At 66.2% G+C, this 57,671-nt stretch carries 49 protein-coding genes and 1 pseudogene (1 of these 50 running past the window's edge); 18 read left to right on the top strand and 32 right to left on the bottom strand.

The features are described from left to right. From ABZW74_RS05125 to ABZW74_RS05140, 4 genes and pseudogenes are all read right to left on the bottom strand, one after another. A pseudogene (locus tag ABZW74_RS05125) lies at positions 1-151 on the bottom strand (4-aminobutyrate--2-oxoglutarate transaminase); the annotation flags it as partial. A gap of 62 nt (positions 152-213) precedes the next feature. Further along, entirely contained in the window at positions 214-1,074 is an 861-nt protein-coding gene (locus ABZW74_RS05130; protein ID WP_355274573.1) for a universal stress protein, read from the bottom strand. After that, the gene (locus ABZW74_RS05135) at positions 1,071-3,032 is read right to left on the bottom strand and encodes a primary-amine oxidase (RefSeq protein WP_355274576.1); all 1,962 of its coding nucleotides are present in this window, start codon (positions 3,030-3,032) and stop codon (positions 1,071-1,073) included. The genes ABZW74_RS05130 and ABZW74_RS05135 overlap by 4 nt, the downstream gene beginning before the upstream one ends. A 10-nt stretch (positions 3,033-3,042) precedes the next feature. Beyond that, complete coding sequence (locus tag ABZW74_RS05140; RefSeq protein WP_240855187.1) at positions 3,043-4,470, bottom strand: aminobutyraldehyde dehydrogenase; 1,428 nt, start codon at positions 4,468-4,470, stop codon at positions 3,043-3,045. A gap of 111 nt (positions 4,471-4,581) precedes the next feature. Here ABZW74_RS05140 and ABZW74_RS05145 point away from each other — a divergent pair, with 111 nt between their 5' ends. From ABZW74_RS05145 to ABZW74_RS05155, 3 genes are all read left to right on the top strand, one after another. Further along, on the top strand, positions 4,582-6,138 hold the full coding sequence (locus tag ABZW74_RS05145; RefSeq protein WP_355274579.1) for a PucR family transcriptional regulator: 1,557 nt from the start codon (positions 4,582-4,584) through the stop codon (positions 6,136-6,138). Further along, positions 6,126-6,671 (top strand): YceI family protein, encoded by a 546-nt coding sequence (locus ABZW74_RS05150; protein ID WP_355274582.1) that lies wholly within the window; start codon positions 6,126-6,128, stop codon positions 6,669-6,671. The genes ABZW74_RS05145 and ABZW74_RS05150 overlap by 13 nt, the downstream gene beginning before the upstream one ends. Before the next feature lie 541 nt (positions 6,672-7,212). Further along, a complete protein-coding gene (locus tag ABZW74_RS05155) occupies positions 7,213-7,866 on the top strand; it encodes a hypothetical protein (RefSeq protein ID WP_355274585.1) in 654 nt (217 codons plus the stop codon). Positions 7,867-7,921: 55 nt separating this feature from the next. Here the strand turns inward: ABZW74_RS05155 and ABZW74_RS05160 are convergent, their stop codons facing one another. From ABZW74_RS05160 to ABZW74_RS05170, 3 genes are read right to left on the bottom strand one after another with little or no spacing between them, the layout of a single operon-like run. Beyond that, positions 7,922-9,358 carry a wax ester/triacylglycerol synthase domain-containing protein gene (locus ABZW74_RS05160; RefSeq protein WP_355274588.1) on the bottom strand — a complete coding sequence of 479 codons (1,437 nt, stop codon included), beginning with the start codon at positions 9,356-9,358 and terminating at the stop codon, positions 7,922-7,924. 25 nt (positions 9,359-9,383) lie between these two features. Continuing rightward, on the bottom strand, positions 9,384-10,865 hold the full coding sequence (locus ABZW74_RS05165) for an HAD-IB family hydrolase (protein WP_355274591.1): 1,482 nt from the start codon (positions 10,863-10,865) through the stop codon (positions 9,384-9,386). Beyond that, complete coding sequence (locus tag ABZW74_RS05170; RefSeq protein ID WP_355274690.1) at positions 10,862-13,162, bottom strand: glycerol-3-phosphate 1-O-acyltransferase; 2,301 nt, start codon at positions 13,160-13,162, stop codon at positions 10,862-10,864. The genes ABZW74_RS05165 and ABZW74_RS05170 overlap by 4 nt, the downstream gene beginning before the upstream one ends. A 126-nt stretch (positions 13,163-13,288) precedes the next feature. On the opposite strand from ABZW74_RS05170, the gene ABZW74_RS05175 reads away from it, so the two are divergent. After that, a complete protein-coding gene (locus ABZW74_RS05175; RefSeq protein WP_355274594.1) occupies positions 13,289-13,753 on the top strand; it encodes a cupin domain-containing protein in 465 nt (154 codons plus the stop codon). 2 nt (positions 13,754-13,755) lie between these two features. Here the strand turns inward: ABZW74_RS05175 and ABZW74_RS05180 are convergent, their stop codons facing one another. Continuing rightward, positions 13,756-14,604 (bottom strand): DUF1206 domain-containing protein, encoded by an 849-nt coding sequence (locus tag ABZW74_RS05180; RefSeq protein ID WP_355274597.1) that lies wholly within the window; start codon positions 14,602-14,604, stop codon positions 13,756-13,758. A gap of 164 nt (positions 14,605-14,768) precedes the next feature. Here ABZW74_RS05180 and ABZW74_RS05185 point away from each other — a divergent pair, with 164 nt between their 5' ends. Continuing rightward, a complete protein-coding gene (locus ABZW74_RS05185; RefSeq protein ID WP_355274599.1) occupies positions 14,769-15,611 on the top strand; it encodes an SHOCT domain-containing protein in 843 nt (280 codons plus the stop codon). Between the two features lie 130 nt (positions 15,612-15,741). Here the strand turns inward: ABZW74_RS05185 and ABZW74_RS05190 are convergent, their stop codons facing one another. After that, positions 15,742-16,185 carry a nitroreductase family deazaflavin-dependent oxidoreductase gene (locus ABZW74_RS05190; RefSeq protein WP_240855171.1) on the bottom strand — a complete coding sequence of 148 codons (444 nt, stop codon included), beginning with the start codon at positions 16,183-16,185 and terminating at the stop codon, positions 15,742-15,744. A gap of 70 nt (positions 16,186-16,255) precedes the next feature. On the opposite strand from ABZW74_RS05190, the gene ABZW74_RS05195 reads away from it, so the two are divergent. Then, the gene (locus tag ABZW74_RS05195; RefSeq protein WP_240855169.1) at positions 16,256-17,239 is read left to right on the top strand and encodes an MDR family oxidoreductase; all 984 of its coding nucleotides are present in this window, start codon (positions 16,256-16,258) and stop codon (positions 17,237-17,239) included. Positions 17,240-17,648: 409 nt separating this feature from the next. Here the strand turns inward: ABZW74_RS05195 and ABZW74_RS05200 are convergent, their stop codons facing one another. Beyond that, positions 17,649-18,569: a LysR family transcriptional regulator ArgP gene (locus ABZW74_RS05200; RefSeq protein WP_240855166.1), complete on the bottom strand. Its 921-nt coding sequence runs from the start codon at positions 18,567-18,569 to the stop codon at positions 17,649-17,651. A 132-nt stretch (positions 18,570-18,701) separates the two neighbouring features. Between ABZW74_RS05200 and ABZW74_RS05205 the strand changes: the two genes are divergently transcribed. Further along, a complete protein-coding gene (locus ABZW74_RS05205; RefSeq protein WP_240855164.1) occupies positions 18,702-18,857 on the top strand; it encodes a DUF6131 family protein in 156 nt (51 codons plus the stop codon). A gap of 10 nt (positions 18,858-18,867) precedes the next feature. On the opposite strand, the gene ABZW74_RS05210 is transcribed toward ABZW74_RS05205, so the two are convergent. Genes ABZW74_RS05210 through ABZW74_RS05220 form a run of 3 tightly spaced genes read right to left on the bottom strand, consistent with a single transcriptional unit; the run spans position 18,868 to position 22,076 of the window. Next, complete coding sequence (locus tag ABZW74_RS05210) at positions 18,868-19,824, bottom strand: CoA ester lyase (protein ID WP_355274602.1); 957 nt, start codon at positions 19,822-19,824, stop codon at positions 18,868-18,870. Positions 19,825-19,881: 57 nt separating this feature from the next. Continuing rightward, positions 19,882-20,955: a phosphotransferase family protein gene (locus ABZW74_RS05215; protein WP_355274606.1), complete on the bottom strand. Its 1,074-nt coding sequence runs from the start codon at positions 20,953-20,955 to the stop codon at positions 19,882-19,884. A gap of 5 nt (positions 20,956-20,960) precedes the next feature. Further along, on the bottom strand, positions 20,961-22,076 hold the full coding sequence (locus ABZW74_RS05220; RefSeq protein WP_355274608.1) for a hypothetical protein: 1,116 nt from the start codon (positions 22,074-22,076) through the stop codon (positions 20,961-20,963). A gap of 85 nt (positions 22,077-22,161) precedes the next feature. On the opposite strand from ABZW74_RS05220, the gene ABZW74_RS05225 reads away from it, so the two are divergent. Then, entirely contained in the window at positions 22,162-22,770 is a 609-nt protein-coding gene (locus ABZW74_RS05225; RefSeq protein WP_240855157.1) for a TetR/AcrR family transcriptional regulator, read from the top strand. On the opposite strand, the gene ABZW74_RS05230 is transcribed toward ABZW74_RS05225, so the two are convergent. Beyond that, on the bottom strand, positions 22,754-23,374 hold the full coding sequence (locus ABZW74_RS05230) for a DedA family protein (RefSeq protein ID WP_355274611.1): 621 nt from the start codon (positions 23,372-23,374) through the stop codon (positions 22,754-22,756). The genes ABZW74_RS05225 and ABZW74_RS05230 overlap by 17 nt on opposite strands. Before the next feature lie 144 nt (positions 23,375-23,518). Here ABZW74_RS05230 and ABZW74_RS05235 point away from each other — a divergent pair, with 144 nt between their 5' ends. Continuing rightward, positions 23,519-25,153 carry an acyl-CoA synthetase gene (locus ABZW74_RS05235; protein WP_240855154.1) on the top strand — a complete coding sequence of 545 codons (1,635 nt, stop codon included), beginning with the start codon at positions 23,519-23,521 and terminating at the stop codon, positions 25,151-25,153. A gap of 147 nt (positions 25,154-25,300) precedes the next feature. Here the strand turns inward: ABZW74_RS05235 and ABZW74_RS05240 are convergent, their stop codons facing one another. From ABZW74_RS05240 to ABZW74_RS05290, 11 genes are all read right to left on the bottom strand, one after another. After that, a complete protein-coding gene (locus tag ABZW74_RS05240) occupies positions 25,301-26,410 on the bottom strand; it encodes an MSMEG_0565 family glycosyltransferase (protein WP_240855152.1) in 1,110 nt (369 codons plus the stop codon). Between the two features lie 4 nt (positions 26,411-26,414). Then, positions 26,415-27,266 (bottom strand): carbon-nitrogen hydrolase family protein, encoded by an 852-nt coding sequence (locus tag ABZW74_RS05245; RefSeq protein ID WP_355274614.1) that lies wholly within the window; start codon positions 27,264-27,266, stop codon positions 26,415-26,417. A 15-nt stretch (positions 27,267-27,281) separates the two neighbouring features. Further along, the gene (locus ABZW74_RS05250) at positions 27,282-28,724 is read right to left on the bottom strand and encodes an MSMEG_0567/sll0787 family protein (protein WP_355274617.1); all 1,443 of its coding nucleotides are present in this window, start codon (positions 28,722-28,724) and stop codon (positions 27,282-27,284) included. Between the two features lie 3 nt (positions 28,725-28,727). Next, the gene (locus ABZW74_RS05255) at positions 28,728-29,783 is read right to left on the bottom strand and encodes an MSMEG_0568 family radical SAM protein (RefSeq protein ID WP_355274619.1); all 1,056 of its coding nucleotides are present in this window, start codon (positions 29,781-29,783) and stop codon (positions 28,728-28,730) included. Between the two features lie 54 nt (positions 29,784-29,837). Next, on the bottom strand, positions 29,838-31,130 hold the full coding sequence (locus tag ABZW74_RS05260; protein ID WP_240855144.1) for an MSMEG_0569 family flavin-dependent oxidoreductase: 1,293 nt from the start codon (positions 31,128-31,130) through the stop codon (positions 29,838-29,840). Between the two features lie 23 nt (positions 31,131-31,153). Further along, positions 31,154-31,450: an MSMEG_0570 family nitrogen starvation response protein gene (locus tag ABZW74_RS05265; RefSeq protein ID WP_240855142.1), complete on the bottom strand. Its 297-nt coding sequence runs from the start codon at positions 31,448-31,450 to the stop codon at positions 31,154-31,156. Next, positions 31,443-32,342, bottom strand: coding sequence for a carbon-nitrogen hydrolase family protein (locus tag ABZW74_RS05270; RefSeq protein ID WP_240855141.1), 900 nt, complete (start codon positions 32,340-32,342; stop codon positions 31,443-31,445). The genes ABZW74_RS05265 and ABZW74_RS05270 overlap by 8 nt, the downstream gene beginning before the upstream one ends. Before the next feature lie 2 nt (positions 32,343-32,344). Beyond that, positions 32,345-32,869: an MSMEG_0572/Sll0783 family nitrogen starvation response protein gene (locus ABZW74_RS05275; protein ID WP_240855139.1), complete on the bottom strand. Its 525-nt coding sequence runs from the start codon at positions 32,867-32,869 to the stop codon at positions 32,345-32,347. A gap of 625 nt (positions 32,870-33,494) precedes the next feature. Beyond that, positions 33,495-35,576, bottom strand: a complete 2,082-nt coding sequence (locus ABZW74_RS05280; protein WP_355274624.1) for a heavy metal translocating P-type ATPase — start codon at positions 35,574-35,576, stop codon at positions 33,495-33,497. 27 nt (positions 35,577-35,603) lie between these two features. Beyond that, on the bottom strand, positions 35,604-36,233 hold the full coding sequence (locus tag ABZW74_RS05285) for a TetR/AcrR family transcriptional regulator (RefSeq protein WP_240855137.1): 630 nt from the start codon (positions 36,231-36,233) through the stop codon (positions 35,604-35,606). A gap of 28 nt (positions 36,234-36,261) precedes the next feature. Continuing rightward, positions 36,262-37,542: a competence/damage-inducible protein A gene (locus ABZW74_RS05290; RefSeq protein ID WP_355274628.1), complete on the bottom strand. Its 1,281-nt coding sequence runs from the start codon at positions 37,540-37,542 to the stop codon at positions 36,262-36,264. 129 nt (positions 37,543-37,671) lie between these two features. Between ABZW74_RS05290 and ABZW74_RS05295 the strand changes: the two genes are divergently transcribed. After that, positions 37,672-38,859, top strand: coding sequence for a DUF1214 domain-containing protein (locus ABZW74_RS05295; RefSeq protein WP_355274631.1), 1,188 nt, complete (start codon positions 37,672-37,674; stop codon positions 38,857-38,859). Beyond that, positions 38,856-40,079 (top strand): sulfotransferase, encoded by a 1,224-nt coding sequence (locus ABZW74_RS05300; protein ID WP_355274634.1) that lies wholly within the window; start codon positions 38,856-38,858, stop codon positions 40,077-40,079. Before ABZW74_RS05295 ends, ABZW74_RS05300 begins: the two co-directional genes overlap by 4 nt. A gap of 4 nt (positions 40,080-40,083) precedes the next feature. Here ABZW74_RS05300 and ABZW74_RS05305 read toward each other — a convergent pair whose 3' ends face one another. The 5 genes from ABZW74_RS05305 to ABZW74_RS05325 form a co-directional block, all read right to left on the bottom strand. Continuing rightward, entirely contained in the window at positions 40,084-40,947 is an 864-nt protein-coding gene (locus ABZW74_RS05305; RefSeq protein ID WP_240855130.1) for an SDR family NAD(P)-dependent oxidoreductase, read from the bottom strand. Positions 40,948-40,991: 44 nt separating this feature from the next. Next, positions 40,992-43,982 carry an Ig-like domain-containing protein gene (locus ABZW74_RS05310; protein WP_355274637.1) on the bottom strand — a complete coding sequence of 997 codons (2,991 nt, stop codon included), beginning with the start codon at positions 43,980-43,982 and terminating at the stop codon, positions 40,992-40,994. A 163-nt stretch (positions 43,983-44,145) separates the two neighbouring features. Continuing rightward, positions 44,146-45,780, bottom strand: coding sequence for an MDR family MFS transporter (locus ABZW74_RS05315; protein ID WP_355274693.1), 1,635 nt, complete (start codon positions 45,778-45,780; stop codon positions 44,146-44,148). 220 nt (positions 45,781-46,000) lie between these two features. Continuing rightward, a complete protein-coding gene (locus ABZW74_RS05320; RefSeq protein WP_240855126.1) occupies positions 46,001-46,480 on the bottom strand; it encodes a MarR family winged helix-turn-helix transcriptional regulator in 480 nt (159 codons plus the stop codon). Between the two features lie 26 nt (positions 46,481-46,506). Further along, entirely contained in the window at positions 46,507-47,526 is a 1,020-nt protein-coding gene (locus ABZW74_RS05325; RefSeq protein ID WP_355274641.1) for a LacI family DNA-binding transcriptional regulator, read from the bottom strand. A 127-nt stretch (positions 47,527-47,653) separates the two neighbouring features. Between ABZW74_RS05325 and ABZW74_RS05330 the strand changes: the two genes are divergently transcribed. The 5 genes from ABZW74_RS05330 to ABZW74_RS05350 all read left to right on the top strand — a co-directional run bounded on the left by ABZW74_RS05330 (position 47,654) and on the right by ABZW74_RS05350 (position 52,334). Then, complete coding sequence (locus ABZW74_RS05330; RefSeq protein WP_355274644.1) at positions 47,654-48,835, top strand: Gfo/Idh/MocA family oxidoreductase; 1,182 nt, start codon at positions 47,654-47,656, stop codon at positions 48,833-48,835. A 45-nt stretch (positions 48,836-48,880) separates the two neighbouring features. Further along, positions 48,881-49,879, top strand: coding sequence for a sugar phosphate isomerase/epimerase (locus ABZW74_RS05335; RefSeq protein WP_355274647.1), 999 nt, complete (start codon positions 48,881-48,883; stop codon positions 49,877-49,879). 94 nt (positions 49,880-49,973) lie between these two features. After that, positions 49,974-50,921: a sugar ABC transporter substrate-binding protein gene (locus tag ABZW74_RS05340; RefSeq protein WP_240855554.1), complete on the top strand. Its 948-nt coding sequence runs from the start codon at positions 49,974-49,976 to the stop codon at positions 50,919-50,921. After that, entirely contained in the window at positions 50,921-51,802 is an 882-nt protein-coding gene (locus ABZW74_RS05345) for a sugar phosphate isomerase/epimerase family protein (protein WP_355274650.1), read from the top strand. The genes ABZW74_RS05340 and ABZW74_RS05345 overlap by 1 nt, the downstream gene beginning before the upstream one ends. A gap of 142 nt (positions 51,803-51,944) precedes the next feature. Continuing rightward, positions 51,945-52,334: a DUF5313 domain-containing protein gene (locus ABZW74_RS05350; RefSeq protein ID WP_355274653.1), complete on the top strand. Its 390-nt coding sequence runs from the start codon at positions 51,945-51,947 to the stop codon at positions 52,332-52,334. Positions 52,335-52,370: 36 nt separating this feature from the next. Here the strand turns inward: ABZW74_RS05350 and ABZW74_RS05355 are convergent, their stop codons facing one another. After that, a complete protein-coding gene (locus ABZW74_RS05355; RefSeq protein WP_355274656.1) occupies positions 52,371-53,207 on the bottom strand; it encodes an SDR family oxidoreductase in 837 nt (278 codons plus the stop codon). A 73-nt stretch (positions 53,208-53,280) separates the two neighbouring features. Next, positions 53,281-54,507, bottom strand: coding sequence for an FAD-dependent oxidoreductase (locus ABZW74_RS05360; protein WP_355274659.1), 1,227 nt, complete (start codon positions 54,505-54,507; stop codon positions 53,281-53,283). 328 nt (positions 54,508-54,835) lie between these two features. Here ABZW74_RS05360 and ABZW74_RS05365 point away from each other — a divergent pair, with 328 nt between their 5' ends. Continuing rightward, the gene (locus tag ABZW74_RS05365; protein ID WP_355274662.1) at positions 54,836-55,963 is read left to right on the top strand and encodes a TDT family transporter; all 1,128 of its coding nucleotides are present in this window, start codon (positions 54,836-54,838) and stop codon (positions 55,961-55,963) included. A gap of 180 nt (positions 55,964-56,143) precedes the next feature. Further along, a protein-coding gene (locus ABZW74_RS05370) for an oligopeptide transporter, OPT family (protein ID WP_240855110.1) crosses the window boundary here: on the top strand, positions 56,144-57,671 show its 5' portion. 473 nt of this gene lie beyond the right edge of the window; the window shows 1,528 of its 2,001 coding nt (coding positions 1-1,528); the start codon lies at positions 56,144-56,146; the stop codon falls past the right edge of the window.

Consider the following 57,671-nt stretch of genomic DNA (forward strand, 5'->3'; position numbering starts at 1 on the left):
CGTCGGCGTCGGCGGCATACACGGGCACCGCCGACTTCACGCCCGCGGCCACACAACCGGCACGGCGCTGCGCGAGCGCCCGAGACCGCGGGCCGGGCAGTTCGGTGACCAGACTGCGCTTCTGCGGCAGACGGTAGGTTACTTCGGACACTGGTCCTCCAAGAAGCAGTCGGGACAGAGGGTTTCATCGGCAGCGGACACCGCCGCGCCGGGTCAGCGCTCGCCGCGCGGCACCACGATCATCGGTACCTGCAGGACGCGCATCATCTTGGCCGCAGTCGATCCGAGGAACAGCCGACGCGGCTGTGCCAAGCGACTCGATCCGACCATGATCAGGTCGCCGTCGTGCCAGTCGAGTTTGTGCACCGCGTCCTCGATGTGACGTCCCTCGACCACCTCTGCGCTCACCGGAACCTCAGCGGGCAGGCGTGATCGGGCGTCGTCGACCAGGCTGCGCGCGTGTGCCCGCGCCGCCTCGAGCGAGCTCTCGTCGTCGCGCACAGCGCCGCTCACCGGCTCCACGGCCACCAGGGAGATCAGCCGTAGACCCACCTTGGCGGCAGCACAGAATCGGGTGGCCGTGTCGAGGAGTTCGTCGGCGCCGGGGCGATCGCCGATGGCGCAGGTGATCTCACGGATACGGGAGATGCCCGCCCGGTAGGCGCCCCGCGGTGCGACGACCAGCGGCAGCGGCGACGAGTGCAGCAGACCGTTGACGACGGTGCCGAGGGAGTGTGTTCCGATGAGGCCGCCGCCTCCACCGCCGACGACGATCGCGGACGCCCCGATCCGCTCGGCGATCTCGATGATTCCGGCGCCCGACGATTCGGCGAACGCGACATGTGTCGTGACCGTGACGTCATCGTCAACCTGGGCGGCGGCGTCGGCCAGCCAGCGGCTCGCACGGTCGGACAGGACGGCCTCGAAGTCGCCGGGCGGGGCCGGGGCCACCCGGTCGGGCGGTAGCACCATGGCGATGTCGAGTTCGGCGCCGAAGCTGCGGGCCAGGCGCGCGCCGAGGGCCAGGGCGTCAGCGCCTCCGGGAGTGGCCAGGTAGGCGACGAGCAGCCTCATGCGTGGCCCCCGGTGGCGTCGCGGTGGCACGCGGCAGGCGGTGTCGGGGCGACGTCGAGCGACGGGTTGCGGTCGAAGAATCCGACCGGCTTGAGCCAGAAACTCACCGTGTCCGACGGCATGATCGGCCAGTCCTCGGGCCGGGTGATGTGATGGATTCCGAAGACGTACCAGAGGACCACGTCGGTGTTGTCGATCGACCGGTCGGCGGACGTCCACTCCGGCAGGCCGAGACCGCCGGCGCTCTGGTTGACGAATTCCCCTGCCGGCCAACGCTCATCGGGAGAGTTGGGGGTCGCCCACAGCGTGTGCTCGATGGCCCGGCAGCGGTCGAGGATGGGTGAGTCGGGGTCGAACATGGGGGGGAATGCGGCCCCGGGCACCAACTTGTAGGACGGATGCGTGCCCAGACCGTTGGTTGTGTTCTCGTTCACCACCTTCCAGGCCCGCTGGGTCTGGAAGTTCATGTCCTGCTTGGCTTCCTGCTCGGTGCGCAACGGTGTGTTGACCTGGCGCAGCGAGAGGCCGTACGGATTGTCCGGACCGGTGGGCACCACCTGGGTCTCGGTGGCGTAGAGCGTGTTCTGGCTTCCGTCCACATCGAGGTCGAGCCGGGCGATGAGGAAGTGTTGATGGAACGGCGCATAGGTGCCGTTGTCGACGATCGTGCCGTGTTCGGGGGTTTGTCCGGGGGCCAGTGTGCTGACGACCATGATGCCCGTCGCGCGCACCTCGCATTCGATGTTGCCGTCCTGATAGAACCGCCAGTAGACGAGGTACTCGTAGTTGGCGACGGTGACGTGGCACGACACGGTGAGGCGGCGCATGCGGCGCACCTCGGCGCCGTCGTGGTCGACGTGCTTCCACAGGACGGCGTTGTCCTCCTCGTGGATGCAGATGGCGTTGGTGATGACGTAGGGCTCGCCCTTGCTGTCGTGCAGTACCGCGTCGAGGTAGCGGATCTCGCCGAGACAGTCGCACCCGAGTTCCAGCGACGTGGTCATGAACCCCAGACCCCATTCGCCGATGTCGAATGCGGTTCTGCGGTAATGATCCACGCAGTGATCGCGGTAGGGGACCATCATCTCCGCGAACGACATGCGGTGCGCGATGGGCCGTCGCCTGCCGTTGTCGTTGTAGCTGACCGCGTGCAGGGTCATGCCTTCGCGATGGTTGAATCCCACACGCAGGGACCAGTTCTGCCAGTCGAGGCGATGGCCGGTGAGAGTGAACGACGGGCCGTCGGGTTGCGTGATGTCCAACGCGCGCAGCGGTTCACGAGTGCTCGCGGCTCGGATCTCTTCGGGGAGGTGAGCGGGCACGTATTCGCCCATGATCTCGGGGTTGTCCAGGGTGAAGGTGTCCTCGATCTCCAGCAGCTCCATCGAGTTCAGGTCGATGATGCAGTGGAAGCCGTTGACCGGCCCCGCATAGGGATTCATGCCCGGTCCCTTGCGAACCCAGCTGTCCGACCATCCGATCCGCCTGCCCCGGTAGCGCTCCGGGATCAGGACGGCGCCGTAGGTCCAGGTGTCCATGAACACCAGGCTCATGTCGGTGATCCCCCGCCGCGCGAGCGCCGCGATGACATCGGGGTGCGACCGCAGTGCTGCATCGGCCTCCTCCCACTCGTCGACAGTGAAATTCGCCTGTACCCCGGGGATGTGCTCCCAGGTGGTGACCGTGGAATCGGTCAGGGACACCAGGGCCTTGTAGGTCTTGTTGCTCGCGCGCTCGAAACACACGACGTGCGCTGCACGTTCGGGCACGGTCGCGTCGGCGTCGTACCGGGCGAGTGCGGCCTTGTCGGGTTCGGCCATCTCGATACTCGCGTAACGCCATTCGGGGGCTGCTACGCCGTGCGCGGTTCCCAGGATGTCCACCACGGCGGTGAACTCGTCGCGCGTCAGTGGATCCAGCGGGTGAAAATCCTGCGGGTGAAAATCCCTGTCGGTCACTGCGATCCTCTCAGTCGTGGGCGCTCATGACGTGCTTGATACGGGTGTAGTCCTCGACCCCGTATGCAGAGAGGTCTTTGCCGTATCCGGAGTGCTTGAATCCTCCGTGCGGCATCTCGGCGACCAGCGGGATATGGCAGTTCACCCACACCGCACCGGCATCGATGCGCGCCGAAACACGTTGCACCAGTCCATGATCGGATGCCCAGATGCTCGACGCGAGGCCGTAGTCGACACCGTTGGCCATGGCGATCGCGTCGTCGGTGTCGTCGAAGCGCTGCACGGTGATGACCGGTCCGAACACCTCGTTCTGCACGATGTCGTCGTCCTGGCGGACGTCGGTGATCACCGTCGGTTCGAAGTAGAACCCCTTGTCGCCGTGCCGGTTGCCGCCGGTCACGATCGTCGCGTGGTCGGGCAGCGCGGCGATCTTCTGGTTGACCGCGGTGAAGTGCCGAATGTTGTTGAGGGGACCGTAGAATGCGTCCTCGTCGTCGACTCCGCCGGGCCGGAGTTTCTGGGCCTGGGCCACCAGGCCGTCGAGGAACTCGTCATACACCGACGCGTGCACGATGGCGCGGGTCGCTGCGGTGCAGTCCTGGCCGGCATTGAAGAATGCCGCCTCGGCGATGCCGCTGGCCGCCTTGTCGATGTCGGCGTCGCCGAACACGATCGCCGGTGCCTTGCCACCGAGTTCGAGATGAGCGCGTTTGACGTCGGCCGCTGCGGCCGCCGCCACCGCGATGCCCGCGCGTACCGATCCGGTGATCGACACCAGACCGAGGCGTCGGTCGGACACCAGCGCGGCGCCGGTCTCCCCGGTACCGAGGACCACGTTCAGCACACCGTCGGGCAGGATGCCCCGGGTGAGTTCCGCCAGGGTGAGCGTGCTCTCCGGTGTGGTGTCGCTGGGCTTGAGGACGATGGTGTTGCCCGCCGCCAGCGCCGGGCCGATCTTCCACAGGGCCATCATGAACGGGTAGTTCCACGGCGTGACCTGGCCGACCACCCCGATCGGTTCGCGCCGCACGTAGGACGTGAAGCCCTCCATGTACTCGCCCGCCGACCGGCCTTCCAGCAGGCGGGCGGCACCGGCGAAGAAGCGCATCTGATCGGCGCCGACGAGAACTTCCTCGGATCGCACGAGGGAACGCAACTGACCTGTGTTGCGGACCTGAGCATCGACGATCTCGTCGGCCTTCTTCTCGATCTGGTCCGCGATCGCGAGTAGCGCGGACTGCCGTTCTCGTGGCGTCGTCCGGCCCCACGAGGCGAAAGCGCTCGCCGCGGCATCGACGGCACCGCTCACTTCCGCCGCCGTCGACACCGGCGCGACGGCCACCAGCGACTCGTCGGCCGGGTTGATCACGTCCAGGGATTCGGTGGACGTGGAGGCGACAAATGCGCCGTTGACGAAATTCTGGAGCCGCTCGGTCATGTCGGACCTCTCTGATGGCGGGGTGGTAGAGACAGACTGCACAAGGTGCGGGGCCGCTGCATCTGCCAAAATGGCGTAACTGAATGTGATCTGTGCGACAGATTGGAGTGCATGGTGGGCCTCGCCGTCCGTTGGCTCATCGGTCGGGAAGACCTGAGCCTACGACTGCGGGCCGGGTCGGTGGGGGCGATTGCCCAGGTCACCTTCGCGGTGACCACCGAACTGCCCCACCCCGGCCGCTGGCTGTCCGGAGGCGAGGTCGTCCTCACGACGGGGATGGGCCTGCCCGCCGATCCGGCCGGGCGGCGAGCCTACGTGCGCGAGCTCGTCGACAGTGACATCGCGGCGCTGGGATTCGGGGTCGGTCTGTCCTTCACCGACATTCCCGCAGAGCTTCTCGACGAGGCTGACACCTGCGGTCTTGCCGTGTTCGAGGTTCCGTTCGCAACGCCGTTCGCGGCGGTCGTGAAAGCGGTGATGGAACGGCTCGCCGAGCAGCAGTACGAGCAGATGCTCGCCGCGTCGCGGGCCCAGCCTCGGATGACGCGGGCCGCCGCGAACGGTGGGGTGCAGGCGATCGTGCACGAGTTGTCGCGGGCGAGCGGCGGGCCGGTCACCGTGGTGGATCCGCAGGCGCGGATCGTGGCGCACGGTCATACACCTCCGTCGGACAACGTGATGGCGATGATCGCGTCGCTCGTCGCCGAGTCCCCGCACGGCGATGCCATCGCCGACAGCAGCGTGATCCCGGTCGAGGCGTGCACAGTGGTCGTGCAGACGATCCGGTTGGGCAGGCACATCCACGGCTACCTCGTCGTCGAACTGCCCGGCGATCCACGGGCGCTCGACCAGGTCTTGATCGGACACGCGAACTCGCTGCTGGCGCTGGACTTCCACAAGCCACGACGACTCCGTGCCGAGCAGGCCCGGGTCAACACGACGGCGATGCGCATCCTGCTCGCCGGCGAATACGATGAGTCCGCTGCCCGCTCGGTGCTGCTCGGCGCGGCCGATTCCCAGGAGCAGGTCCGCGTCGTCGCAGTACGCGGAAGCCACGACCGCGCGGCGGTCGGTGAGGCCGTCGACGATCGGCTCGGCGGTGCCGGACGGGCGATGTTCCACACCGTCGGGTCCGACGACCTCCTCGTCGTCGTGCGCGGCAGCGACGACATCGAGTTCGTCTTCGAACTCTTCGTCGACCTGCCGACCGATGTGCGCGATCACCTGCGGATCGGGGTGAGCGCTGCGCACGATGCGGGCGACCTGCGTGCTGCCGCGGACCAGGCGCGGATGGCAGCGGTGGTGGCGCCTGTCGGGGGTGAACCAGAGGACGCGCTGCGCGCGGTGGGCCGGACGCTGCTCTGCGCACCCGATGTGCGACGGGTCCTCGACACTCTCGCGGGGGTCCTCGTCGACCCGATCGTCGACTACGACACCAAGCACGGCACCGACCTCTTGGCGTCGTTACGCGCCTTTCTGGAGGCCAACGGGCAATGGGAGCACGCGGCGGCCGCGCTGGGCGTTCATCGGCACACGTTGCGGAGCCGGTTGCTCAAGATCCGTGACATCGTGGACTGCGACCTCGACTCCGCCCGGGTGAGGGCGGAGCTGCTGCTGGCCATCACGGCGAGGTCCGGAACAGACGGGGAAACGCAATGGCAGACGTGACATGGACATTCTCCTCGACCGGCGGGTCGATTGTCGTGCACACCGGTGTCAGTGGCCGGGCAGCGCGGACCGGTCACCGGCTGACGATCGAGATGGCCGAGTGGTCGGGAGCGGCGACATCGCGCGACGGCCTGCCGGTGAGCGCCCAGGCGTCCATCGTCGTCGATTCACTCAGGGTGCGTTCGGGAGAAGGCGGGCTGACACCGCTGACCGGAGCGGAGAAGTCGGTGGCTCGTGGCAATGCGCTGAAATCCCTTCAGCACGACAAGTTTCCGGAGATCCGCTACCAGGCTGAGTCGTTTGAAGCCGCGCCGGACGGCTTTCGAGCACACGGAACTCTGACGATCCACGGGCGCGGACGTCCGCATGATCTCGATGTCCGCGTCGCCGATCACGGCGATGCGCGGGTCCTGATCGCCGAGAGCATGGTCAACCAGAAGGATTTCGGTATCAAGCCCTACTCGCTCATGATGGGCGCCTTGAAGGTTGCCGACGAGGTGCGGGTGGAGATCGAGATCGTTGTCGAGAAATAGGCCCCGCAACGATTCACCGGGAATCCACGTCCGCGGCCATGAAGGCTGCCGCATCCCTCCCCAGGCTCAACACCGGTTGTCGCGGTGCCGGCGCGCGGAAGCTCTCATCCGCATGGGTGGCCACGTTCTTCCCGCCTCCAGGATCGTCGGCGTGGCGCCCCACTGAATCTAGGGGAGGAAGTTTCTTCCCCGAGGTTCGGAGTCGTCCCTCAGAAAATTGGCGGGGACGACACCAAGGGTAGGGGACGAGTTTCTTCCCCTATTCTTCGGACGGACCCGCTCTTCGCGCCTCCACGATCGCAGACGGGGGCAAGCTGACTCCTTCTTGCGCAACAGATATTGAGTAATCCGGACACGGCAGGCAACGCGCTGTGCTGGAGCGGAGGGATCGTGCCGCGTATGTCGCATTGCGACGCGCTGTTCATCTGGTGTGCACCGGTGCAGCCCCGGTCGTTGACCCAACCAACCGGTTCCCTCCCTACGTTGAGCGCGAAAAACATTCAGTCCCAGGAGAATCTGGGACCCGAGGGGACAGGCATACATGAAGCTCAACAGACTTATCGCCATCGCCACGATGCTGATCGCGTCGATGGGGATTGCGTTCGGTGCCCAGGCGGCACCGCAGACGGCCCACACCACGACGCACTGGAACGTGATGCGCAGCGGCAGCAGCGTTCTCGTGTCCACCAACAACGGAACCCTCAGCACCGACCACGGCAGACTGCTCCTGCGCGACGCCAAGGGTGCTGTGGTCAGTGCCGTGCCGCTGACCGTCGCTGTCAACAACTACGCTCACCCGGTCAACGCACAGGTCTCCGGCACGACCGCCATGCTCGCCGTGAACATGAGCCCGGCCCTGGCTCGCTTCCAGCCGTTCACCCACCAGGCCGACCTGGGTGCCGCGGTGTCCGGCGTCAAGGACAACATCACACTCACTGCTGCGATCGGTGGATTCCTGGGTGCGGCAACCGGTTTGGTTGGCGGCTGCCTGCTCGGTGCGATCGCGGCCGGCGTCGTGTCGGCTCCTGCTGTCATGCTGTTCGGTGCCGGCCCGCTCGCCGGGTGCATCGGTGGCGCGCTGCTCCTGGGCTCGGGCGCATCGCTCGCCGGCACCGCGATCGGTGGCATCGGCGCGGTCATCGCCAACGCCGGACCGTTCATCCAGCTTCTTCGCGAGCCGAAGAAGAGCAAGTAACACCATAGCGTTACCTCTCACCGGTCGGCCCGTCTTCGGACGGGCCGACCGCCTTTCACTGCAGTCGCTGCAATGACCCCGGTTGTACGTCGTCGTCCGCGGCCAATGCGAGCACCTCGTCGAATCCCGCGACGAGACAATCGGCGAACAGGTCGATGTCGGTGACCGCCGCACCATCGGAGTTCAACCCGATACAGGCGGTCCCGTTGTGCGTGATCATCGTTGCCATCACAGCGCACCCCGGCAGCGGACCGAAGGGGAACATCCGCTCCACCTTTGCCCCGGCAACGTATGTCTCCCAGGGGATTCCCGGCACATTACTGGCCTGCAGGTCGTTCTGGCTGGTCGTCCCGCTGAACTGCATCAGCACCGAACCCGGTAGCCAGGCCATGACCGCACCCAGGGTGTTGAACAGGTCCACCGCCGGCTCGTGCCGGGCAGCACGCACCTGTTCGCGCACCGTGAGCACCCGCTCGAAGGGATCGGCGATGCCGACCGGGCCGGCCAGGCGACCGACCGCAATGCGGTTGCCACCCGCAGGATCTTCGGGACGGCGAACCGAGATCGGGATCGCCACCGGCATCGCCTCGATCGCGGTACCCATCTTCTCGTGGTAGATCCGGAATCCACCGAGCAGCCCGGCGAGGTAGACGTCGTTGATCGACGCGCGGGTCGCGGTCGCGGCAGCCTTCAGGTCGGCGAACGGAACCTCGAAAGCGCTGAAACGCCAGGAGATACTGCGATTCGCCAGGAGTGGGGAGCCCGGTGGACTGACGAGACCGGCGACCCGGGGTACTGAACGTCCGTAGCGCAGAGCAGTACTCAGGGCCTGCCGGGGGCTGACGAGGGATCGGATGCCTTTGATGGTCATGTCGATGCGGTGCGGGATGCGACGCATCTCCTCGTCGAGCTGTCGCGTGATGATGTCCACCGCGGAGATGTGGACGGGATCGGGGCTCGGCGGCTGCGGTTTCCCGGGATTGTGTTCCCGTGTCGGTGAATGTAGTTGGGCCAGGCCGAGAATGGCGCCGAGACCGTCGGTGAGTGCGTGGTGGGCCTTGAGGAAGTAGGCGGCCTTGCCGTCGGGGAGTCCCTCGATCAGCGTGCCCTCCCACGGGGGTCGCGCGGCGTCGAGGGCTGTCATCGCCAGTTGCTCACACGTGGACAACAGTTCGCGCATGCTGCCGTCGCCGCCGAGTCGGATGCGACGTACGTGGTAGTGCAGGTCGAAGTCGGGATCGACCGCCCAACTGGGGGTTCCGGCTCCGATCGGGGAGTCGACGACGCGCTGCCGGAACCGGGGAGCCATGCGAGAGCCCCATTCGTGGGCCGCGATCAGCCGATCCCAATCGGGTGCGCAATCGTAGATCTCGAGCATGCTGATGGTGCCGCGCATCCGACGGTCGGTGTCGCCGCGCCACATGATGGTGTCGACGGGACTCATGTGCGGCTCGTTGGCCCAGTCGAGTGGGCGGTCGGCGTTCTCGGTCATCCCCGAACCTCCTGCGTCGGTACAGTCACACCCGAACCTCCTGCGTCGGTTCATCAGAGCCGTCGTCGAACGATTGCAGCGGCCAGTCGGCCAACGTGGTCACATACATCTGCCGCACTTCCTCGGCATGTTTACCGATGTCCTCGGCCCGCCACCCGGTGGTGTCCACCGGCGGCAGCACCATCACCTCCACCGTACCGGGCCTGATCAATTGGGAACCGCGCCACATCAATTCACCCGTGTTGCGCAGGACCACCGGTACCAGCGGCACGCCGGCCTGCATCGCGATGTGGAACGGTCCCTTCTTGAACGGGCCGATGCGCGGCGTCGACGACCGGGTACCCTCGGGTGCCACCACGAGCGACTTCCCGTCCTCGCGCAGGGCTTTCACCGCGGGGGCGAGTTGCTCGATGGCCTTTCCGGCGTCGGCACGGTCGATGAAGACCAGGCCGGCCTGATCGAGGATCTGGCCCAGCACAGGTACACGCTGGACCTCCTTCTTGGCGACGCCGGTCGCATCGGACCGCACCAGGTTGATCATCACCGGCATGTCGAGTTTGGATTGATGGTTGAAGAGGAACACGCAGGGCCGGTCGGAGATGAGGTGCTCGCCACCGTCGAGAACCTGTACGTGGACGCCCGCAAGGGACAGGCCGACGTCGTTGCCCGTCGGCAGGGTCGCGACGAGTGCATTGGGATCGCGGCGAACCAGTCCGGCCGTGAAACCTATTGCGGCAGAAGCGAGAAATGAACCATAGAACGCGCTGGTGCGAGCCAGCATGCCGATGCGGTTGTAGGAGGGGTTGGTGATGTCGATGATCGGCCATCCCCGGGCCTCGGCCTCGGCACGCAGAGTGCGCATCGGCGATACGGCCGCCGGATTGCCGACGGCCTCGAGGTAGGGGATGTCCTCGTTGCCGTCGCTGTAGGCGAAGGAGGCGTCGAGGTCGATCTCGTTGTCGCGGGCCAATGTTCGGACGGCGGCCGCCTTGCCCGGACCCCACAGCGGCCGACCGAGGACTCGACCGGTGACCACCCCGTCGATCACCTCGACCTCGGTGGCCAATGCGTGGTCGGCCTCGATTTCGCGGGCGATGGGTTCGATCTGGAAGCGCGTTGCCGACGACGCGATCACGATCATGTGGCCCATCTCGCGATGGGCGCGCAGGATCTGCCACATCTGCGGGCGCAGCTTGGCCGCCGTCTCGTGCTTGAAAAGGCGGTTGCCGAGGTCCTGCAACTCCGCATACGTCTTGCCGGCGAACGTGGGTTTGGTCGCCTCGAGAACCTCGGCGTAGTCCTGTTCGGATTCCACGCCCCGCAATCCGATGAGCAGGAAGTCCGCGAGTTCCCCGAGGCCGAACTCGAGACTGCGCACCCGTGCCCCGACGATGGCCGTCGCCGAGAAGCCCTCGATGAGTGTTCCGTCGTAGTCGAAGAACGCCGCAACCTTCTTTCCGGTTGGCGCGGACCGGATCTGGCGGAGCCGATCGGTGAGTGCACTCATTGCGTCACCCCGGTGAGGACGTCGGCCTGCAACTCCTCGATCGCGGCGATACGCGACAGCCGTCCGCGCATGACCTCCACCTCGTCGAGCCATGCCTCGCGGGCCGCGGCGAGGTCGGCATCCTCGGCGCCCTCGATGAGACCGCGGTTGTCGGCAAGTTGGTAGGCGGCGTCGTAGAGATCCTTGGACACCGAATCCTTGCTCCGCACAACACCTTGCAGCGAGAGCTGGCGGCCGAGTCCCAGGCAGTCCGCGAGGATGGCGTCCTTGTCCCGGGACGTCGTGCCCAGCTCCACGAGGCGAGTGGCCACGACGAGCTGCGCGTCGAAGAACGGCTGCAGCGTGCGCCGGGCGAGAAGGCCGCCGGTGTGACTGTGTAGGACGTCGTATGTCCATTCCCGGCTGGGTTTCGCGTCCCGCCATTCCGCGGAGATCAGATCGAGCTCGGCCCCGAGCCGGTGCAGGAACTCGTCTTTCGGCGGGAAGAAGAACTCGAACTTGAGCATGTCGCGAATGCGGAGCGCCTCCCGCTGGGCTGCGGCGATCAACGCCTCGTCGGCCAGCGGAAGATCGTCGTCGGCGACGGCGGCGTCGCCCGGGGTCACCTCGACCGCCCCCTCGGCCACCGCGAGCATGGCCACCTCGACGATCGCGCGGTCGACGAAGTGATGTAACGCGCCGTTGCGGTAATAGGCCGCGATCGCGTGATTGTTGGCCGCGATCGACCAGACGGGCTCGGACCCACCGTCGAAGCACGTCACCACGCCCGCGCCGCCAAGAACACGCAACGTCCGGGTCAGTCCGGCGCCACGGCACTGCGCGGGGTCGGGTCCGGGGAGGTCGCGCCGGTGTATGTACTCCAGGAGAGGCTCGAGAATCCGCTCGATCTCGGGCTCGGTGTAGGCGCGGTCGCTGGCGCCCAACAAGGCGAATCCGGCCAGCGATGTCGCCGAAATCGGTGTGGCGGTGTTGATCTCGTCCATCACCCGGAAAGCGACCTTGTCCAGCTTGGATGGTCCGGTGCCGGCCTCGGCGAGAGCGGCACGCAGCGAGAGCGGTTCGCCGAACCGAATTCTCGCCTCGCCCAGATAGCCGCGCTGCGCCTTGGCATAGCGCAGTAGCCAGCCGATGCCCTCCGGCCGCTTGGTGCCGCCGGCGTCCTCGGCTGCCATGGCCCCGATCTCGTGTAGCTGGTCGTAGACGATGGAGGTCGGCACGATCGTGACGTCGGCTTCGTCGAGTTGCTGTACCGCCTCGACGACGTAGTTGAGCAGGCCCAGCATCGGCTTGCGCAGCTTCCCGGTGCGACTGCGACCACCCTCGATGTACCACTCGAGGTTGAACCGCTTCTCCACGATGAATGCCAGGTATGCGCGCATCGCGAATTTGTAGACCGGGTCGGAACCGAACTTGCGGCGGATGAAGATGATGCCGGCGCGCTGGGCGATGGGTCCGACGGGCCAGAAGGACAAGTTGATACCACCGAGCACGAGATTCGGCGGGAAGTCGTGGCCGCGGAGGACCGTGGCGAGCACCAGCGGGTCGACGTAGGAGCGGTGCGACGGCAAGAAGACGAGGCTGGTCGACTTGTTCAGTGTGCGTAGCGAATTGAGCGTGTCGAGGTCGACGGACACGTTCCAGGCCCGGTCGTGCAGCCTGCGGAAGGTCGCCGAGAACACGTCGCTCATCAGCCGACTCTGAGTGGCCACAAAACCCGTCAGCTTGTCGGTGGCGTCGTTGACCACCACGTCGGCGGGCCTGCCGAGTTCGGCGGCGAGTTTGGCGGCGCCGGTCCGGAACCGTGCCGAACTGCTGATCTGCTCGGCCACCAATCGCGGCACCTTGTATCGGTCCCCGACGATCTGTCGTTCCGCGCGTTCGGCGGACAGGGAGGCTTGCAGCGCGACGAATTTCGCGAACGGCACATCCTGTGCGACGTCCCGTTCGTGGCGGCGTCGCAGATCGTCGATCGACGCAGGCTCACCCGCGACGACGCGCAGCGCGTCAGGCCGGCGACTGCGGATCAGTGGCTGCGCGAAGCCGACCGGGCGTCGCGGATTGGACAGCACCAGGACGTCGCCGAGCGTCACTCGCCGCTCGCCGCGGCGGACCGCGGGCAGCCAGACAGGTCGGACCGGAACGACGAGTGTGTGGTCGGGCAGCTCGTCGAATGCAACATCATCGGGCCGGCGGATCGGCGCACCGGGATAGGCGGACTGGGCCCACTCCGTCACCGCACTCATCTCGCATCCCGTGCGCGTCTCCGCCAACACCATTACCGGATCGCTCACGCGCATCATCCTCACATCTCATCGGTTGCATCAGTCCCCGACCTGCCCTCGGCACGCTCATTGTGACTCTGCGCGATGCGCTGAAGAGTGAAAACGGGGAGAACGCCTGGGTGAGCGCAGTATGGTTCCGCCATGAACTCACTCGCACGGTTGGTGTTCGCCCCCGCGGCGGCGGTGGTCATCGCGTGCGGCGTCCCGGCGCTCGCGAGCGCGACCCCCTCGTCAGGAGTCACCGCGGTCACCCTGGCCGAGGGCGACATCCCGGCGGGCTTGCTGCCCTTTGTGCCCGACGGAGTGCACGTCGCGGTGCGGGAGATCACGATCGCGCCCGGTGGGACCACCGGCTGGCACTACCACGACGGCAACCTCGTTGGACTTGTCCGATCGGGCACCCTCACCCACCCCGGCGCGGATTGTGTGCCGGTGGTCTATCGGACCGGCGACATCATCAAAGAGCCCAAGGGGCAGGCGAATACGCACGTAGGACGCAACCTTGGGTCGGTGCCCGTGGTCCTCGACGTGCTGTACCTGATCCCGCTGGGCAAGCCGCTGTTCGAGGATGCGCCCGCACCCGGCTGCGACAAGCCGGGACGGTGACGTCACATGCGTGCGTGGCGCGCCATCACGAACGAATAGAAGCCGTATGCGGCGATGCCGAATGCCGCGAGCACGAGCAGCAATTGTCCGGCCGGTAGACCCGCGAGTGTCTTCACAGCACCGTCGATCCCGGTGGCCTTGGCCGGGTCGGCACGGATAGCCGCGACGATGACGAGGACGCCCGCACCGGTGAGTGCTGCGCCCTTCGCGACGTACCCGATCACCCCGGACCACACGATCAGCGGGGAGTCGCCACCACGCTTGAGATCGTCGAGGAAGCGACGCGTCGCACCCTTGTAGATGTGGTAGCCACCGATGGCGATCACCACGAGTCCCACCACCACGAGCAAGGCCTTGCCGCCGGTGGAACCCATGAGCCGCGCACTGAGCCCGGCATTCTGCTGTCCGCTGGATTGGCCGTGGCCCAGCGCGAACTGCGCGGCCGAATAGGCGAAAGCGATGTAGACCGCGGCCAGGCCCAGGGCTTTGGCGCGATCGGTCCATCCGGTGTCCTCGTCGCCGTGGGAATTGCTGGGTCGGGACTCGCCGGGGTGCGGCCCGAGGATGGCTTCGACGATGCGCCACAGCGCGAGCGCCGCGAACACGATCACCGCCAGCCACAGGGCGATCCGGCCGCCGGCGGATTCCGCGAAGATGCCCAGCGCCCCGGACTGATCGGCGTTGCCACCACCCCCGAACGCGAGGCGGAGAATGATGTAGGCGATCAGGATGTGCACGCATCCGCTGGCGAACTGGCCTGCTCGGGCCGCGTTCTCGAACCATGTGCGCTCGGCCGCCTTCTCGGCGATCTCGGACACTGAATCACCCCTGTCGTCGTCACTTGTCCCCACCGACCTGACTCCAGTGGAACACCATCGGGCGCAGATATCTCGCGACCACCGGATTCGACCTCGAGTCGAGGTGACATCTGTGCGATCCGCGTCGGTGAGAGCGGTTGAGTGCCTGCTCGTATAGTGGTGGCCTCAGGTTCTCCCGCCGACGAAAGAGTCTCACCATGGAGGCAACGGTCACCCCCGAAGCCGAGCAGGCCGTATCCGACATCGCGCAGCGCTACGGGCTGTCCCGCGACGCGGTGCTGGCCATGCTGTTCGCCGTGAACAACGGTGGCGGCACGATGGCGCAATTCTCCATTCCCGAACTCGGTGGTTCCGGGCATTGGATGCGTGGTGGCATGACGATGGTCGGCAACATGTTCGACAACGCGCTCAAGGCGCGCGTCGATGGTCTCTGCAACGAGTTGTCGCAGCTGCTCGCCACCACCACCGTGTTCCCGCCGACTCCGGCCGCAAACGTCGGGTTCGGTGGATTCACCGCCAACAACTGGTGGCCCGGCGACCTCGGCGTGCCCAGTTCGACGGGCTCGCAGAACGGCGCACGGTACGCGATCTTCCCCGGCACCCGTCGACTCGCCATCGAGTTCAATGGTGTCACAAGGGTTTTCGATACCGGCGACCATCAGATCGGCGGCGTCCAGCAACAGCAGGGCGGGATGTCGGGCACGTTGAGCTTCACCAGCCAGTTCGGCACCTTCGACACTTCCAGCCTCACCGAACTCGGCACGCAGGCCATCGTCGACACTCCTGTCGCGGCACCGGCTCCACGCCATGCGGCCGAACCCCAATACGCTCCGGAACCCCAATACGCTCCGGAACCCCAGTACGCGCCCGAACCCCAGTACGCCCCGGCCCCGCAGTTCGACGCCCCGGCACCATCGGGTGGATCCGACGCCGACGCCATCGTCGCGGCCATCGAGTCGCTGGCCGGACTGCATCAGCGCGGCATCCTGTCCGACGACGAGTTCGCTCAGAAGAAGGCCGAACTGCTCGGTCGGTTGTGAGCGTCCCGGTGGTGCCGTATGTGGTTGCGGCGTCGGCCGTTTCGGCGGTCGGGTTGCGCACCTATTTCGCGCGAGTTCGCTGAGGCGCTCGGAGGGTGCGCCCGAAGGGGCGCCGCGTTGGATGCGTCGGCTAGCCGGATTCGCGTTCGAGTGTCGACGCGCGCTCGAGCACCACGATCGGGATCACCCGCTCGGTCTTCTTCTGGTACTCGTCGTAGTCGGGCCAGACCTCGGTCATCTTGGCCCACATGGCCGGCTTCTCTTCGTCGGTGGCGACGCGGAAGTGCACCGGAATGCGCTCGTCCTTGACCTGGATCTCGGCGTCGGGGTTGGACTCCAGATTGAGGAACCACGCGGGCGGCTCATCGGTGCCGCCCTTGGAGGCGACGACCAGAAACGCGTCCTCACCCCACGGTCGGAAGATGAGTGCGTGTTTGCGCTCGGCCCCGGTTTTTCGCCCCTTGGTGAAGAGGATGAGGATTTGGGTACCGTTCCAGTGGTAACCGTCCTCGCCGTCGGTTTCGAGGTACCGCTCGACATGTGCATCGCCGTGGAGGTTGTCGACTGAAGCCATACCTGCACCCTGCCACGAATACCGACCGACCATCACCGCCTTCACGACACCGACGTTTCAGGAGCGCACGATGACAACGATCCCGTCCTTCACCGCATATCGGGCTCTCGCCGCCAAGGAACCCGCCCAACTCGTCACACTCGGCGCCGATGATCTCGCCGACGGTGACCTACTCGTACAGGTGCGCTACTCGACGCTGAACTACAAGGACGGTCTGGCCATCCTCGGCAAACCTGGTGTGGTCCGGAGCTTTCCGCTCACCTGTGGCATCGACCTCGCGGGTGATGTCGTGGACGATGCCGCGGGCTTCACGGCGGGCCAGCAGGTGGTCCTCACCGGCGCCGGCCTGTCGGAGACGCGCGACGGCGGCTATTCCGGGTACCAGCGGGTGGATGCGGCAGCAGTTCTCCCGGTTCCTGTCCAACTCGGTTTGTGGGGATCGATGGCAGTCGGAACCGGCGGTCTGACGGCGATGCTGTGCGTGCTGCGGCTCGAGGCCGCGGGGGTCTCACCAGATCAAGGACCGGTGCTGGTCACCGGGGCGACCGGCGGCGTCGGCAGCTTCGCGGTGTCCATCCTGTCGCGCCTCGGCTACGAGGTGCACGCGTCGACGGGCAAGGCAGACGAGCACGACTACCTCCGTGAACTGGGCGCATCCGAGATCGTCGAGCGCGACACCCTCACCGGCGAGCCCCGACCCCTCGCCAAGGAACGGTGGGCGGCCGCCGTCGACAGCGTGGGCGGGGTCACGCTGGCCAACATCCTGCCGCAGATCCGCTACTCGGGTGCGGTCGCCGCCTGCGGCCTCGCCGGCGGACCCGGCCTGGCCACCACCGTCATGCCGTTCATCCTGCGCAATGTGGCTCTGCTCGGTGTCGACTCCGTCAACGCCCCCATCGAACTACGACGCGCGGCCTGGGCACGTCTCGACGAGGCGCTCACCGTCGACGAGCTACAGCGCGTTGCGGTCAACGCCGGATTCGACGAGATTCCGGCGCTGGCGGCGAAGATCCTCGACGGTCAGATCCGCGGACGAGTCGTCATAGAGGTGTAGTCACCGCTGATCCGAAGAGTTGGGTGACCAAACGCTCTGAACTGCGCGAAAGCGTCCACCACCCCCACCACCCCCACAGGTCCCGGAGGTGCCCGAGGCGCCGGCCGAGGGATGCCTCGAAGGGCAGGCGAACAGGCCACGTCAGCGCGCCGCCGGGCCACTGAAAGTAGGGGAAGGTTCTTCCCCTACTTTCTGCCCCTGCTTGTTGAGTCGTCCGCGAGAAAATTCGCGGGGAGGACTCCAGGGATAGGGGACGAGTTTCTTCCTCTGAGGGTGCCGGGAGCGTGTGGCGCGTTCCGCGGAACGTGTCGATCGACATCGCAGGCTCGACGAGCATATGTCGCCAGCACCCCTGGAGCGGGAAGCGTCCGTGTGCGCCGAGACGGTGGTTCCGAGGCCGGCAGCAAGGTCACTGTAGCGGTAGCAGCTCGGCTCGGGCTGCCGCGACGATCCCGGCGGTCACCGCGTCGAGCAGCGGTGAGCTGAGTTTCCAGTACTGCCAGTACAGCGGGACGTCGTGGTCGGGGTCTGGGTTGTCGGGGTCGAGGAACCTGACGACGCGGCCGGCGTCGAGGGCGTCGGCGATCTGGGCGTGCGGCACCACACCCCATCCCATGCCCATCTCGACCGCGCGGTGGTATTCGACCGACGCCGGGATGTAGATCGTCGGCGGTTCGGAGGCCTGTGACGAGTAGGCGCGCAACACGGTGCGCTGGATGTGGTCGTTGCGGTCGTAGGACACCATCGGCGCGCGCGACAACGTGTCCGACGTCGGACCGTCGGGCATCCACTTGCGCAGGAACTCCGGGGTCGCGACCGGCACGTAGCGCATCACACCGAGCGGTATCACGGTACATCCGCGGATCGCTATCGGATCGGAAGTGATGGCGGCCAACGCCTTTCCCGAGCGCAGGAACTCGCTGTTGCGGGATTCGTCGTCGCGCAGCACCTCCACCACGACGGGGTGCTCACGGTGAATGCGTGCCAGGGCGGGTAGCAGCCAGGTGGCCAGCGAGTCCGAGTTGCCGCCGATCGGTATATGGATGGGTCGGGGACGTTCGCTGTCGGGGGTGTCTCCGATGAGTTCGACACCCGCTTCGGCCGTGAGCAACTCCCATTGCTTCGCGAGACGGATCAACACCTCGCCGTCATCGGTCGCGATCGCCGGTTTGGTGCGCTGCACCAGGACACGCCCGACGGCCACCTCCATCGCCTTGATCCGCTGACTGACCGCGGAGGGGGTCACGTGCAGTTCGGTCGCGGCGGCCTCGAACGTGCCGTGCTCGAGAACGGCGCGCAGGGTGCGCAAGCCGTCGATCGAGATGTCCACGGCGCGAGCTTAGCGTCTCACCTTGGCACCGAAGTCCCCGAAATCCACCGCGAAGCGCACGAAGGTGGTTAGTGTCGCCTTGCACTTGCAGCAGCGTCGAGTGCCATCTCCACCGAACGAGAGGGCTCGATCGTGATCATCCTCGGAATCATCTGTCTCATCCTCGGGTTCATCTTCAGCATCCCGATCCTGTGGACCATCGGCATCGTCCTGGTGGTCATCGGCATCATCCTGGCGATCCTCGGCGCCACCGGACGCGCGGTGGGCGGGCGAGCGCACTACTACTGATCGCCCATCACTACCGATCGGGAGCCCACTTCTCGACGCGGTCGAGCCCGGCGGCCCGGCCCTTTGCTGCGACGACGAGCGCGAGCTTGCGGGACGCCTCGTCGATCATCTCGTCGCCGAGCATGGCCGCGCCGCGTCCACCGCCGGCCGCCGAGGTGTGAAAGGCGTAGGCGTCGAGAATGTTCTCGGCGTGGTCGTAGTCCTGCTGGCTGGGCGTGAAGATCTCGTTGGTCGGGCCGATCTGGTCGGGGTGCAGCACCCACTTGCCGTCGAAGCCGAGCGCCGAGACCTGAGTTGCGCTGCGCCGCAAGCCGTCCAGATCGCGGATCTGTGCCCACGGGCCGTCGATGGCCTGCAAGTCGTTGGCTCGGCAGGCCATCAGGATGCTCATGTGGATGTGGTGGAAGGCGTCGGCGATCTCGTATCCAGGTGGCTGCGCGCCGATCACCAGCGACTTCATGTTGATGCTCGCCATGAAATCGCCCGGACCGAAGATGATGCTCTCGAGTCGCGGTGAGGCCTGGGCGATCTCGTAGATCTTGATCAGTCCTGCGGCATCCTCGATCTGCGCCTCGATGCCGATCCGGCCCACGTCGAATCCCTCGGTCTTCTCGATCTGGGTCAGCAGCATGTCGAGTGCGGCAACCTGATTCGGGTGATTCACCTTGGGGAGGATGATCGCGTCGACCGCCGACCCGACGGCGCCGACCACCTCGATCACGTCGGTATAGGTCCAGGGCGTGGTCCAGTCGTTGACCCGCACCCCGCGGATCTGTGCTTGCCAGTCACCGTCGCCGAGCGCCGCGACGATGTTTTTGCGCGCGACCGGCTTCATCGACGGAGCGCAGGAGTCCTCGAGGTCGAGGAACAGCTGATCGGTACCCAGTGACCGTGCCTTGTCGATCATCTTGGTGCTCGACGCCGGGACGGCGAGGTTGGTCCGGCGCGGACGCAGGGTACGGCTCACAGGTCTCTCCTCGAGGTCTGGACACGACGGTCACCTCGGACCGTACCGCCCCATGACTCAGACCCCGCCGCCGAGTACCAGGTCCAGACGCTGTGCGCAGATGTCGGTGAGGTCGATCCCGTCCAGGCCGAGGGAGGTGTTGAGCCGGATCAGCACGATGCCCAGCAGCAGCGCGGCTGCGACATCGGCGAACAGCATGTTCTCGACCCGGTGGCCGGTGAGCTGTTCGTAGCGGTCGAGGGTTTCGGCTCGACTCGGCGTGCCGGCGGCCGAAGCGTGATCGGGCAGTGGACTGCTCACCCAATCGGTGAGGAACATCCACGCAAGGTCGCCGGCCGGATCGCCGAGGTAGGCGACCTCCCAGTCCACCGCCGCCACCGGGGTCCTGTCCGGCGCGTACAACACGTTGGACATGCGGCTGTCGCCCCAGCAGAGGGTCATGCGCGACGGTTGGTAGGTGTGCTGTTCCAACCACGAGAGTGCCTGTGTGAATGCGGGTTTCATCGGTGCACCATCCGCGGCCCAGGTGAGACCGTGGCGCAGGAAGGAGATGACCTGCTCGGCGGGCTCGGCGCCGAATGCGTCGAGTGCGAGGAAGCCGAGCCGGTGGCGGTCGACGTCGACGGCGTGGGTTGCGGCGATCAGGTCGACACAACCATTCCAGTAACGGGCACGACCGGCGTCGTCGGTGTCGGCGTAGATGCCTTCCTGGTGATACGGCGGCATGTCGCTGACCGTCGAGACGCCGTCGATCCGGTCCATCACGAAGTAGGGCGTCCCGAGTGCGTCGGTGTCCGGGTCGATCCAGCGCATCGTCGGCACCGGGACACCCGATCCACCGAGACGTTGCATCGTCAGATACTGACGGCGAAGGTCGAAATCGGGAAGCACCGCGTACTCGGGCGGCCGTCTCAACACCAGTCCGAGCGGTTCGTCGCCGATATGTCCGTCACAGCCGCGCACATCGACCACGTCGAAGAGGTACGTTTCGGTGGATCGACCCATGGGTGCGCTGTGCCAGTTGGTGATTCGTGCGTCCTCGGCGCCGGGTATGCGTGAGCGCACAATGTCGACAACTGCGTCGGGCAGCTGCTCGGGCGTGGGGCGCAGGGTGCGGTGAGCGGTATCCATCGCCCTCACCATCCGGTGTAGCCGTAGCGAGGGTAGGCACCCATGAACACCATCTCGACGAGACCGTGACCCACCTTGCCGTCCATGCGCACCTCGCACAGGGTCTCCGACACCAGGCTCACCGGGGCCACCACATCGGGGTCGGACGAGTCGACGGTGAATCCGTCGATGAAATCGGTTCCGCGCCAATGGCCCGAGGCGTACCCGTTGAACTCCTGATAGCCGGCCAGGCCGGGCCAGAAGTCGCACAGCGGTGCGACTTCGATCGATGTCGACGAGCGGTCGGCGCGCAGGATCGTGAACACACCGCCGGCGATCAGGCGTCGTTGTTCACGGAATTTGAGTTTGTGTTCGACGTCGATGATGGTGTCGGCGGGGCGGCCGGTGTCGATGGGGTGGAGGATCTCGCCCTCGAACTGCCACCGCTGCCCGATGCTGGTCTCGCGTTGCGCGAAATGCACTATCTGGTCGTCGAATTGGAAGATTCCCATGTAGTACAGGACGCCGTCGGGGATCTCGCCGGGTTGCATGTGGGTTCCTTCGGGCAGGCTGCCGCCGCCCGGACCGTTGCGGACACCCCAGGAATGGTCACGGCCGAACCACCAGCGGTCGGGGTCGATGTCGAGGCGTTCGCCGTCGACCTCGATGTATCCCTCGACGCGGCCGTTCTGATAGAAGCGCCGCGCATCCTCCTTGATCCGGCCACGCTCGCGGTGGAATGCGGGAGTCTGTTCGTAGGCCGGGAATTCGCCGGTGAGCGTGAGATCCAGCGTGACACCCTGCTCGTTGGCTCGCAGCTGCGAACGAACGCGGCGCAGCGGCTCCTCGACCGAATAGGTGTACGGGCCGACCGTGTAGTGGCCCAATCCGGTGTCGCTGCCCAGTATTTCGGTGGACATGCGCACCACGCGGGTCTCGCCGCCGCGTCGGGTGATCATCGCGTACGCGTCGGTGACGTTGCGATTCGGGTATCGGGCGAGGCCGGTCATCACATTGATGTCGCCGGACTTGTCGAAGCCGTACATCACGATGCGTTCGACCCAGCGCAGGTCGCTCTGGTCGACGTGGTCGAACGAGGTGGGCAGCTGATGACAGAGGAGTTCGTCGTGGGCGGTGAGCATGGGGCGGTCCTTCCTGGGGAGCGACTCGCATTACGTTACGTGCCGTAACGGAATGAAAGTGGCGTTTTCGCGATACTCTTCTCACGTGAGCACCGACCAGGACGTTTCCCGCTCCGAGATCGGCACCGTCGGCCGCCCGCGCGATCCGATCAAGCATCAGGCCGTGGTGCGTGCGACCCGTGAGCTGCTCGACGAGGAGGGATTCGGTGGAGCGACGGTCGCGGCAATCGCCCGTCGTGCGGGTGTGGGCACGCCGACGATCTACCGGCGCTGGCCGCGTCGGGAGGACCTCATCGAGGACGCGGCATTCGGTGCAGAATCCGAATCCCTACCCGAACCGACCGGGGACCTGACGGACGACATCAGCGCGTGGACGGAGCTCTTCCTGCGTCGCCTCGCCGATCCGGTCACCCGTGCGGCGCTCCCTGGTCTGCTGGCGGCCTACCACCGTGAACCGGGCCGATACGAGCAGTTGGTGGCCCGATTCGAGGCCGACGTGCGCGAGTCCTTTGCCGCGATGGTGGCATCGGATACCGGTGTCGACCAGGACAGGGCCGTCGACGTCGACACCATCTTCTCGATGCTGGTGTCGTCGACGCTGGCGCGTGCGCTCACCTTCGGTCTCGACGACGCCGACGACTTCCGCGACCGAACAGTGGCGGCGTTGGTGACCCTGGTCAGGGCGCGGGATTAGCGCGGCGCTCCCGCAACCAGCGGTAGAGGTAGTAACCACCGGCAACAACCACCAGTGCGACTGCGGCATAGAAGAGCACGGTGGTGCCGAGGGCAGCGCCGGCGAAGTAGCCGACCAGCAGCACGGTCGTGGCCCAGCTCGTCGCGCCGAGCACATCGGCCACACCGAATCGGGCTCCCTGCATGTTGCTCATGCCGGCCATCGGTGGCACGAGCGTGCGGACGTAGCCGATCCAGCGACCGGTCGCGACCGCGATCATGCCGTCGGAGTTGATGCGTTCGGCGGCACGCGCCCAGCGTTCCTCGCCGAATCGTCGTCCCATCCGGGAGGACTTCATCCGGTGGCCCGAGCGTCGGCCGATCCAATAGCCGACCGCGTCGCCGGCGACCGCGGACACGCACACCGCGATGATGAGGACGACGATCTGCGTCGACCCGATGGCCGCGGCGACGCCCGCCGCGAGCAGGATCGCCTCGCTGGGAACCAGGAGGCCGAGGACCAGCGTGGCGGTCTCGGAGAAGATGACCGCGCAGGTCACGAGGTACACCGCCCATGACGGCACCGATGCGATCAGATCGACGAGCCAATCGGCCAAGGCGTGCACAGCACAGAGACTAATGACGGGCGGTGACAATGTCGTCGTCGGCGATCACCCGCTGGTGATCTCACCAACAGGTGGCCATAGTCTGTGAGCCCACATACATTGGCATCAGACAACGCGCGTTTCCGAAATTGAGGAGTGGCCCACATGGCATCTGTTCGCAACGCACTCGAGATGGTGTCCGACACCGTCGGTGCGATCCGGGTGCTGCACAAATCCGGTGCGATCAATCTGACCAACCCGGGCGAGGCAGTGAAGGCGGTGAAGCGCAGCAAGACCATCGGCCCGGCGTCCGCGGTCATCGTGCACGGCGCCGAGGAGTACCCCGACGCACCCGCGATCACCGATGAGCGCGGCACCGTGACGTTCGGTGAGCTGGACCGCCAGAGCAACGCGCTCGCCAACACGTTGCTGGCCTCCGGTGTGGCGCCAGGATCGGTCGTCGGTGTGCTCGCCCGCGACCATCGCGGCCTGATCTTGGCGTTGAGCGCGGCGGGACGCGCCGGTTACCGCCTGGCGATGATGAACACCGGGTTCGGCAAGACCCAGTTCGTCGAGGTCGCCGAGCGCGAGAAGGTGCGCGCAATGCTGTACGACGAGGAGTTCATCGATCTCCTCGAGGGCTTGCCCGACATGCCCCGAGTTCTCACCTGGGTCGACGGCGATCGCCCGGTACCCGAGGGCGTCCGCACCCTCGACGAGGTGATCGAGACGGGCGACACCGGCATGCCGCCCGAACCCGAGACGTTCGGCGGATTCGTCATCCTCACCAGCGGCACCACCGGCCTGCCGAAGGGTGCGCAACGATCCAAGATGTCGCCGTTCACCAGCGCGCTGCTGCTCGATCGTGTTCCCCTTCCGCAGCACGGCTCGATGGTGATCGTCTCCCCGATCTTCCACTCCACCGGCTTTGCGGTCTGGGGCGTGGGAACCGCACTCGGCAACCAGACGGTGGTGCTGCGTCGGTTCGACGCGGAGAAGACCCTGACCGCCCTCGCCGAACACCGCGCGGAGGTGTTGGTCGCGGTGCCCACGATGCTGCATCGCATCCTGGCGCTCGGGCCGGAGGTGATCGGCAAGTACGACGTGTCGGCGCTGAAGATCATCGTGATCGCGGGATCGGCTCTGTCACCGGCACTCTCGGAGCGTGTGCAGGACACCTTCGGCGACGTGCTCTACAACATGTACGGCTCCACCGAGGTCGCGATCGCATCCATCGCGCAACCACATGAACTGCGACAGGCACCCGGCACCGTGGGCCGGCCACCGGTGTCGAGTCGCTTGGCGCTGTTCGACGGCGAGGGCAACCGCATCACCGGAAAGAACGTCAGCGGGCGGCTCTTCGTTCGCAACGGGGCGCCCTTCGAGGGTTACACCGACGGTCGCAACAAGGAGGTCATCGACGGCTACATGTCCAGCGGTGACATGGCGCGTGTCGACGACAGTGGACTGTGGTTCATCGAAGGCCGCGACGACGACATGATCGTGTCCGGCGGTGAGAACGTCTACCCGCTCGAGGTGGAGAACCTGCTCGCCGCGCATCCCGAGGTCGCCGACGTCGCGGTCGTCGGGGTCGACGACGAAGAGTTCGGACATCGACTGCGCGCGTTCATCGTTCGGCAACCCGACACCGATCCGCAGCCCGACGACCTGAAGCAACACGTCAAGTCGAACCTGGCCCGCTACAAGGTGCCGCGCGACGTGGTGTTCGTCGAGGAACTACCGCGAAACCCCACCGGCAAACTCGTTCGCCGCAAGCTCCCGACGGGGCCGCTGGACTAGTCCACCTCCGATGGGGGACCTTCCGCCGGCTGAGCACACGCGCACCACCAGGCCTTCGAGGCTCCTCGCTAGCGCTCGTCGCACCTCAGGCAGCGGTAGGGAGTCGCGACTCGCTCGCACCTCAGGGAGCGGAAGGAGGTGGGGTTGCTACTCGGCCAACACCGAGGCCAGGGGATGTGCACGGTAGAAATCGAGATGCGCTCGGGCGGCGGCCTCCCAGGTGAGTGAGCGGGCCAACTCCCGCCCGGTGTCGGTTCGCGCGGGGTCGGGAGTGCGGGCCGCGGCGAGTTCGGAGGCCAGTTCGTCGACGGTCGCGGCGTAACGGACGGCGTCGCCGAAAACCTCTCGGAGGATGGGCAATTCGCGTGCAACCACCGGACGTCCGGCGGCCAGCGCCTCCATCGCGGCGAGACCGAAGCCTTCCTTGATCGACGGGAATGCGAAGACCTCGCAACCGGCGACCAGCGCCGGTAACGCGTCGTCGTCCACGGCGCCGAGCACCACCGGTGTGATGCCCAATTCTTCTCGGCGGGAGTCGAAGTCGGCGCGGTAGTCTCGGTAGTCGAAGAGGGTCTCACCGCCTGCGAAGACGAGTTGCAGATCCGGATCCTCGCGACGCAATGTCGCGAAGGCCTCGAGGAGGTCGATACTTCCCTTGCGTGGTTCGATCCCGCCGACTGCGAGCACGTACCGTCCCAGCTGTCCGCGCCAGGTCTCCCGCTCTGTGGTGGCTTCCGGTGTTGCCGACGCGGCGTCGGCGAACCGATCGAAGTCGACGCCGTTGGGGATCACTGCGGGCGAGCGCCCCCATCCTGCGTGCACTTCGTCGGCCACTGCCTGCGAAACACAGATGCGCGCATAGGGATTGACGACAGCCTTCTCGTGGCACTCCACGAGGATCGGCGTCGTGAACTGGTCGAGGTGGTGGATGGTCCGGATACAGGTGCCCACGGCATTGGCGCTGATGCAGTCCTGGGCGTGCACGATGTCGTACTCGGTGGGATCGAATCCGGCGCGCATGGTGTCGATCGATCTGATGATCCGCGGTGTGACCGCTTCACCCTCGACGTCGGCGAAGGGCAGAAGACGTTGGTGCACAGCCGGATCGATCGAACGGAAGAAACCCTCGTCACCGCCGCGAGCCAGGCTCCACACGGTGACGTCGACGCCGATGCGGGCAAGCGCCTCGGCGAGATTGAGCGTGTGGACCACGCCGCCACGTGGCTTGGTCGAATAGGTCAGGAGGGCAACCCGCATGTCGTCACTCTCCTCGAACGGCCGAAGCGCGCGTTGCGTAGATCTCCGGGCGCAACTCGGCGAGGTGATTCAACACGCGTCGTGCTCGCATGATCTCGGCATCGACGTCGACCAATGCTTTTGCCAGACCACCTTTGGAACGCGTCGTCGCCAAGATGTCGCCGCCAGGGCCGACGATCTTGGCCTGGCCGAGAAACTGCAGCGACCCCGTGACGCCGGTGAGGTTCGACGACACGACGAACACCTGGTTCTCGGCGGCGCGTGCGCAGTCATAGAGGTCGAACAGTCGCGACTGTCGGTCCGCCGGCAGACGAGTGGCCCGGTCGGTGACACTGGCCGGCCAGGCAGACAGCGCTGCGATGATGCGGGCGCCGTCGAGGGCGAGTTTGCGGGCGGACTCGGGAAAGGTCTTGTCGTAGTCGATCAGCATTCCGATGGTTCCGACGGGAGTGTCGAAGGTGCTGAACGAGTCGCCCGCCGTGTACGCCTTCGATTCGCCGGCGGGCTGGTGCACCTTGCGGTGCGTGCCGAGAATACCGTCGCCCGAGAGGCATACGGCCGAGTTGTACCGGTCACTACCGGCGGCCTCGGTGTACCCGATGCAGATGGTCATCGGCCCGGCCGCGGCGACCATCGCGGCCAGTTCGGGTCCGTCGGGATCGAGGGCGGGCGGTAGGTCGTCCGGATCGGGGTCACGCAGGTCACCGATGTATCCGCCGAGCGACGCGTCGGGGAACACGAGCAGATCGACACCATCGCGCGCTGCGGCCTCCACGATTCCGACGGCCTTGGACACGCCGCGTTGCACATCGCGGCCGAAATGCGCTGCCAGCGCGCCCAGGGTGAGGGTGCCCATGTCAGCGAACTCTACTCATGCGGCGCCGAGTCCGGTGACCGTGGACCGGATCGCCGTCGTGGTCTCGCCGTCGGGCCAGCGTAGACGCACACCGGGCTCGTCGGTCAGAAATCCGCACGGCGAGGATGCCGCCGGGGCGGCAACCTCGGTGATCGGGGTGGGGTCTGCGATGAGCATCGCGAAGCCGGGAAAGCAGGTGAGCCAGGATCCCATCGACGCATCGGCCGGTCGCGGAACGGCGTCGACATCGAGCACAGCGCCGGTACCCGACGCCTCGGCGAGCATGCCCAGAGTGCCGGCGACCCCCGCCATGCTGACGTCCTTCGCGGCCGCAGGCGCCAGGTCGGCGACCAACGTCGAGAGTGTCGCGAGCTCGTCGGCCGACCGGGAACTCGTACTGTCCCATTGCCGTCCGTGATAGCCAGGGCGCCACGCGCCACCGAGGTCGGCCAGCAGCGACACCGTGTGTCCGGGCCGTCCACCGCCCGCCGCGACCGGACGATCGGTTCGACCCAGGGCGGTCACCGACAGCGAAGCGGGCACACCGACCTGCGTATGCCCACCGAGAACCGTTGTGCGCCAAGCGTGTGCGGCCGCCGACATCCCGCGGACGATCCGGGTCAGGTGGGAGCGGGTCGGTGCGCCGACGGCGTCGAGCAGGCCGACGGGACGCGCGCCCATCGCCGACAGGTCGTTCATGTTGACCAGCACCGAGCACCAGCCGGCCCACTCCGGGTCGCGCTCGACCATCGACGGCAGGATCGCGTCACAGGCGGCAATGAGGTCGGTATCGGGTATCAGTGCACCGTCGTCGCCGCGGAAACCCTTGGGACCCAGGCCACCTCGCTGTGCCATCAGTGGTCGGAGGACGTCCGCCAGCAGCGATTTGGAGCTGTCGGCGAGCCGCTGGACGTGATCGATGGGCCAGGTCATCCGACTATGGGCGCGGCCGGCAATTGTCGGGCCCGTGCCCCGCAGCGTCCATCCCAGGGCCGAGAACATCCGCAGGTAACGGTCTTGGACTGTCGCATCGAACCGCAGCACCCCGGCCGATTCGGCATGCGCGCATGCCGCTCGGATCAGAGCCGGGCCGATCCCGGCTGAGTCACTGCCCGCCGCGACGACCAGTCTGCTGCCGGCCCACCAGCCCAGATCCGTTGTGGTGACGGGGGAGAGTCGAACTCCGCCGACGACATCGCCGTCGGTCGTGATTGCCGCGAGCACCACGGTACGTGGATCGTCGTCCGCGTCGTCGCGGTCGGTTCCGGCAAACAATCCTTGACGATCGACGAACTCGTCGTGCCGAAGTCGATGGTAGGCGGCGAGTTGCTTCGCGCCGTCCACCCGGCGAATCAAGTACGACGGTGGTGCAGTCCGCGGGCCGGCGAGAATCGACAGATCAACCCCAGACGCCGGTTGATGAGTGGAGCTCGGATCGAGATGATTGCCGTCCAACATGATTCAGCCTCCCACCGCCGGCAGGATGCTGCATGCGCCACAGGCTGCGCACCCGGCGCGCTGGTCCGAACCCGTCATCCCGATCAGGCGCAGGTGGTCGGCGACCTCGCGGCTGATCTTCTCGACCACGGCCGGGTCGGGTGCCCTCGCCTCATCGACGTCGACCGCCAGCGTCCCGCGATGAGGCCGGAACGGAACGACGAACGGGTAGACCCCGGCATCGGCGAGTTCCTTTGCACCCGTAATCAGTTCGTCGGGCTCCTCGCCAAGTCCCACCAGCAGGTAGGTCGACACCTGGTTGCGGCCGAACACGCGAACCGCCTCGGACCACGCGGCGCGGTACTCGGTGAGGGGGACGGTCGACTTTCCCGGCATCCATCGTCTGCGTACGGAATCGTCCAGGGATTCGACGTGGATGCCGATGGCGTCGGCTCCTGCTTCGCGGAGATCGGTGATGGTGGACAAGTCGGCGGGTGGCTCGCATTGCACCTGGATCGGCAGGTCGGGGACGGCGCGCTTCACAGCGCGGACGCAACGCGCGAGATGCCTTGCGCCGCGATCCCGTCCGGCCGAGGTGCCGGTGGTCATCACCATCTGCGTGACGCCGTCGAGCTCCACCGCGGCACGGGCCACTGCGGCGAGCTGCTCGGGCTTCTTGACCGCCACCGTCGAACCCGATCGGAGCGACTCTTCGATGGAGCAGAACCGGCAGCGTTGGTCCTCGGCGTAGCGGATGCAGGTTTGGAGAACGGTGGTCGCAAGGACGTTGCGTCCGTGCAGCTTTGCGAGCTGTTCGAACGGAACCCCATCGTCGGTGGTGAGATCGTAGAATCGTGGGCGCCCGATCACGTCGATCGCGAGTCCCGCATCCTCGCCGTCGAGCAGGACACGTGATCCGTCGAACACGAAGGGACTGTCGGAATTTCGCGGGATCGCGGCATGCAGTCCGTCGACGATCAGGTGTCCGTCGTCGGTGGGACCGGCGCCGCCGGTACGGTTGACCGGTGGCGTGCCGCGGATTCCGAGAAGCGCTAGATCGACCCTGGTGGAAGCCGTCATCGTGTTGTCTCCGTTCGACCCTGTCGTTGACCGTCGGGGCATGCGTCTTCCTGACTACTGACCTGAGGCGAGTCGCAGTTCGGGCCGGCCCAGTGCGGCCCCGATCGACTCCGCGACGTGGCGCGCATCCCGGTCGATCCCGAGGAATCGTCCCGAGCCCCAGGTGTGCATCCAGGGCAGACCGACGAAGCTGAGTCCCCGAATCTGAGTCGCGCCACGGGTTTGCATGGGTCGGCCCGCACCGTCGAACGCGCTGGCCTCGATCCACCGGTAGTCGGGCCGGTAGCCGATGGCCCACACGATCGCGGTGATGCCGGCGGTGTCGAGGTCGAGTTCGGTTGGCTCGCTGTCGGGTTGCCACACCGGCTGGTAGCGCCCGGGTTCGGGTGCCTCGATGCAGTTGTCGTCGATGTAGCGATCGATGTCTACACAGATGGAGTTGTAGACGGTGTCGGCCTTGTCGAGCGAGTCGGTGAGGGTCGGGGCGAACTGCAACGCCGAGTCCTTGCCTCCGGCGAGATGTCCGTAGAGGTGCATGCCTTCGAGTGCGAACCGGCGAAGGTCGATGTCACGTCCGCCGTCGCGGCCGGTCACATAGTGATTGGTCTTTTCCTGCGCAGCTTTGCCGCCCGGATACTGCTGTGCCGCGATGTCATACAAGCCCATGTCGGAGAGCCACGTCATGCAGTCGCGTCCGCGGTAGGTCCGGGCAACCCGGGGCGCGTTCCCGACGGCGAGGTGTACCTCTCGACCGGCGAGGTGGAGGTCCTCGGCGATCTGGGCCCCCGACTGGCCGGTGCCGACCACGAGAACGGCCCCGTCGGGGAGTTGATCGGCGTTGCGATACTGCTCGGAGTGAATCTGTGTGACTGCGGGATTCAGCGACGCGGCGTAGGGCGGGATCACCGGGATCGGGTAGCCGCCGGTGGCCACCACCACCTGGTCACAGGTGAGCACTTGTTCGCCGGTCGGGCCGGTCATCGTGAGTTCGAAGGCGTCGCTGCCGGGTTGGCGCAGACGAGTCACGGATGTGTGCGTGCGCATCGGTGGTTCGAAGGTGGCGAGCCAGCCGTCGAGCCACTCGATCACTTCGTCGCGCGTCATGAATCCGTCCGGATCGGTTCCCGAGTATGTGTAGCCGGGCAGCCGGCAGTGCCAGTTCGGTGTGACCAGGGTGAAGTTGTCCCAGCGCTTGTCGGACCATGCGTGCATGGGGGTCTGCGACTCCACCACGAGGTGTTCGATGCCGGCCCGGCCCAGGTACCAGCTGACGGAGAGTCCGGCCTGCCCGCCGCCGATGATGACGACGGGGACGTGATGTGTTGGGGTATGAGCCGATTCGCTCATGATGGCTCCAGGTGGGTTCTGTGTTAGGTGATGGGCAGTGGCGGGTGCATGGTCACAACCTCGACCATTGATTCGGTGGGGTAGCGGACCGCAGCGGCGCGGATGTCGTCGGCGGTCGCCGCTGCGGACGTGCACGCGAAGCCGAACTTGGCGCGGACGCGTTCGGCTGCTTCGTCGAGGGCCTCGGTGGCGCGTCGGCTGAACTCGCCGACCGTGTAGCTCGTCTCGGGTTGCAGGTGGTCGTGGATCACCAGGCTCGGCGAATAGCATTCCTGCACTGCGCCATCGGGCCACCGCACGGTGAACGTCATCTCAGGCATGGGCCAGACTCCGCCATCCTGCGTCGCCGGTGGCGTCGAGTTCGGTGAGGGCGCCGTAGGCGTCGGGTCGTCGGTCGCGGAGGTGGAACATGCCGGCCCGCATGGCGGTGAAGGTGCCGGCGATGTCGACCTCGGCGACGGCGAGTCCGGCATCGAGCAGGGTCGAATCCAGCACATTGCCGCCGGGATCGACGATCTTCGCGTTGCCTACGTAGCGCAGGGAACCAAACGTCCCGGCCTGATTGGACGCCACCCAGAACACCTGATTGTCCAGTGCCCGTGCCGAATCGAACAGATTGAAGCGGTACGTCCAACGGTCGTCCTGCAGGTTCTCCGCGGTGGCTGTTCGGGCCGCCGGCCATGCCGACAGGCTGGCGATGATCTCCGCACCGCCCAACGCCATCACCCGGGCCGCCTCGGGGAATGCCTTGTCGTAACAGATCTGGAGTCCGACGCGCCCGACCGGAGTGTCGAACACCCCGTAGTCCGTGCCAGACGAGTACGACATGTTCTCGCCGAGTGGCTGATGCACCTTGCGGTAACTGCCGTAGATCGTGGTTCCGTCGAGCACGGCGGCCGCGTTGTAACGCGTCTCTCCGTCCTCCGCGAGTTCGCAGAATCCGATCGCGACGACCATGTCACCGACGATCGATTGCACCCGTTGGATTTCCGGGCCGTCGAGGCGGATTGCGGGAGGTAGCGATCGCGACGTCGTCTTGACCGTGTCGCCATGGTTGCCGAGTGAGGAGAGGTAGCCGCCGATGGCCGCTTCGGGAAAGACGAGGAAGTCGACGCCGCGTTCTCGTGCTCGCGCGACGTACTCGGCGATGGTCTGGTAGTTCTGTTCGAGATCGCGGGTGAAATTCGCCGCAACCGATCCGATGACAGTCATGGTCACACCATGTACGTGGAGTTGATGATGGCGCCCTTGCGGGCGTAGTGGATGATGGCGTCCTGCACGTCGAGTGGGTGAGCGGGGATGACGCCCTCGATCAGATCCTCCTCGCGTCCGCCGTGCAGTGCCAGGCCGAATCGGCAGCAGAACACCGTGCCGCCCTCGGAGATGAAGGTCTCCAACGAGTTGTTGATGTTCTGCTCGCCGGGGAAACCGGAGTCTCCCGTCGTCGGAAAGCCACGGGTGGCAAGACAATTGATCGCGCCCGGGCCGTAGAAGTAGATGGCCGACTCGAATCCCTTGCGGAGTGCGCGTGTTGCCTGGAGCACGGCCACGAAGGAGACCGAAGACTCGTGCGCGATGCCGTGCACGAGCGTGAAGTACGTCTCGCCGTCCTCGGCCTGGTAGTCCGGGAAGATCTTGGTTCCGCCATAGATGTTGGAGCCCTTGGGAAGTGATGGATGTGGGATCTCCGCGAGAGACGACGCGATGTTGGCGGTGATGGTCTCGTCGAACGACGGCATGGCTGCTCCTGGGAGTCACGTGCGCAGGCACGGTGGCGGGGGTCAGGCGACGCTGCCTGGAGTGATCGAGTTGGACTACGATCGTGGGTAGCGCTGCTGGCTACGAAATACAGTTCACGCCCACAGTATTTCGTGGTGGTTACGAGCGGACTAATTGAGCGGCCGATCCCGTTAACATGACCGCTGGCTCCACCGAGTCAGCGACCCACCCCACCGACGAACACTTGGCGGGTGGTCGTCGAGCCTTGGGGCGCACCAAAAGTGGGGGAAGAAGTTTCGTCCCCTATCCTTGGTGTCGTCCCCACGAAATTTCGCGGGGACGACTTGGAACTTGGGGGAAGAAGTTCTTCCCCTAGATTTTTCGGGCCGGGTGCTGGCGCACTACCCCAGTTCAGAGCGGCAGTCACCAAGCGCTCGGATCATCGACCCACCCGCTGACGTCGTCGGCGATCGTAGAGGCCAGAAGAGCCTGGTCGCCGAGCGCGAGGCATTCCGACCCACCGAACCCACCGCGATCCTGTCGGATGCCTGTGCCCCTCAACCCCACCACGTGCACTATCCACGTGGCCAGCCTCCCAGGTACAGATTTCCGCAGGTCGCCGCGGTGGTCACCCAACATTTCGAGTCAGCGCAGATAGCGCTCGACGGAGCGCTCGGGTGTCAGATCGAGACGGCGAAGCAGTTGTGCGTTGAGCGCGACCACGACCGTCGACGCCGACATGAGGATGGCACCGACGCTCATCGGGAGGACGAATCCGATCGGGGCCGCGATTCCGGCCGCGAGTGGAACCGAGATGAGGTTGTATCCGGCTGCCCACCAGAGGTTTTGCTTCATCTTCCGGTAGGATGCGCGGGAGAGTTCGATGACCGACAGCACCGATCGTGGATCGTCCGACGCGAGGATGACGCCGGCTGAGGCGATCGCTACGTCGGTTCCCGCGCCGATCGCGATCCCTACGTCGGCCGCAGCGAGCGCGGGGGCGTCATTCACGCCGTCGCCGACCATGGCGACCCGGCGTCCTTCGCTCTGCAACTCGGCGACCTTGGCAGCCTTGTCTTCCGGGCGCACACCGGCATACACGCGATCGATGTCGAGTTCGGTGGCGACCGTGGCGGCGACGGCCTCGGCGTCGCCGGTGATCATGACCACCGCAACGCCGGCGTTGTGGAGTGCCTCGACGGCCTGTCGCGATTCGGGCCGGATCTCGTCGTCGAGCCGCAGCGCTCCGATGACCGCGCCGTTGGACACGACGTGCAGGATGATTGCGCCCTCGCGGCGCCACTCGTCGGCGACACCGAGTTCGTCGGCGCGTTCCTCGTCGAGCAGGTGGGGTCCGCCGACCCGCACCCGACGACCGTCGACGGTTGCGGTGACGCCCACCGCTGGAGATGACGAGAAGTCCGACGCCGCAGTAACATCCAATCCTCGCGCGTCGGCCGCGGCGGTGATGGCCCGGCCGAGCGGGTGTTCGCTGTCGGCCTCGGCGGCCGCGGCCACGGCGAGCACGTCGTCGGCGTCGTGCCCGGGGGCGGGCTCGATTCCGGTGACGGCGGGCGCGCCGGCGGTGAGGGTTCCGGTCTTGTCGAACAACACGGCGTCGACGGTCCGCATGGTCTCCAGGGCCAGGCGATCCTTGACGAGGACGCCTCCGCGCGCGGCACGTTCGGTCGCGATGGCAATCACCAGGGGGATGGCCAATCCGAGGGCGTGCGGACAGGCGATCACCAGAACAGTGATCGCTCGGACCACCGCGTCGTCGGGCATGCCGATCGCCGTCCACACCACCGCGGTGATCAGCGCTGCGCCGAGTGCGAACCAGAACAACCAGCCTGCTGCGGTATCGGCAAGGCGTTGTGCGCGGCTGGAACTCGACTGCGCATCCGTGACGAGTCGCTGGATTCCGGCCAGTGCGGTGTCGTTGCCTATTGCGGTGACGCGCACCCGAATCCCAGAGTCCGTGGCCACCGTGCCGGCCACCACGCGATCGCCGAGCCGACGGTCGACGGTCCGCGATTCGCCGGTGACCATCGATTCGTCGATCCCGGCCGAGCCTTCCACGATCACTCCGTCGGCGGGAACCGTGCCACCGGGCCGCACGATGACGACGTCATCGACCACGAGGTCGGCAGGGGTGACGGTCACGACGTCGTCGCCCTCGATCCTCTCGGCCTCGTCGGGCATCAGCGCTGCGAGCGAGTCCAGCGCCGACGTCGTCTGCGCAAGAGAGCGCATCTCGATCCAGTGCCCGAGCAGCATGATGACGACGAGTAGCGCGAGTTCCCACCAGAAGTCCAGGTCGTCGTCGAGCACGCCCAGCGTGGCTCCCCACGACGCCACGAACGCCACGGTGATGGCCAGGGCGATGAGGAGCATCATCCCGGGTTGCCGCTGCCGGATCTCACCGATTGCGCCGGTCAGGAACGGGCGACCGCCCCAGACATATATCACCGTCCCCAACAGCGGGGATACCCACGACACCCAGGTGGCATCCGGTAGGTGGTAGCCGATCAGGTGCGCGAACATCTCGCTGGCCACCACGACCGGGACGCCCAGGACCAGCATGATCCAGAAGAGTCGACGAAAGACGGCCACGTGGTCGGCGTGACCACCGTGGCCCGAGTGGTCGGTGTGGCCGGCATGGCTGCTGTGATCGCCGTGCATCATGTGATCACCGTGCATCGTGGGGTCGTGATGGGAGGTGGCCATGGCGCCACCGTATACCCTATAGGGGTATCAGCGCGACCCGCGACCGGGTTCCATGATCGTCTCCGCAAGCGCGGTCAGGCTGACGGTGAGGATCTGCTGGACTTCGCTCTTGGACAACGACTCTCGATCCAGCCATTCCCGTGCGGCGGCCCGCACCATGCCACCGTAGGCACGAATGGCGGCGGATGCCGTTGCGCGCGAGGCGTCGTCGCCGTCGAACCCGATGGCCTCGAGAACGCGCTGTGCGGCGTGGTCGTCGGCCTCGTCGAGAATGGCACGCACCTCGGGGTCGTCGCCGACGCCTTCGCCGCCGACGGCAAGCCAGGCGCGGCCGTGGGTACCGAGCACTGTCAGGAGCCAGTCGACGGACGATTGCACCCGTTGGTGCAGGGTGCCTTCCGGCAGATTGACCTCGTCGAGCTCGGGCACGAACATCATCGCCCGGACGACCTCGAGGTAGAGGTCGCGTTTGGTGCCGAAATAGTGGTTGAGCAACCCGCGGGCGACTCCGGCGTCACGTGCGACCGAAGCCATTTGCACAGCGGCATAGGGCTGTTCGCCGAATGCGCGGATCGCGGCAGCCAAGATGTCGGACCGGCGTTCATCGGGCCCGAGCCGGCGCCAACGAGGCTCCTCGGATGTGCTCACCCCTGTCATGGTGTCACACGGGGGTGCAGCGTCGGGCTCAGGTGAGCTCGCGGAGGAGCAGATGCAGCACTGCCGTCGTCGCCAGTGACCGGACGGACGCCCGATTGCCCGGGAATCGACGCGTCACGGTGACCGTGTCCCGACCGGCGATGGCGATTCCGAAGCAGACCGTACCGACCGGTTTGTCCGGACTGCCGCCGTCGGGGCCGGCGACACCGGTGGTGGAGACTGCGGTGTCGGTGTCGAGACGATGCAGCGCGCCTTCCGCCATGGCCCGGGCAACCTGCTCGCTCACCGCGCCGAACTCGGCGATCATCTCGGCAGGCACGTCCAGGAGGCCGGTCTTGACGTCGTTCGCGTACGACACCACACCACCCATGACGTAGGCCGACGACCCGGCCCGGTCGGTGAGACGCGCGGCAACCAGTCCGCCGGTGCACGACTCGGCGGTGGCCATGCGCCGACCGGTCAGCGCCGCGGCGATCAGATCTGCGAGCGTGGCGCCGTCGGTCGAGAAGATCTGCCGCTCATGAGCGTCGAGCAACACGCGCACCAGCCCGTCGTAGGACGACGCCGCCTCGGCCGGAAACCGCGTGACGATCTCGACTTCGCCGCCGCGCAGGCAGGTCGTGATCTCCAGGTCGTCGAAGCCGTCGACCTGACCCTCCGCATTGCGGAGGGTCGCGGCCAGTTCGGCTTCTCGCAGGCCGTACGCACGGATGGTCTCCTGGCGGTGCTCGCCGCGTCTCGCGATGGCGTCGGCGATCTGCGGGGTGGCCAGACCGGCCGGCCACATCGCCTGCAGCTCGGCCGGCGGCCCCGGCAGGATGAGGATCGCGGGCCGTGCGGGCTGCGCACTGATCGCCACTCCGGGCGCGGTTCCGACCGGCGCAATCGATTGTGCACCAACGGGTACCAATGCCTGTTTCCGAACGCCTGCCGCAGTCGCGACCGGGTCGGTCTGCACCCCGGAGCGGGACTGCCAGTCGCGCACACGTTCGGCGATATGCGCCTCGAGGTCCGCCTCCACACGCAGTTCCAGCCCCGCAAACGACGCGACGGTGGCGACGGTGGCGACGGTGAGATCGTCGGCCGTCGGGCCCAGGCCGCCGGTGGTGACGATCAGGTCCACCCGTTGCTCGGTGAGGAACGCCAGTTGCGCGGTCAGGTCGGCAGGCCGGTCGCCGCAGATGGTGATGTGTGCGACGTCGACGCCCAGTTCGAGGAGTCGCGCGGCCACCCACGGACCGTTTCGGTCGGTCACCCGACCCGACAGAACCTCGGTACCGGTGACCACGATGCCCGCGCGCACACTCACCTCGTCGAGCCTAGTCGCCTGCTGCCCGAGGGGCGTGCGCCCGCGGGTTGTCCGCATGATCGGCCAATGCCCGGACATCGGGCAGCGTCGTCGCCGATCATGAGTGCAACCGATCTCGAAAGGTGGACGATGAACGGTCGGACGATCGCGACGTCGATGTTGGGGCAGTTCAAGCGGGCCCGGGTCGCCTACTTGAAGCTGCGGGGACAAACACCGGACACCGTCGCCGAGCAGCGCGTCGCCAGCGGCAAGACGTGGGAGGAGTTCTGCGACACGCTCAAGGCGGCGGGCGCGGCGGTCGTGTTCCCCGGGACGCCGACCGACCCGCTCACGCAGGCCGAGGGCTACCGCTACCTCAGTCGCCTCACCCGCGCCGGACTCGAGGCGTTTGTCGAGTACGCCGATCCTCGCGCACCGGTACTGCGCCGCATGGTGCACGAGACCGTGAAGATGGGTTCGGACAACCCCGACAACTTCTACATGAACGCCAATATCGACGGGACACTCGAGTACCGGATCAGCGGCACGCGAGGCACCGTCGACTACCTCGGCTTCGGTACGCAGGAAGGCAATTACGGGGAAGGCGGCCAGATGCCGACCACCGGCTATGTGGAGGCCGCCGAACTCGCCATCGCACCCGACGGCTCCTTCGAACTCATCGTCAGCGCAACCGAGCACAGCGGGAACTGGCTACCGATGACGCCGGAGACCGGACTGCTGATCGTGCGGCAGACCTTTGCCGACCGCACCACCGAGGTCCCTGCCGAAATCGAGATCGAGGTGCTCGGCGGGTCGGCCTCACCGGAGCCCCTGACCGCCGCGCAACTCGACGCCGGACTCGGGCGTGCGAGTCTGTTGGTTGCGGGTGCATCGATGCTGTTCGCCAAGTGGGCCAAGGACTTCCAGAAGTATACCAACGAGTTGCCGATGTTCGATCCGGAGCGTTCGACGAAGGCCGGCGGCGATCCGAACATCATCTACTACCACAGCTATTGGCGGCTCGGACCCGACGAGGCGCTGGTGATCGACAGCGAGATCCCCGAATGTGACGGCTGGAACTTCCAACTCGACAATCACTGGCTGGAATCGTTGGACTACCGCTATCACACGGTGCACGTGAACAAGCACACCGCGAAGTATCGGCCCGACGGCTCGGTGCGGATCATTGTCGCGCACCGGGACCCGGGACTTCCCAACTGGATCGAGACCACCGGGCATGACTGTGGCGCAATGTCATTCCGCTGGATTCGCGCCCAGAACCACCCGCAGCCGCAGACTCGGGTGGTGCGGGTCGACGACCTCGCGGGTCTCCCGTGACCGACGGATTCACCCCCTTCGTTCGGCGGCCGATCCGCCTGCTCAACCGTCTCGGCTCTTTGCTCGAGGAGCGAGGTGTCACGGTGGACCTGTCCGCCGAGACATTGCGTCGTCGTGCGGTGAAGGCCACGGGATTGCCGTGGTCGGCCGATCGTCAGACGGATCTTGCATTGGATGCGTTGTGCCGCTCGATCATCGAGGACGCCCAGCTGAGTACCTTTGGGGCGCTGGTGATCCGGGCCCGCATGCACGGCATCCTCACCACGCGCCTGCGCGTCGCGGCGCTACTCGAACGTTATCCCGACATCGCGACACTGCCCATCGAACCGCCCATCGTCATCGCCGGCCTGCAGCGCAGCGGCACGACGATGCTGCACCGGCTCATCGCCGCGGACCCGGACATGCGGGCCGTCGGCTCCTGGGAGGTGGTGCATCTGCTTCCGCGTAAGCGAGAGAAGTCGGGTCGGCCGACCGTGCGGATCGCCCAGACCAAAGCCGCGGAACTAGCGCTGCGCTACTTGAATCCGCAGTTCTTCGCGATCCATGCAGTGGAGGCCGACGGTCCCGAGGAAGACGTTCTGCTGCAGGAGTATTCGCTGCTCTCGCAGGTTCCCGAGGCTATGCTGCACGTGCCGTCGTATGCCGAGTGGCTGTCGAAGCAGGACATGCACGGTTCGTATGCCTACCTGAAGGTCCTGCTTCAGATCCTGCAGTGGCAAGACCCCCGTCGCCGCTGGGTGTTGAAGACACCTGCACACCTGGAGCACCTCGACACCCTTCTCGACGTCTTCCCGGATGCGCTGATCGTGCAGACCCATCGCGATCCGCTGCGCACCACGGCGTCGTTCTCGAGCATGCTCGCCCACGGACACTCCATGTTCAGTGAGCACGTCGATGCGCGTGAGGTGGCGCGCCACTGGCTGACGCGTAATGCGGACATGGTGAATCGTGCGCTCGACGTACGTGAGCAGCGTCCCGAGGTCTTCCTCGATGTGCGCTACGAGGACCTGGTCGACGATCCGATGGCCCAAGTCGAACGCATCTATGCCGCAGTAGGATTCGAACTGACCGAGGAGGTGCGCGCGCGGATGGAGGAGCACCGGAAGGGGCACGCCCAGCACAGCCACGGCGTGCACAGGTACTCATCGGAGGAGTTCGGGCTGAGCGAAGGTGAGGTAAACGACGCGTACGCGCGATACCGTGCAGCGTTTGCGCTCTGAGCTTTCAGAGCGGGTAGGCGGTGGCGGTGAGTTCTTCACCCTTGGCCCACAGGCGCGCTGCGACATCGAAATCGCATGCAGCCGTCGAGCGTCCGAAGAGCACGGGCTCGCCACGCAGCGCCCAGATGCCGTCGACGCCGACGTAGCTGCCCGGCGCGATGGGCCGGGTCAGGCAGTAGAGCGTGGTCTGCGCACCGGCGTCGTTGTCGTTGGCCAGTAGCGACGCGCCGCTCTGGACGATGCGATGGGCGATACCCAGACCTGGCTTGTTGGAGATGTTCGACGCCACCCAGCCCGGCGTGGTCATCATCGCGCTGACCTCGGATCTGCTGCTGCGCAGTCGTCGATCGAGTTCGAGTCCCCAGAGCATCACGGCCAGTTTCGATCTCGCGTACGCACGGGCGGGATTCCAGCCCTTTGACGTCAGGTCGAGGTCGTCGGGGTCGAGGGTGGCGCCACGATGCGCGTCCGACGCGACCAACACGATCTGCCTCGTGATGCGGGGCAGCAGCAGGTTGGTCAACGCGAACGGGCCGAGGAAGTTGGTGCCGATGCCGAGCTCGAATCCGTCTGTGGTGGTGCGATGCTGGTGTGGGAAGACTCCGGCATTGTTGATGAGATAGTCGACGCTGCCGTCGAGCGTCTCGGTGAACTCCCGCACCGAGGCAAGGTTTGCGAGGTCGAGATGGATGACCTCGCAGTCGCCGCCGAACTCCGCCGCACGTTGCTTCCCGAGTTCGACGTTGCGCACGGCGAGTACCACGCGCACGTCCGCTTGCGCGAGGGCTCGCGCGGTGGCCATGCCGAGACCGTTGGTGGCGCCGGTGACAACGGCTCTGCGTCCGGCCAGCGCGGTGAGGTCTTCCATGCGCTCAGTGTGTCACCGTACAGTCCATCCTCGATAGGACTCGGTCAGACGCCAGTGGTGGAGTTCACCGTGACCGCCACTGGGGTCGATCCGCCATGCCCGTCGCTCACGGTGACGACAAACGTGTCCGACCAGTTGACCCCCGGTTGATTGCCCGTGTAGGTCCACGCCCCGGTCGTCTCGTCGATGACGACTGTGCCGTGCGAGGGTGCGGTGGTCACCGCGTAGATGAGGGCGTCTTCGTCGGCGTCCGACCCGGTCACGACCCCCGATCTCACCGGCGTGGTAAAGGCCTGCAGGTCGGTGGTGAAAGCGTCTGTGACGTAGAGGGTCTTCCCGTCCGGCGACACGACCAGATCGTTGGGTAGGTAGCCAGAGCTGGTCACCGCGAGGGTACTGACGCTCTCGCCGCTGACTGTATCGATGACCGCAACACTCTTGTTGCCCTGCCCGTTGACGGTGGCGACATAGAGCGATTTGCCATCAGGAGTTATCGCCGCAGCCGTTGTCTGGCGTCCGAGCGGGATCACCTTGGTAACCGCCATCGTCGCCGAGTCCAAGACATATACGGAGTTGCTCGTCCCGCCGGTGACATAGAGCGTGTCACCGTCGGGCGATATCACGATGTCGGTGATGCCGACGGAGGACAAGGCTGACGGAGTGGTTTCACCGGTCTCGATGTCTATGCGCGCCACCGTGCCCGAGTGGGCGGCGTAGATCGCGGTACCGTCGGGGCTCGGCCTGACAATGTAGGCGGCGTCACCGCTCACGTTCGGGACGGTGGAGACGGCGAGGGTCTCCGCGTCGATCACCGCCACCGACGGGCCGGCGGCGTCGCTGCCGACGTAGATCCATCGTCCGTCGGAACTCACCGCGACCGTAGTGGGTTTCTGGACCGGGATGGTGTGGGTGACCGTGCCGGAGGCGGTGTCGACGACGGACACGCTGTTGCCCCAAAAGTTCGCGACGTATGCCGTCGTGCCGTCGGGACTCAGCGCAACCGCTTGCGGGTTCTGTCCCACCGTGACCTTCGTGATGCTGCCGTTCGTGGTGTCGAGGATGACCAGGTGCCCCGTCTGGTACTCCTGGCTGGGCATATACACGTACCGCCCGTCCGGGCTTACCGCGCTGCCATTGAGCCACTCGTAATGGATTCTGCCGCCAACGGTGCCGATGGCGCCGACGGTGGTGGTCGTGCGCGTGCTGTTTTGGGACGACAGCACGGTGTAGCCGGCCGTGGGTGCGTTGTTGAAGGGATAGAGCGTGACGGGGATCGCGTGGGTGGTCGTGCCGCCGTGGCCGTCGGTGGTGGTGACGGTGATCGTGTCTGTGGCCGGGAGGCTGGGATCGCCCGCGAGTGCGTGGACGTAGTCAGGATCGGCGCCGTAGTACACGGTGATGGAACCGTCGGTGTTGTTGATGACGGTGGCGACCCCGCGTTGGGATGAGGCAGTGGTGGTGAGGTCATCGCCGTCGCCGTCGGTGCGGGTGAAGGTGTAGGAAACGCTGTTGTACGCGTTCTGGGCGTCCGTGAGCGTGAGTACCGGGGCGCTGTTGACGGGTGCGATCAGCGGGCTCAGCGTGACTGTGCTCGTGCCGCCGTGACCGTCGTCTGCGGTGACGGTGAAGGTGTCGCTGCCGAGCGGGATGCCGTCGGCGGCGAGTTGGTGGGCGTAGTCGGCATCGGGTACGTAAATGATCGCGACGGTCCCGTCCCCGTGATCGTTGATATCGATCGTGCCGTGTGCGGGCGTGGTGTGGGTGATCACGAGGTCATCGCCGTCGCCGTCGGTGCGGGCCAGGATGTAGACGCTGGTGTTGTCTGGGTAGGTTCCGCCGCTGAGCACCGCCAGCGACGGCCCCTGATTCTGGGCGGTGACCGGCACGGTGATGGTTGCTGTTGTTCCGGATGCTGGTGTGACGCTGTAGGTGTGGCGTTGACCGTCGGTGGCGGTGATGGTGAAGGTGTCGGTGGCCGGCAGGGTGGGGTCGGCGGCGAGGGCGTGGGCGTAGGTGGGGTCGGGGGTGTAGGTGTAGGTGCCGTCGGGGTTGATGGTGACGGTGCCGTGGTCGGGTGCGTCGATCAGGGTGTAGGTGAGGGTGTCGCGGTCGGGGTCGGTGGCGCCGAGGGTGCCGGTGACGGTTCCGGTTGTGGTGTCGACGGTTTGGCCGGTGGGGGCGAGGTTGGGTGCGCTGTTGAGGTAGCGGCGGTTGAGTTGTTGCCATGCGGCCCACACGAACACGAGAGCGGGTTGTGCGGGGGTGGGATTCGGGCTGGATTGGTGGGGGTTGTAGCCGAACAGGGTGAGGATGCCGGCCACGATGCGGGTGGGGGTGTTCTCGACGGGGGCGCCGTTGTCGGTGGTGGTGGCCGGTGCGGGGCCGTTGCCGGTGACCGTGCCGCCTTCGGGGGTGGCGGGTGGTGTGGTGGTCTGCAGGAGTGCGGGGGTCTCGGTGACAGTTGTCGGTGCTGCGGGTGAATGTCGTTGTGTGTCGGGGTGTTCGGCCACCTGGGTGGTGTCGGGTGTAGTGGTGGTGGCTGGTTCGTGGCGGTCGGGGGTGGGGGTGGTCTCGGTGGCGGCGGTCGGCGCGTTGTTTGCGATCGTGGGGGTGGGTTCGGGTGTGGCCGTGGCGCTGTCGGGTGTGACGGTCACCACCGCGGGCGGGGTGTCGGCGTTGTCGTCGGTCTGGTCGGTGTCGTCGGGCGTGGTGGTCGAATCGGCGTCGTTGTCGGTGTTGTCGGCCGCATCGCCGTCGGTGGTCTCGTTGTCGGAGTTCTGTCCTGCGGCGGCTGCCGGGTCCGAATCGTTGTTCGTCGAGTTCGATGAACTGGAATCATCTCGCGAGTGATCGGACTCCGATTCCGAGGACGAGTCGTCGGAGGTGTCGTCCGAGGTGGAGTTGGAGCTGTTGGACGATCCGTCGGAGGGTTCGGCGAAGGCGACGACGGGGCTGCCGCCGAGCCAGAGTGCGGCTCCGGCGCCGGTGGCCGCTGCGAGGGCTTTGATGCGATGGGTGGTGGTGCGGTGGTGCATCGCTGCGGTCCTCCTGGGAATGAGAAGGGCCGCAGCCGGATTCGTCCGGTCCAGGCTCTCCTTCTCGCCTCACCCGCAACGTTACGAATGTCGACGCGGTGAGGTAAGTCCCAGTTTGGGGCCACGGTTAGCGACGCTAACCATGAACTTTGCTCGCGCTACATCATCGAGAATGCTTGCCGGAGAACTCCTTTTCGCTTTCGATGATGCCGTCGAACTCGGCGTCCACCTTTGCGGTGTCCATCAACTCGGTGTCGAGCAGCTCGGGTGCGGACGCTGCCAGTTGCGCACTCTCCTCGAGCGACGAGCTCGTCTTGAGCGCGACTTCCTTGATGAACAGGATGGCGACCAGGCTGAGCGCGGCCATCACGCCGGCGACCAGGAAGATCCGGGCCGTGCCGTCGCCGTATGCGCCGCGGACGATGTCGGCGATCGGACTCGGCAACTCGTTGAGGTTCGACAATCCCGCATCGGACCCACCGGTTTGCGCGGGGTTGATGCCGACGGCGCGTAGGCCCGACGCGATCAGGTCGGTCACGTGGTTGGAGAGAACGGCACCCAGCACGGACACGCCCGCCGCGCCACCGAGGGAACGGAAGAACGTGACTGTCGAGGTGGCGGCACCGAGGTTGTCCGGGGTGACGTTGTTCTGCACGGCGAGGACCAGGTTCTGCATCGTCATACCCATGCCGAGCCCCAGGATGAAGAGGTATCCGCCCAGCAACACCATGTTGGTGTGCGCGTCGATCGTCGACAGGAGCCCGAAGCCCGCGGTCATCGCTGCGGCGCCGGCCACCAGGAAGCCCTTCCATCGGCCGTACCGGGTGATGAGTTGGCCCGACACGGTGGCCGACACCATCGAACCGATGATCATCGGCAGCGTGAGCAGACCGGCCGCCGTCGGTGAGTAGCCACGTGCGATCTGGAAGTACTGGCCGAGGAACACGGCACCGCCGAACAGGGCGACACCGACTGCGACGCTCGCGAGAGTGGCCAGCGCGGTGGTCCGATCGCGGAACAGGCGCAGCGGAATGATCGGGTCGGCGACGCGCGACTCGGTGATCAGTGCCGCGATGAGCAACACCACGCCCAGTGCGACAAGGCCGATCGACATCCCCGACGACCAATCGAAGCTCTTGCCCGCCAGGGTGACCCAGATGAGCAGAGTGCTGACACCGGCAGCGATGAGCACGGCACCGAGGTAGTCGATGTGCACGCCGGCCTTGCGGACGACCGGCAGGTTCAGGGTGCGCTGGATGACCAGCAGTGCGATGACCGCAAGCGGAACGCACACGTAGAAGGTCCAGCGCCAGCCCAGCCAGCTGGTGTCGACGATGACGCCGCCGATGAGCGGGCCGGCCACCGTGGCCAACGACATCACGGCCGCGATCGGACCCTGGTAGCGGCCACGCTCACGCGGGCTGAACATCGACGCGATCACGATGACGACGAGTGCCTGGAGGCCGCCCAGGCCCAGACCCTGGATGACGCGGAAGCCGATGAGCATGCCCACCGACTGGGACAGGCCGGCGAGTATCGAGCCGAGGGTGAACAGCATCAGCGACAGCTGCACGAGGAGCTTCTTGCTGATCAGATCGGAGAGTTTGCCCCAGATGGGGGTCGTCGCCGTCGACGCCAGGAGGGTCGCGGTGACCACCCAGGTGTACTGATCCTGGGTGCCGTGCAGGTCGGTGATGATGGTCGGGAGCGCGTTGGACACGATCGTCGACGAGAGAAATGCGACGAACATGCCCATGAGCAGGCCGATCAGTGCCTCGATGCGTTGCCGATGGGTCATCGGCGCACCCGAGGCCTGTTCGGCTCGCGTGGTTGTCGTGGTCAAGGTGAGACCTCCGGGTTCAGGTGGCAGGACGCCGCTGTGCGCGGAGTCGGAAAGGGGGGCGACCCGCCAGCGCGGGCGGTCGTCGGATCGGTGGCGCGTGGGGGTGAGCACGCACCGAATTAGTTGATAGCCGCAACTATAACCAACTATGGTTGCAACCCGCAACTATCTTTGCCTATTCCGCGGAATGCTCCGGGTCGGGGTGTTTCGCGTCACCGTCGCCGTCGCCGGACACGTCGGCGAGGCGCCGAAGCAGCTCGGTGAGGGTACGGATGTCGGCGGCGTCCCATCGATTCAGGCGGGCGCGCCAGTCCGCGACGGCCGACGCCACCACGGCATCGACCCGTTCCCGGCCGGCGCCGGTCAGGGCGACCACTCGAGCGCGTGCGTCGTCGGGGTCGGGCGTCCGGCGGGCCAATCCCAGCCGCTCCACGGAATCGATCTGGCGGGTGACGGTCGACTTGTCGAGGTCGAGCATCGCCACGAGCTGTGTGATCCGCAGGGATTCGTGGCGGTAGAGGATGGTCAGGAGCGGGTAGCAGGACGGGTCGAGACGCGGGTCGATCGCACGAGCACGATTGCGCGTTCGAGCCCGACCGCGTCGCCAGAAGTCGGCGAGTTCGGACTCGAGGTCGGTGATCGGATCGCTACCCACCCTGTGCAGGGTAATCGCGCGTCGGGTCAGGAGGAGGCGACCCGCGCGGTGGTGCTGCGGATCACCAGTTCGGGTGTGAGAGCCGACGCCGCCCGGTCGGTGCGGCCGGCGTCGAGCCTGCTGACGACGTCGGCGATGGCGGCCTGCGCCTGTGCTTGTGGCTGCTGGCTCACGGTGGTGAGGTCGATGTTGGCAAGGCGGGCGAGCGTGCTGTCGTCGTAGCCGGTGATCGACACCTCGCCTGGCACGTCGACACCTGCGCGACGAAGGGTGTCGAGGAGGCCGACGGCGAGACGGTCGTTGGCGCAGACGACGGCGGTCGGCAGTGTGCGCGACAGGATCTGCTGGGCCGCGCGGATTCCGGCGTCTTCGGTGAAGGCCCCGCCCTCGACGACTGCGGCGTCGGCGGCCAGGCCGTGGCGTCGTAGCGCGCGCAGGAACCCGCTGCGACGATCGGCGGCGATGGTTCCGGGTCCGCCCGCGACGTGGATGATCTCGCGGTGTCCGAGCTCGACGAGATGGTCGACGACGAGCGAGATGCCCTTGGCATCGTTGGTGCGGATCACGTCGACGGTCGGCGACGAGGTGCGTCGACCGATCACCACCGTCGGAACCCGATCGCCCAATGCGGAGATGGCCCGGGTGTCCAGCTCGGGCCCGACGAGAAGCATTCCCTCGCAGCGGAAGTCGAGAAGTGTCTCGACCACGCGGGACTCGTCGTGGCTGGGGGTCACCGCACCGAGAACGATCTCGTATCCCGCGAGATCGGCTGCGGACACGAGATATTCGGCGATCTCGGCGTGAAAGCTGTTGCGGATCTGGGCCACCACGCCGATGAGGTGTGAGCGCCGGGCAGTCATCAACGCGGCCGTCCGATTTCTCCGGTAGCCGAGTTCCTCGGCGGCCTGTTCGACGTCGCGTCTCGTTGCGTCGCCGACGCCCGGCGCCTGGCGGAACACCAACGACACCGTCGCCTTGGAGACACCCACCCGGTCGGCGACATCCTGCATGGTCGGACGGCGCCCGGCTGCCGACGTCTCGGTCATTCGCAACCTCCTCGTTGATGAATCAGGGGTTGACAGCTCCCTGTGGTGTGGCTCATAGTCGTCAACATCGTACACAACTAGACCGGTTTAGTAGACCGGGCTAGTACCAAGGAAACGGGAGTTCACAGTGACCAACGAATCGATCGGTGTCGCCGTCATCGGAGGCGGAATGGCCGGGCGAGCGCATGCTGCCGGGTATCGCAACACCGGCACGCTGTTCGGCCTCGACCGGCCGGAAGTCCGGCTGGTCGCCATCGCCGACGCGAATCCGGCCGTGGCCGACGACAACGCCAAGCGGTACGGGTACGATCGCGCCGAATACGACTGGCGTGCGATCGCCGAGGCCGACGACATCGACGCGGTCAGCGTCGTGGTGGCCAACCACCTGCATCGCGAGATGGTCGAGGGATTGCTCGCCGCCGGCAAGCATGTGCTGTGCGAGAAGCCGCTGGCCGGTTCGCTCGCCGACGCCGAAGCCATGCTCGCCGCCGCCGACAGCACCCGGGACCGGGTTGCTGCGGTCGGCTACACCTATCGTCGGGCGCCTGCCGTGGAGCAGATCCGTCGCGAGTTGGCGGCCGGGACCGTCGGCGACCTCGTCCACTTCAACGGCCACTACTGGTGCGACTACGCCCTCGACCCCACGTCGCCGATCACGTGGCGCTACCAGGGCGGGCCCGGCACCGGAGCCCTCGCCGACGTCGGCAGTCACCTCATCGATCTGGCCGAGTTCGTCTGTGGACCCATCGCGGAGATCTCGGGTGCGCGGTTCCACACGGTGATCACCGAGCGGCCGATTCCCCTCGGTACCACCTACGGCCACACCAAGGGCGCGGTCAGCAGCGAGAAGGCGCCGGTGGAGAACGAGGACATCGCCACCTTCACCGCGACATTCGCCGGTGGGGCCGCCGCCACCTTCTCGGCTTCCCGCGTTGCACACAGCCTTCCGGACGGACTCGGTTTCGAGCTCTTCGGAACTGCCGGATCGGCTTCCTGGGAACTCGCCCGCATCGCCGAATTCCACCTCGCCGCAGACGATGTGCGTGCCGACCTGAACGGTCCGCGGCGCATCACCATCGGACCCGACCACCCCTACATCCGCGGCGGACTGCCCATGGATGCGGGTGGCGTCGGACATGGCAAGGCCGAGCTGTTCACCTACCAGGCGCGGGCGTTCCTCGACCAGGTCGCCGGCATCGACGTCCTCGGACCGCTGCCCGGCTTCGACACCGGCCTGCACAGCATGCGTGTCGTGGCCGCCATCGCCGAATCCGCAGCGGGCGGCGGCGCGACCGTCAAAGTCGGCTGACAGACCACACGATCACCAATCACTCTGCAAGTAGGGACAATTCCTATGAAACTCGGTGTCTACACCGCGATCCTGCACGACCGCTCCCTGCGCGACGCCCTGGAGGTGATCGGCTCACTCGGCCTGACCGGTGCGGAGATCAACGCCGGCGGCTTCTTGCCCACCCCGCATCTGCCGGTGCGTGAACTGCTCTCGGGCGAGGTCAGTGCGAGTGAGTACCTCGCCACCTTCGACGGCACCGGTGTCGAGATCGCCGGCCTCAACTGCAACGGCAACCCGCTGCATCCCGACCCCGAGGTAGGGCCCGAGGACGCCGACGACCTGCGCAACGCCATTCGCGTCGCCGGCCTGCTCGGAGTTGACCGGGTGGTGACGATGTCGGGTCTGCCGCATGCGCATCCGGGCGGTCAGTGGCCGGCGTGGCACGTGAACACCTGGGACTCGGGCTATCTGGACTCGCTCGACTACCAGTGGGACGAGGTGGCGGTCCCGTTCTGGCGTGAGATCGACGCCCTCGCAGGCGAGAACGGCGTCAAGGTGGCGATCGAGATGCACCCGCAGAACCTCGTCTTCAACCCGCCCACCATGCGACGTCTCGTCGAGAAGACCGGCGCCACGAACGTCGGCGCGGAGATGGATCCGTCGCACCTGTTCTGGCAGGGCATCGATCCGGTCGCGGCCATCGAATGGCTCGGACCGCTCGTGTTCCATGCAGCTGCCAAGGACACCCGGATCAACGAGAACTGCAAGATCTACGGCGTCCTCGACGAACGATTCACACGTATCCCGCTGTCGGACAACCCCACCGGACTCGGCGGACGGCACGTCGTGAACAAGTGGCCCGAGGACTCGGCCTGGGATTTCGTCGCCGTCGGCCGTGGTCACGACGTGGACTTCTGGACGCGGTTCCTCCAGGCGCTGGAGAAGGTCGACCCGGACATGGCGGTCAACATCGAGCACGAGGACGTCGAACTCGGGCAGATCGAGGGCCTGCAGATCGCCGCGGAAACCCTCAAGGCCGCCAACTCGGTCGCGGCCCGCTGATACCCACTCGGAACCCAGAGAGAAGCGATTGACGGTGAGCACCAACCATTCCCGGCGTCGCCGGCTACTCGCGGCGGCCGCATGTGTCGCCACGATCGCGGTGGCGGCCGCATGCTCGAGCACCGGCGGCAAGCCCCGCGACGACGACGGCGGCATGGCTGCCGGTCAGGCCAACACACCCCGATTCACCGTTGCGATGGTGACGCACGGCCCGCCCGGTGACACCTTCTGGGATCTCATCCGCAAGGGCGCCGAGACGGCTGCAGCCAAAGACAACCTCGAGCTGAGGTACTCGTCCGAACTTCAGGGTCCCGACCAGTCGAATCTGCTGCAGAATGCGGTCGACAGCAAGGTCGACGCCATCGCGGTGACACTGGCCAAGCCGGAGGCCATGGCGCCTGCGGTGCGGCGTGCCGTCGAAGCCGGCATCCCCGTCGTCGCGTTCAATGCGGGCATCGATGCGTGGAGTTCGCTGGGTGTGCTGTCGTATTTCGGTCAGGACGAACAGATCTCGGGTGAAGCGGCCGGTCGTCGGCTGAAGCAGGATGGGGCGTCGAAGGTGCTGTGCGTCATCCAGGACCAGGGCAACGTCGCACTCGAATCACGTTGTGCTGGAGTCAAGTCCGGTATGGGCGGTAATGGCGTGGAGAATCTCAACGTGAACGGGACCGACATGCCGAGCGTCCAGGCCACCATCGCGGCCAAGCTGCAGCAGGATCCCGGCATCGATCACGTCATCACGTTGGGTGCTCCCATCGCATTGGCCGCGGTCAAATCCAAGGATGCCGCCGGTAGCGAGACCAAGATCGCCACCTTCGACACCAACGCCGCCCTCGTCGACGCCATCAAGTCCGGTCAGGTGCAGTGGGCAGTCGATCAGCAGCCCTTCCTGCAGGGCTACCTGGCAGTGGATCAACTGTGGCTGTATCTCAACAACCGCAACGTGATCGGCGGCGGTCAACCGACGCTGACCGGGCCGGCCTTCATCGACCAGACCAACATCGACGCCATCGCCGAATACGCGCGGAACGGAACACGCTGATGAAGATCGCACTCGATCCGACGCCCTTCCATCACGATCACGACCTGCTCGAGTTCCCAAGGCTGGTGGCCGAACTCGGCTACGAATATCTGCAACTGACCCCGCACCGAGACTTCATCCCGTTCTTCAATCATCCACGCGCCGACGATGATCTGGTGCGCAGCTTTCGCAAGGCATGCGACGACGCGGGTGTGCAGGTCGCGTCGGTGCTGCCGGTGCTGCGCTGGTCGGCACCCGACGAGGATGCGCGTGAGGCGGCCGTCCGGAACTGGAAGCGGGTCATCGAGATCACCGTCGACCTCGGTGTCAACGTGATCAACACCGAGTTCTCGGGGCGTCCGGAGCGTGCCGAAGAGTCCGAACGTGCCTTCTTCCGGTCGATGGAGGAGTTGCTGCCGATCATCGAACGAGAGGGTATCGACGTCCGAATCGACCCGCACCCAGACGATTTCGTCGAGGATGGGCTGGAAGCCGTACGCATCATCCGCGGTGTCAACTCACCCAACATCGGCATGGTGTACGTCGCGTGCCACACCTTTCACATGGGTGGAAACATGGCTGAGATCATGGCCGCCGCCGGTGATCGGCTACGGCTGGTGCACGTCGCCGATTCGATGGATCACCGCCGTTCGCACGGACTTCGGTACATCACCAACCCGCCCGGGAACCCGGTACGAGTGCATCAGCACCTCAAGATCGGCGACGGCGACGTCGACTGGGACGAGTTCTTCGGCGGCCTCGGCGGACTTGGCTTCTACGACCGCGACGACACGGTGATGGTGTCATCGGTGTTCGCCGAGGACGAGAACGCGGTGGAGGTGTCGCGGTATCAGCTGTCGACGATGCAGGCGTATATCGACAAGTACTCCACCGCTCCTTGAGAGGGACCAAGGTCACTACTGTCCAATTCAATCGTGTGCTACTAATTGAGGAGGCAGCGAGCAGCATGAGGTGAGAACGGTGCAGGTCACTACGATGGCGGATACAAGCAACTCGATCGACCAGACGGGGAATGAGACTGCGATGTCCGCTGACCGCTCACGCCCGGGCGCATGGCAGTACTTCAAGTACGCCTATGGCGCCCGACTGCCCGAATCGATGCGTGAGTGGGTGGCCAACGATCTCGCCGGCCCCGGAGCGGCGTTCCGGATGGTGGCGCGCTGGTCGGTGCCCTGCATTCTGCTGCTGGTTCCCATGTTGTTCGTGCCGACGGAGTGGATCATTCGGCTGAACATGACGATCCCGATCCTCATCCCGTACGTCTTCTTCTCGATCGCACTGAACAAGGTGTATCGGCGTTACCGGCTCACCCAACACGGGCTCGACCCGGATCTGGTCAACAAGCTCGAACGCGAGAAGAACGCCGATATGTATGAGGAGTACAACCGCAAGTACCGCGGCGGCCGCAGTTAGCGGTGATCAGGACTGAGCCCTTAGTACAGGTAGTCCTCAGTACAGGTAGTCCTCGCCGCTGGCGCGCACCGTCACATCCGACAAGCTGATTCCCCACGGCTGATCGATGACGTGTACGACGGCGTTGGCGAGGTCGTCGGGAGTGATCAGCCAGTACTTCACCGAGTCGACGTCGACGAGTTCGGCGGGCATCTCGCCCTTGACGAGGCTGGTCACGTGTTCCTTGTAGGAGAGCGCACGCTGGCCGACGATGCCCATGATGGCGCGATCGTTGACGATCCAACTCGCGAGGTTGGTGCCCGCGACGCCCGTCGGTTTGACGGTCGTCACCTTGATCTTGCCCTTGGCCTCGATGCGTAGGGAGTCCGACAGCGTCGTGACGGCGGCCTTGGTTGCCGAGTAGACACCGGAACCCTCGAATCCACCGTTGCCGTAGATCGACGAGATGTTGACGACCTGTCCGCGGCCCTGCTCGATCATCTGGTCGTAGACGGCGGAGATGCCGTTGACGACGCCCTTGATGTTGATGTCGATTGCCTTGTGCCACTTCTGCCATGCCCGCTCGTGGTCGGCGAAGTAGGCCAGCGGCATGACGCCCGCGTTGTTGACCATGACGTCTATCGCGCCGTACGTCTCGACGGCAAGCGTGGCCGCGGCGCGCATCTGTTCCATGTCGGTGACGTCGGCCACCTGGTGAACCGCCGAACCGCCCTGGGCGACAATTGCTTCCGTGGTCTGCGCGAGGCCGTCGGCGTTGATGTCGACGCCCACCACGTGTGCGCCGCCAGCTGCGCACTTCTCGGCGATGAGCTTGCCGAAGCCGCCGCCGGCTCCGGTGGCGATGATGACTTTGCCCTGCAGATACTGCGACATGACTCCCCTAACCGGCCGTGCGATCGAGAGGATCGTAGCAGTGGTGCCCGAGCGATCGTTCGGTAGTCCCGCGTCAGTCGACGGTCACGTCCGACAGGGCGACGTCGGCATCGGCCAGCTTTGCCGGATCCAGCGCGGCTCCGGCGGAGATCAACTCCTTGATGCCGTCGAGTTGATCCCAGATGTTGACCTGCATGCCGGCTCGGAGGTGATCTTCGTCGTCGAGCCAGAATGCGAGGAACTCCAGGCTGTCGGGGCTGCCGCGAAGTACGACGCGGTGCTCACCAGACGCGAGACCGGAATACTCCATGCCGAGGTTGTACTGGTCGGTGAAAAAGTAGGGAAGATTGGTGTATTCGGCGCTGCCACCAAGCATGTTGGCAACCGCGACGGCGGGTTGATTGAGTGCGTTGGCCCAGTGTTCCGTGCGCACCCGACGCCCGAGAACGGGGTGCTCGGCGTTGGCGATGTCACCGACCGCGAAGATGTCCGGATCACTGCTGCGCAGTCCGGCGCTCACCAGGACACCGCCGTCGCCGATGTCGAGTCCGGCGCTCTCGGCGAGTTCGATGTTCGGGACCGCTCCCGCGGCCACCAGCACCGCATCCGCGTCGATGGTGTCGCCGCCCTTGAGCCCGATGCCAACCGCGCGCCCGTCCTCGACCAGGATCTCGGCCACGGCCACGTCGGTGCGCAGATCCACCCCATGCTTGCGGTGCAGGTCGGCGAAGATCGCGCCCACCTCTGCGCCCAGGGCGCCGATCAGCGGTTGCGGCGCCGTCTCGGCGACGGCAACCTGCGCGCCGCGGTTGCGCGCGCTCGCCGCCACCTCGAGCCCGATCCAGCCGCCGCCGACGATCGCCACGCGCATGTTCTCGTCGATCGCCTCGCTCAGCGCCACCGCGTCGTCGTAGCTGCGCAGGTAGTGGACACCATCAGCGTCCGCGCCGGGGAGGTCGAGATGCCGGGACCGTGAACCCGTTGCCAGAAGCAATTTCTCGTATGCAAGGGTGCTTCCATCCGGCAGTGTCACGGTGTGCGCTGCGGCGTCGATCTCCTCGATCATGGTTCCGGGGTGGACATCAATTCGATTGTCCCGATACCAGTTTCCGTCGTGCACTGTGAAATCGTCGAGCTTCTGCGAGCCCGCAAGAAATTCCTTCGACAATGGTGGGCGCTCGTAGGGAAGATGCTCTTCGGAGCCGAAGAGGACGATCTCGCCGTCAAAATCCTTTTCCCGCAAGGCCTCTGCGGCCTTGGCGCCGGCGAGTCCGCCACCGACGATGACGATGGTTGGCATGATGCCTCCCTGCAGTCGCGTATGTCCTTCGTCCTGCGTAGGACCTACTGTACGCCCGCAGCGCGCGCAACATTGGCTCGATGCGGTGCGAGCATGCGAATCGTGCGCCGTTGCGCGCCCGCGGCATTGCGAGTTCGCAGGCCATGCCGATGAATGTCGCTGGTATCGGATCCCCCTGCGGGTCGGCAGCTGATCCGAAGACGTGGCGGGGCGGGGAGGTACAGCTTTCGTACAGGCGGCGAGCGTTGTCCAACCCACAACCAAGAGTTGTGACCTCACAAATCGAAGCCCGCTTCCGCCGATGGCGCCGAGAGCGGAAGCTCGATGCATGGCAACTCTCACCGACACCCGCAACACGGCCCGCTCCGAGGCGAACTCGCAGATCCGCAGCGGCGCAACGCTGTTGGCTCATGTGACGCCGAACTGGTTTGGCGCGGTCATGGGAACCGGGATCGTCGCCACCGCCGCGGCGGGCCTGCCGGTCGGGACGGCCGCGCTCGAACCCTTCGCCGTCGCGATGTGGCTGGTCGCCGCCGGGCTCCTGGTCGTGGTCGCGTCGGCCTTCGTCGGGCACTGGATGCATCACCCCGAGAATGCCCGCGGCTACGCACGTCACCCCATGATGGGCCACTTCTACGGCGCCCCGGCGATGGCGTTGCTGACTGTTGGCGCCGCCACCCTGTTGGTCGGACGGGACGTCGTCGGCGACCATCCGGCGGTGTGGATCGACGCAGTGTTGTGGACGGTCGGCACCCTACTGGGGGTCGCGACCAGCGTGTGTCTGCCCTATTCGATGATGACCCGCCGTTCCGACGAACCACGGGTGGCGATGCCGTGCTGGCTGATGTCGGTGGTCCCGCCGATGGTGTCGGCCACCACTGGAGCGCTGCTCGTCGGGCACATCCCGGCGGGACAGGCTCGGCTGACGATGCTCTGCGGGTGCTACGGACTGTTCGGTCTGAGTCTGTTCCTCGGCATGATCACGATGACCCTCATCTACTCCCGTGCCATCCAGGACGGTCCGCCGGCAGGCGCAGCCGCACCGACGTTCTGGATCACTCTCGGTCTCATCGGGCAGTCGGTCACCGCCGCGAACCTGCTGGGCAACGCTTCACAGGGTGTCTTCACCGACGAGCAGGCGTACATCGCCCAGGGACTGCGAGTTTTCGGCATCGGGTATGGAATGGCGATGGCAGGTTTCGGAGTTGCCATGTTCGCATTGGCGGTGGCGGTCACCGTGCGCGCCGTTCGCCGGCGGATGCCCTTCGCGATCACGTGGTGGAGTTTCACCTTCCCGGTCGGCACGTGCGTCACCGGCCTGGCCGCTCTCGGCAAGGTCCTGCACGCCGCCCCGATCGAGGCACTGTCGGTGGTGCTGTTCGTTGCCCTCGTGGGCGCGTGGACGCTCGTCGCGTCGATGACGGTGGTCCACCGCCGCGCAGTGCTGGCGCCTTGATCAATCTCGGGAGGGACCCCGATTCGGGCAAAAAGGGCAGATTCCGGGTGGACGTTCGCAACGTCGCACGCGGGGTCGATCTCGGCTTTACAGTTGGTCGACAACCCATACATGCCACGGTCGAGGGGGCGGTCGGGCTGATCGCGTTCCGTTCTGCGGTGCGCAGTGAGGGGCCGAGGAATGACCACATCAGGCATGACCCCGATCGAGTCCCGCGGACAGGCGAACCTTCGCGAACTCACCATGCGCGGTGTGATCCTCGGCGGGATCATCACGCTGGTCTTCACCGCAGCGAACGTCTACCTGGGCCTGCGCGTCGGTCTCACGTTTGCCACCGCCATCCCGGCCGCGGTCATCTCGATGGCGATCCTGCGCTACTTCGCCGATCACTCGGTGGTCGAGAACAACATCGTGCAGACCATCGCGTCGGCCGCGGGCACGCTTTCGGCCATCGTGTTCATCCTGCCCGGCCTGGTGATGGTGGGCTGGTGGACCGGCTTCCCGTACTGGGTGACGGTGTCGGTGTGTGCGATCGGCGGCGTGCTCGGCGTCATGTATTCGATCCCGTTGCGTCGGGCCCTGGTCACCGGATCCGATCTGCCCTATCCGGAAGGTGTTGCGGCAGCGGAGGTTCTGAAGGTCGGCGACTCGTCGGGCGGGGCCCGGGAGAACAAGGCCGGCCTGCGGATCATCGTCGTCGGCTCGGTTGCGTCGGCGGCCTTCTCGCTGCTCACCAAGCTCAAGGTGGTGAGCGACTCGGTCTATGGAGCGATCAAGATCGGCACCGGCGGCACGCTTTTCAACGCCGGGCTGCTGATGTCGCTCATCGGTATCGGGCATCTGGTGGGCGTGTCGGTAGGTGTCGCGATGCTCGTCGGGCTCATCATCTCCTTCGGTGTGTTGCTGCCAGTGATGAGCCAGGGCAATCTCCCCGACGGTGACGGCCTGTATGACCAGGTGAACACCTTCTTCGGCAGCGACGTCCGACTCGTAGGCGCCGGTGCCATTGCGATCGCCGCCTTGTGGACGCTCGCCAAGATCATGATGCCGATCATCCGTGGTATCCAGTCGGCGCTCGCGTCGACGAGGTCGCGCCAGAAGGGTGTGAGCGTCGACCTCACCGAGCGTGACCTGCCGATGACCATCGTCGGTTCCACCATCCTGGTGCTCCTCATTCCGATCGGCTTCATGTTGTGGGACTTCGTGCACGACACGGTCCTCGAGGGCAGCGCGGCCGGGATCATCACCCTCAGTATCGTCTTCATCTTCGTGATCGGTTTGGCGGTCGCATCGGTGTGTGGGTACATGGCCGGTCTCATCGGATCGTCCAACAGTCCGATCTCCGGTGTCGGCATCCTGGTGGTGCTGATCGCGGCGATTCTGATCAAGATCGTCTACGGCTCCACCGATGCCGCGCACACCGCCGCGCTGGTGGCCTACACGCTGTTCACCGCCGCGATCGTGTTCGGCGTGGCGACCATCTCCAACGACAACTTGCAGGACCTCAAGACGGGCCAACTCGTCGGAGCAACACCGTGGAAGCAGCAGGTGGCCCTGATCATCGGCGTCGCCTTCGGAGCCGCGGTGATCCCCCCGATCCTGCAACTCATGTACACGTCGTTCGGGTTTGTGGGCGCGCCGGGCGAGACCGCGGACTCATTGGCCGCGCCGCAGGCGAGTCTGCTGTCGAGCTTGACCACCGGCGTAC

Origin of the sequence: Gordonia sp. NPDC003585 (genome assembly GCF_040610755.1) — a bacterium.
Classification (GTDB): domain Bacteria; phylum Actinomycetota; class Actinomycetes; order Mycobacteriales; family Mycobacteriaceae; genus Gordonia.

Excerpts from the sequence above, each read along its gene's own strand:
- ABZW74_RS05130 (WP_355274573.1), bottom strand. The coding sequence starts at position 1,074 with ATGAGGCTGCTCGTCGCCTACCTGGCCACTCCCGGAGGCGCTGACGCC.
- ABZW74_RS05140 (WP_240855187.1), bottom strand. The coding sequence starts at position 4,470 with ATGACCGAGCGGCTCCAGAATTTCGTCAACGGCGCATTTGTCGCCTCC.
- ABZW74_RS05145 (WP_355274579.1), top strand. The coding sequence starts at position 4,582 with ATGGTGGGCCTCGCCGTCCGTTGGCTCATCGGTCGGGAAGACCTGAGC.
- ABZW74_RS05150 (WP_355274582.1), top strand. The coding sequence starts at position 6,126 with ATGGCAGACGTGACATGGACATTCTCCTCGACCGGCGGGTCGATTGTC.
- ABZW74_RS05155 (WP_355274585.1), top strand. The coding sequence starts at position 7,213 with ATGAAGCTCAACAGACTTATCGCCATCGCCACGATGCTGATCGCGTCG.
- ABZW74_RS05160 (WP_355274588.1), bottom strand. The coding sequence starts at position 9,358 with ATGACCGAGAACGCCGACCGCCCACTCGACTGGGCCAACGAGCCGCAC.
- ABZW74_RS05165 (WP_355274591.1), bottom strand. The coding sequence starts at position 10,865 with ATGAGTGCACTCACCGATCGGCTCCGCCAGATCCGGTCCGCGCCAACC.
- ABZW74_RS05170 (WP_355274690.1), bottom strand. The coding sequence starts at position 13,162 with ATGCGCGTGAGCGATCCGGTAATGGTGTTGGCGGAGACGCGCACGGGA.
- ABZW74_RS05175 (WP_355274594.1), top strand. The coding sequence starts at position 13,289 with ATGAACTCACTCGCACGGTTGGTGTTCGCCCCCGCGGCGGCGGTGGTC.
- ABZW74_RS05185 (WP_355274599.1), top strand. The coding sequence starts at position 14,769 with ATGGAGGCAACGGTCACCCCCGAAGCCGAGCAGGCCGTATCCGACATC.
- ABZW74_RS05190 (WP_240855171.1), bottom strand. The coding sequence starts at position 16,185 with ATGGCTTCAGTCGACAACCTCCACGGCGATGCACATGTCGAGCGGTAC.
- ABZW74_RS05195 (WP_240855169.1), top strand. The coding sequence starts at position 16,256 with ATGACAACGATCCCGTCCTTCACCGCATATCGGGCTCTCGCCGCCAAG.
- ABZW74_RS05215 (WP_355274606.1), bottom strand. The coding sequence starts at position 20,955 with ATGGATACCGCTCACCGCACCCTGCGCCCCACGCCCGAGCAGCTGCCC.
- ABZW74_RS05220 (WP_355274608.1), bottom strand. The coding sequence starts at position 22,076 with ATGCTCACCGCCCACGACGAACTCCTCTGTCATCAGCTGCCCACCTCG.
- ABZW74_RS05235 (WP_240855154.1), top strand. The coding sequence starts at position 23,519 with ATGGCATCTGTTCGCAACGCACTCGAGATGGTGTCCGACACCGTCGGT.
- ABZW74_RS05240 (WP_240855152.1), bottom strand. The coding sequence starts at position 26,410 with ATGCGGGTTGCCCTCCTGACCTATTCGACCAAGCCACGTGGCGGCGTG.
- ABZW74_RS05245 (WP_355274614.1), bottom strand. The coding sequence starts at position 27,266 with ATGGGCACCCTCACCCTGGGCGCGCTGGCAGCGCATTTCGGCCGCGAT.
- ABZW74_RS05250 (WP_355274617.1), bottom strand. The coding sequence starts at position 28,724 with ATGTTGGACGGCAATCATCTCGATCCGAGCTCCACTCATCAACCGGCG.
- ABZW74_RS05255 (WP_355274619.1), bottom strand. The coding sequence starts at position 29,783 with ATGACGGCTTCCACCAGGGTCGATCTAGCGCTTCTCGGAATCCGCGGC.
- ABZW74_RS05260 (WP_240855144.1), bottom strand. The coding sequence starts at position 31,130 with ATGAGCGAATCGGCTCATACCCCAACACATCACGTCCCCGTCGTCATC.
- ABZW74_RS05265 (WP_240855142.1), bottom strand. The coding sequence starts at position 31,450 with ATGCCTGAGATGACGTTCACCGTGCGGTGGCCCGATGGCGCAGTGCAG.
- ABZW74_RS05270 (WP_240855141.1), bottom strand. The coding sequence starts at position 32,342 with ATGACTGTCATCGGATCGGTTGCGGCGAATTTCACCCGCGATCTCGAA.
- ABZW74_RS05275 (WP_240855139.1), bottom strand. The coding sequence starts at position 32,869 with ATGCCGTCGTTCGACGAGACCATCACCGCCAACATCGCGTCGTCTCTC.
- ABZW74_RS05280 (WP_355274624.1), bottom strand. The coding sequence starts at position 35,576 with ATGGCCACCTCCCATCACGACCCCACGATGCACGGTGATCACATGATG.
- ABZW74_RS05285 (WP_240855137.1), bottom strand. The coding sequence starts at position 36,233 with ATGACAGGGGTGAGCACATCCGAGGAGCCTCGTTGGCGCCGGCTCGGG.
- ABZW74_RS05295 (WP_355274631.1), top strand. The coding sequence starts at position 37,672 with ATGAACGGTCGGACGATCGCGACGTCGATGTTGGGGCAGTTCAAGCGG.
- ABZW74_RS05305 (WP_240855130.1), bottom strand. The coding sequence starts at position 40,947 with ATGGAAGACCTCACCGCGCTGGCCGGACGCAGAGCCGTTGTCACCGGC.
- ABZW74_RS05310 (WP_355274637.1), bottom strand. The coding sequence starts at position 43,982 with ATGCACCACCGCACCACCACCCATCGCATCAAAGCCCTCGCAGCGGCC.
- ABZW74_RS05315 (WP_355274693.1), bottom strand. The coding sequence starts at position 45,780 with ATGACCCATCGGCAACGCATCGAGGCACTGATCGGCCTGCTCATGGGC.
- ABZW74_RS05325 (WP_355274641.1), bottom strand. The coding sequence starts at position 47,526 with ATGACCGAGACGTCGGCAGCCGGGCGCCGTCCGACCATGCAGGATGTC.
- ABZW74_RS05335 (WP_355274647.1), top strand. The coding sequence starts at position 48,881 with ATGAAACTCGGTGTCTACACCGCGATCCTGCACGACCGCTCCCTGCGC.
- ABZW74_RS05345 (WP_355274650.1), top strand. The coding sequence starts at position 50,921 with ATGAAGATCGCACTCGATCCGACGCCCTTCCATCACGATCACGACCTG.
- ABZW74_RS05350 (WP_355274653.1), top strand. The coding sequence starts at position 51,945 with ATGTCCGCTGACCGCTCACGCCCGGGCGCATGGCAGTACTTCAAGTAC.
- ABZW74_RS05355 (WP_355274656.1), bottom strand. The coding sequence starts at position 53,207 with ATGTCGCAGTATCTGCAGGGCAAAGTCATCATCGCCACCGGAGCCGGC.
- ABZW74_RS05360 (WP_355274659.1), bottom strand. The coding sequence starts at position 54,507 with ATGCCAACCATCGTCATCGTCGGTGGCGGACTCGCCGGCGCCAAGGCC.
- ABZW74_RS05365 (WP_355274662.1), top strand. The coding sequence starts at position 54,836 with ATGGCAACTCTCACCGACACCCGCAACACGGCCCGCTCCGAGGCGAAC.